We start from the raw sequence: 56030 nt of genomic DNA, 5'->3' as shown, positions 1-56030 counted from the left end.
AACCGGTCTTGGGGGTGGAGCTGGGAATACCATTTTTTTGCTTGGGCATGCGAGAGTATATGAAGACCGAGTGACAGTCAAACAGCATCTTTTGCCCAAACCGGGGAACGAAGTCGCCTTGTACCAAAGCTTTTTAAGCGAGGTTGACATTACATCACTTGTGACCTACAACGGCAAAGCCTTTGATTGGCCGCAGGTGAAAACAAGGCACACCTTGATCCGTGACAGACTTCCGAAGCTTCCGGAGTTTGGCCACTTTGATCTTTTGCATGGAGCTAGACGCCTGTGGAAACACAAAATGGACCGTGTATCTCTTGGCACGGTTGAAAAAGAGGAGCTCGGCATCCGCAGGCTAGAAGACACACCGGGCTACTTGGCGCCAATGCTTTACTTTCATTTTATCAAGGCGCAAGAGCCGGATCTTTTAAAAGGTGTCCTGCATCATAATGAAATGGATGTGTTATCACTCATTTCATTGTACATCCATATGTCTAAAAAAATCCTTTCAGAATCACATGCGCCAAAAGAACACAGTGAAGCCTATGCTATGGCGAAATGGTTTATGGCTCATAAAGAAACGGACCAAGCGATCAAGCAGTTGGAAAGGCTTATAGAAAAATCGTTTGAGGACCAGGACAGTGCACGGCTGGATTTATCGCTCCTGTACAAAAAACAAAATCGCTTGGAAGAAGCAGTGCCGCTTTGGGAAAAGCTGTCCCGCTCGCAAAACCAGAAGTGCAGATACGCTGCTGTAATAGAGCTCGCGAAATATTTTGAGCATAAGAAAAAAGAATTCGGAAAAGCATTGCAAATAGCAGAGCAATTGCTTAGCGATGCGGCATGCTTATCAGAGAAAGAAACTGAAAAACTGCATGTGAGAATTGCCCGGCTGAAGAGGAAATATTCCTCTTAAATATTCCCCGGGAAAGCGCAAAAGACGACTTGTTTCGCCATGAATTTTTTTTGCTGAATTCACATTGATTTTGTTGTAGAATAGCGGCGAATCCTGTAAAATGACGTTAGTTATTTTTAAAGGGAGAGTTGGTATGTATAAGGGTGTTTTTTACTTGTTCTTTGTTGTGGTATTTTTGATTGCTTTTGTGTTTTCAAACTTTAAAGACAGCTTAATTGCACACTTTTAAAATAGGTCTTTGCATCAGAACATGTACCCCTTATTTTTCATAGCTTAGTATTGTAATAAAGTTTATGGAAAGGGGATTTTATCATGCATCACTGCAGACCGCATATGATGGCGCCAATTGTCCATCCTACTCATTGCTGTGAACACCATACGTTTTCGAAGACTATCGTGCCGCACATTCACCCACAGCATACAACAAACGTAAACCACCAGCATTTTCAGCACGTTCACTACTTTCCACACACTTTCTCAAATGTTGACCCGGCTACGCATCAGCATTTTCAAGCAGGAAAACCTTGCTGCGACTATTAGTATGGAAAACGTGCAGCTTGATGGTGTAAACAATGCAGCACAACAAATGGGGCCCACGGGAGCCCCATTTTTTAAAGCAGGTGAAATGATGAAAGTATTGGCAATAACGGGCTATAAACCGTTTGAACTGGGGATATTTAAGCAGGATGACAAGGCGCTGTATTACATAAAAAAAGCCATTAAGAACCGGCTGATTGCTTTTTTGGATGAAGGATTAGAATGGATTTTAATTTCGGGCCAGCTTGGAGTTGAGCTGTGGGCGGCAGAAGTTGCATATGATTTGCAGGAGGAATACCCTGACTTAAAGGTAGCTGTCATCACACCATTTTACGAGCAGGAAAAGAACTGGAAAGAACCGAATAAGGAACAGTATGAAGCAGTTCTGGCTCAGGCAGACTATGAAGCAAGCCTGACTCACCGTCCTTATGAAAGCCCGCTTCAATTCAAACAAAAAAATCAGTTCTTCATTGATAAGTCCGACGGGCTTCTGCTTTTATATGACCCGGAAAAGGAAGGCTCCCCTAAGTATATGCTTGGGACAGCGGAAAAAAGGCGCGAACAGGATAGCTATCCCATCTACTTTATTACAATGGATGACTTGAGAGTGACAGTGGAGGAAGACAGCTACTAACAAAGAGAGAGAAATTTGACAACCGTACAGATTTCTGAAAAAATATATGTGATGATTCACGATACGAGGTGAAAAAGATGCTTGCTGATAAAGTAAAGCTTTCTGCGAAAGAAATTTTGGAAAAAGAATTTAAAACAGGCGTTAGAGGCTACAAGCAAGAAGACGTTGACAAATTTTTAGATATGATTATTAAGGATTATGAAACCTTCCATCAAGAAATTGAAGAACTGCAGCAGGAAAATCTGCAGCTGAAAAAACAGCTTGAAGAAGCCAGCAAAAAACAGCCTGTGCAATCTAACACAACAAACTTTGATATTTTAAAACGGCTGTCTAACTTAGAAAAACACGTTTTTGGCAGCAAACTTTATGATTGATCACGCTTGAAAAAAATGGCGCTTGTAAATTGTAATCAGTTGTTATATAATAATTCATGTTCTTAACGTTCGGGTAATCGCTGCAGATCTTGAATCTGTAGAGGAAAGTCCATGCTCGCACGGTGCTGAGATGCCCGTAGTGTTCGTGCCTAGCGAAGTCATAAGCTAGGGCAGTCTTTAGAGGCTGACGGCAGGAAAAAAGCCTACGTCTTCGGATATGGCTGAGTATCCTTGAAAGTGCCACAGTGACGAAGTCTCACTAGAAATGGTGAGAGTGGAACGCGGTAAACCCCTCGAGCGAGAAACCCAAATTTTGGTAGGGGAACCTTCTTAACGGAATTCAACGGAGAGAAGGACAGAATGCTTTCTGTAGATAGATGATTGCCGCCTGAGTACGAGGTGATGAGCCGTTTGCAGTACGACGGAACAAAACATGGCTTACAGAACGTTAGACCACTTACATTTAAAATGATGAAAACAAGCTCTCCCGTATAAGGAGAGCTTTTATCTTGAAAAGAGAAAAGTTTTAAAAGACAGGGTGATACGATGAAGAAGTATACACTAATTGCAACGGCGCCGATGGGCATTGAAGCTGTTGTCGCAAAGGAAGTACGAGATTTAGGATACGAATGCAAGGTTGATAACGGGAAAGTTATTTTTGAAGGTGATGCACTTGCCATCTGCCGTGCGAACCTTTGGCTTAGAACAGCCGACCGTATAAAGGTTCAGGTTGCTTCTTTTAAAGCGAAAACATTTGATGAACTGTTTGAAAAAACGAAAGCGATTAACTGGCGCTCATTTATACCTGAAAACGGGAAATTCCCTGTCATCGGAAAATCGGTAAAATCAACACTTGCAAGCGTTCCCGACTGTCAGCGGATCGTCAAAAAAGCAATTGTCGAAAAGCTCAAGCTGCAGTCCGGCAAAGCCAATGATTGGATTGAAGAAACAGGTGCCGAGTATAAAGTCGAAATTTCTTTATTGAAAGATCAGGCTTTGATTACACTGGACTCATCAGGGACAGGCCTTCACAAACGAGGATACCGTGTCGATCAGGGCGGTGCGCCGATTAAAGAAACACTTGCTGCCGCTTTGGTGCAATTAACCAATTGGACGCCGGACCGCCCGTTTGTTGATCCTTTCTGTGGCTCCGGAACAATCGCGATAGAAGCGGCGCTAATTGGCCAAAACATCGCCCCGGGATTCAATCGCGATTTTGTTTCAGAGGATTGGGAATGGATCGGTAAAGATCTGTGGAACAAAGCGCGGCTTGAAGTCGAAGAAAAGGCAAATTATGATCAGCCGCTTACAATTTTCGCTAGCGACATAGACCACCGCATGGTTCAAATCGCAAAAGAAAATGCAGAGGAAGCAGGATTGGGAGATCTAATCCAGTTCAAACAGATGCAGGTCAAAGACTTTACCACAAATCTGGAATTTGGCGTAATTGTCGGCAACCCGCCATATGGAGAGCGTCTCGGCGAGAAAAAAGCCGTTGAGCAGATGTACAAAGAAATGGGGCAGGCGTTCGAGCCGCTTGATACTTGGTCTGTGTATATGCTGACATCAAATGAAAACTTTGAGGAAGCATATGGCAGAAAAGCAACGAAGAAACGAAAACTCTTTAACGGGTTTATTAAAACGGATTATTATCAATACTGGTCAAAAGTAAGACCGCAGCGCAAGAAAACAGAAAACGCATAAAAAGAAGACGCTCTGCATGCGTCTTCTTTCATCTTTCAGCCCTATTCTATCGTTACCAACGGTGAGCTTTCGCGTTGCTTCTCAATATAATGTTGGTTTGGGACATTTCAGTGTGACCGTTTACTTGAGACTTAGAACGTTTAGGCCGCGTCCAATTGTGATGAAACAGTTCAGAATGCTGATCTAATCGGTTTCTATAACTCATGTCAACATCACTCCCTGATAGAATATTGTTGATAAGACGGATAATCCGGAGACGGAATATCAAGTGTAGTTTGTGCATGTTTCGGTGATAACATGCGGTAAAGCATGTATATAAAATGAAAAGTTCGCATACAATGATGATTATTTCCATCAGAGGTGATCTCATGCTGAACAGCGAACATTTTAATCTTATTCAAAGGGCGCTTGACGCAACAGCAAACGAGCTGAAGGAGCTCGGGACTGATTCGTCTCCGTCTGTGATTTCGCATGCGCAAACTGATTTAGAAAAAGCGGTAGAACATATTTATTCAACAGACCATCCTTTTTTATCGTCGCATGTGATCAATCGTAAGTAAACTGCAAAAAACTTGGCATTGCCAAGTTTTTTTATTGTATTCATCAGCGGAAAATGATATTATTGGTGGTCTGAATGTCGAATAGTTGGGGGTTGGAACTAGGTGACAACATCACGTTTGCCTTTTTCTTTAACGAAAACAAAGAATTTTTATGAAGAATTGAACAATTGGATTGGTGACGTGTTTTACGATATCCTTCCCGAAAAAGGGTTTGATCTTCGGGACGAGCAAGTATTTATGGCTTTTCAGCTGGAGCGGGCGTTTAAAGAGAAAAAAGTCATGTTCGCCGAAGCTGGAGTGGGAACGGGGAAAACGCTGGTATATCTTCTTTTTGCAATCAGCTATGCAAGGTATGTCGGCAAACCCGCCATCATCGCTTGTGCAGATGAAACATTAATTGAACAGCTAGTGAAAAAAGAGGGCGATATTTCTAAGCTGGCTGAGCATCTTGATCTGAAAATTGATACAAGGCTGTCAAAATCACATGAGCAATATTTATGCTTGAAGAAGCTTGAAAAAACAATGCAGCGTTCTGATGATGATAAATGGCTGGATCTTTATGAGTCGTTACCGTCATTTGTCCACGAGTCACAGGCGATGCAGCGCTTTTATCCGTATGGCGACCGTAAGCAGTACGCAAATCTATCGAATGAAGAGTGGTCTGACGTAAGCTACGACTCGTTTCAGGACTGTCTGACTTGTGATATGAGACACAGATGCGGTCTGACACTTTCCAGAGATTACTACCGCAAGTCAACGGACTTAATCATATGTTCCCATGATTTTTATATGGAGCATGTGTGGACGGAAGAATCACGCAAACGAGAGGGGCAGCTGCCGCTCTTGCCTGATCATAGTGCAGTTGTATTTGATGAGGGGCATTTGTTAGAGTTTGCTGCGCAAAAAGCGCTAACCTATAGAGTGAAGCAGTCTACTCTTGAATTGTTTTTAGAACGATTGCTGCAAAATGACATCAGAGAAGAGTTTGCAGAATTGATTGAAGATGCGCTTCTCGCAAACGACGAATTTTTCTATGTTCTTTCTGAAGAATCAAAGGAAGTAGCCGGTTCACACCGTTTAGAAATAAAAAATGACCATCGTGTCAAAAAGGCGGCGGACGAGCTTTGCCGTTTACTTGATAAAATCGGTGAGGCACTTGTATTTGAGTCTGAAATGTATACGATTGATCAATACGAGCTGTCAGTAGTGGAAGAATATGTTGAACAAATGGCGTATTCATTATCTCTATATCAAAAGGATGCGATCAGCTGGCTGGAGAAAAAGGAAGCAGAATCAACCTTTGTCGTGATGCCGAGAACGGTAGCAGAAGTACTTGGCGAAAAAGTGTTTTCTAAGAAAATTCCTTATATCTTCTCTTCTGCTACGCTGTCAGAAGGCGGTTCGTTTGATTATATTGCCGACAGTCTTGGGATTCATGATTATTTGTCATTAACTGTTGATTCCCCTTATGATTATTACGAGCAAATGAGTATTAATCTATACGCAAAAACAGATATGGCCGCTGAACAAAAAACGGCTGAAACGATTGAAACAATCAAACGTTACAAAGGAAGAACGCTGGTGCTTTTCCCTTCTTTTGAAGAATTAAACGAGTTTAAAGAGCTGTCGGCGGCATGGGAACTGCCGTATCCAATTTTCTTTGAAGGTGATGAGGAAATCAGCAGCTTAGTAGAGAAATTCCAAGAGGAAGAAGAAACAGTACTTTGTTCAGTTCACTTATGGGAAGGACTCGACATTCCCGGTGACGCATTGAAGAATGTTACCATTTGGTCATTACCGTTCCCGCCACACGATCCTGTATTTACAGCGAAGCGCAACGGAGCGAAAAAAGATCCGTTCGAAGAAGTTGATCTGCCATATATGTTGTTACGTGTACGGCAGGGCATCGGGCGCCTGATTCGCTCGAATCAAGACAGCGGCTCGATTCACATTTACGCTGGCGGAGAAAATGAACGCATCATTGATGAGGTCAAAAAGGTCTTGCCTGTTGAACCGCACATGATGTAATGGAAAAAAGCTGACGATCGTTCGTCAGCTTTTTTATTTGTCAGCGGGATAGCCAGCCGCCATCAACTGCTAAAATATGTCCATTTACATAATCTGAAGCACGTGATGCCAAAAAGACTGCAGTCCCCCCGATATCATCCGCTTGGCCCCAGCGGCCGGCAGGAATTCTCTTTAAAATGTCCTCATTTCGCTTTTCGTCATCCCGAATAGGCTTTGTATTCGCAGTAGAAATATAGCCTGGGGCGATTGCGTTGACCTGAATACCTGACGCTGCCCACTCATTTGCAAATGATTTTGTCAAACCGGCAACAGCGTGTTTGCTCGCGGTGTAAGCCGGAACGAGGATGCCGCCTTGAAAAGACAGGAGAGAGGCAATATTAATAATCTTTCCATGACCTCTTTTCAGCATGTGCCTGCCAGCAAGCTGTGTCAGAATAAACAGGCTGTTTAGATTGACATTCAGTACGTGCTGCCAGTTCTCTTCTGAAAAATCTTCCGCTTTTTCCCGATGAATAATGCCGGCATTATTGACAAGGATGTGGATCTGCCTGTTTTCAAACAGCTCAGCTGCAGAATCCTTTATCGCTTCCGGCTTGCTCATGTCCAATGTAAAAGATGTAAATATCCGGCCTTCCTGTTCCACAAGCTGCTGTGTTTCAGACAGGCTGCTTTTATGTGATGTGCCGATAATATCAGCGCCAGCCCCGGCTAGGGCTTTGGCAATTCCTTGACCGATCCCTGTTCCAGGGCCTGTCACCAGCGCTGTTTTTCCTTCTAATGAAAAGGCGTCATGTAGATAACCCATCTTATTTCAGCCCATCCATCGGAACGAGATCCATGTCCGTAAATGTGTAATTTTCTCCAGCCATCGCCCACACAAAGCTATAGTTTGATGTTCCTGCGCCAGAATGAATAGACCAGGCGGGAGAAAGGACAGCCTGCTCATTTCCAACAACAAGATGGCGTGTTTCGTCCGGCTGGCCCATGAAATGAAATACCTTTGAATCCTTTTCAAGATCCAGATAAAGATAAGCCTCCATCCGACGGTCATGAACGTGTGCTGGCATGGTATTCCAGTTGTTGTTTTGATCTAACATCGTTATTCCCATCATCAGCTGACAGCTTTTAATGCCATCCTGATGAATAACTTTGTACAGACTTCTGACATTAGACGCTGCATCATCACCAAGGCGGTCCGGTGTCAGTTCAGCTAGGGCGGCTTTTTGTGTTGGATAGCTTTTGTGGGCGCAAGCGGAGACGAAGTAAAACTTCGCTTTTTCACCGTTCAGGCTTGAAAATGATACATCCTGATTACCCATTCCGATATAGAGAAAATCCTTTGTTTGAAGCACATATTCATCATCGCCGACTCTAACGGCACCAGGCTGGCTGACATTAATAATCCCGATTTCACGCCGTTCCAAAAAGAAGTCTGTTTTTAGAAAATCACCTGCATCAAGCTTCAGTTCACTTTGCCCTGGAGCCGCTCCGCCGATGACAACCCGGTCTTCATGTGAGTAATACATCGAAAGTTTGTTTTCTGTAAATAAAGGATCCATTAAGAAATGACTGCGAAGCTCCTCTGTTGTAAAGCGTTTTACTTGTTCAGGATGTACAGAATAACGATTTTCCATTATATTTCCCCCTTGGTTAGGATTTCAGCATCACTTGAATGAAAATATTTTGGTAACGGTTTCAAAGAAAATTTTAGGATAAATAGTGAAAAGAGTCAACGGAAAATAATGAATTGACACATTATTAAAAAAACTCTTTCCAAATTTTAAAATTATGGTATTCTTTTGTTGTAACGGTTTTGAAATCGGTTTCAAATATATGAGATACAGGAGCACTTGAATGAAAAAGAAAACAACAGGCCATACAACCATCAAAGATGTAGCTGAATGTGCAGGAGTTTCGAAATCGACAGTTTCCCGCTATATTAACGGAAAAATTGACGCGATTTCTCCTGAAAAAGTGAAAAACATTAAAAAGGCAATCGCAGAATTGAATTATCGGCCGAGTAAAATGGCACAAGGTTTGAAAATAAAAAAAAGCAAGTTAATCGGATTTGTTGTAGCTGACATTACAAATCCTTTTTCGGTCGCTGCTTTCAGGGGAGTCGAAGAGGTTTGTGATCAATATGGTTACAGCATTATGGTGTGCAACACAGATAACAGTCCTGAAAAAGAGCGGGAAATGCTCTTAAAGCTAGAAGCCCATTCGGTTGAGGGCTTGATTTTAAACGCAACAGGGGAAAACAAGGATGTACTCCGCGCTTTTGCTGAACAGCAAATTCCAACAATCTTAATTGACCGGAAACTGCCGGATCTGAAACTGGATACCGTAACGACTGACAACAGATGGATCACAAAAGAGATTCTTCAGAAGGTGTACAGCAAAGGGTATACTGATGTCGCGCTGTTTACCGAACCGATTTCCTCTATCAGCCCTCGTGCAGAAAGAGCAGCTGTGTATCAGGAAATGGCTTCGGTTCATAATGTGAACGGGGTCAGATTGCATGAAATTGACGTAAAGGACAAGGAGCAGCTTAAGGCGGCGCTTCGTTCTTTTCACAAGGAAATGCCGGAGCAAAAAAAAGCGATTCTGGCTTTGAATGGCTTGATTATGCTGAAAATCATCAGCTGTATGGAAGAGCTTGGCCTGCGCATCCCTCAAGATATAGGGATTGCAGGATTCGATGATACGGAATGGTATAAACTGATCGGTCCAGGTATTACAACGATCGCCCAGCCGTCACATGATATGGGCAGGACGGCGATGGAACGTGTATTAAAAAGGATTGAAGGTGACAAAGGAGCGCCTCAAACCATTGAATTAGAGGCAAAAGTCATCATGAGAAAGTCACTTTAATCCTAGGTGCCCTCAACTAAGAGGAGGTTGGGAAGAGATGAAGCTTGATGCGGTGACATTCGGGGAATCAATGGCCATGTTTTATGCAAATGAGTATGGAGGCCTTCATGAAGTATCCACTTTTTCTAAAGGGCTTGCCGGAGCAGAAAGCAATGTCGCCTGCGGCCTTGCCAGACTCGGATTTCGAATGGGATGGATGAGCAAGGTCGGCAATGATCAGCTCGGAACGTTTATTTTACAAGAGCTTAAAAAAGAGGGAGTGGATGTGTCCCGCGTGATCCGCTCGCAGGACGAAAATCCCACCGGGCTGCTGCTGAAGTCAAAAGTGAAAGAAGGCGACCCGCAAGTTACCTACTATAGGAAAAACTCAGCTGCAAGCACATTAACTTCAGCTGAATATCCGAGAGATTATTTTCAATGCGCAGGCCATTTGCATGTGACAGGCATTCCGCCTGCCTTGTCAGCCGAGATGAAAGACTTCACGTATCATGTCATGAACGACATGAGAAACGCAGGGAAGACCATTTCATTCGACCCTAATGTAAGACCTTCGCTTTGGCCTGATCAAGCAACAATGGTACACACAATCAATGATCTGGCTGGGCTTGCAGACTGGTTTTTCCCGGGTATCGCAGAGGGAGAGCTATTGACCGGAGAAAAAACACCTGAAGGCATTGCCGACTATTATTTGAAAAAAGGTGCCAGCTTTGTTGCTATTAAACTTGGAAAAGAAGGCGCTTACTTTAAAACGGGGACAAGTGAAGGATTTCTAGAAGGCTGCCGGGTCGACCGGGTGGTTGATACGGTCGGCGCCGGAGACGGATTTGCAGTCGGTGTAATCAGCGGTATCCTAGACGGTTTGTCGTACAAGGATGCGGTGCAAAGGGGAAATGCGATTGGCGCTTTGCAAGTGCAGGCACCGGGGGATATGGACGGTTTGCCGACCAGGGAGAAATTAGCTTCTTTTTTATCTGCTCAAAGAACGGTTCACCAAAAGAAAGGGGATTATTAATATGGAGTCCAAAGTCGTTGAAAACCGTCTGAAAGAAGCAAAGCTGATTGCAGTCATTCGTTCAAAGGATAAGCAGGAGGCCTGTCAGCAGATTGAGAGTTTATTAGATAAAGGGATTCGTGCAGTTGAAGTGACGTATACGACCCCCGGGGCATCAGATATTATCGAATCCTTCCGTAATAGGGAAGATATTTTAATTGGCGCGGGCACGGTCATCAGCGCGCAGCAAGCTGGGGAAGCTGCTGAGGCTGGCGCGCAGTTTATTGTCAGTCCGGGTTTTTCAGCTGATCTTGCTGAACATCTATCTTTTGTAAAGACACATTATATCCCCGGCGTCTTGACTCCGAGCGAAATTATGGAAGCGTTGACATTCGGGTTCACGACATTAAAGCTGTTCCCAAGCGGTGTGTTTGGCATTCCGTTTATGAAAAATTTAGCGGGTCCTTTCCCGCAGGTGACCTTTATTCCGACAGGCGGGATACATCCGTCTGAAGTGCCTGATTGGCTTAGAGCCGGAGCTGGCGCCGTCGGAGTCGGCAGCCAGTTGGGCAGCTGTTCAAAAGAGGATTTGCAGGCTGTTTTCCAAGTGTAAGTGGAATTGTTTTTTCATAACCGGAGGATGGGAGAATCCACAATATGAAAATCAAGGCGACAATTGAACGGGTACCTGGCGGAATGATGATTATTCCGCTATTTCTTGGAGCGGCGCTCAACACGTTTGCGCCTGGAACAGCGGAGTTCTTTGGAGGGTTTACGGGTGCTTTGATTACCGGAACGCTGCCGATACTGGGTGTTTTTATCTTTTGCGTAGGAGCAACGATTGATTTTCGTTCTTCAGGCTATATCGCAAGAAAAGGAATCACGTTATTATTGGGGAAGATCGGATTTGCGGCGCTGCTCGGCGTGATTGCAGCGCAATTTATACCTGACGAAGGCATACAATCCGGCTTTTTTGCAGGCCTTTCTGTTTTAGCAATTGTCGCGGTAATGAATGAAACGAACGGCGGACTGTATTTGGCGCTCATGAATCACATGGGAAGAAAAGAGGATGCGGGCGCTTTCGCCTTTATCAGTACAGAATCTGGTCCTTTTATGACCATGGTGACGTTTGGTGTGACGGGACTTGCCGCATTCCCATGGGAAACGCTGGCAGCGACAGTCATCCCGTTTTTACTTGGATGTATACTTGGAAATCTGGATCATGATCTCAGAGACTTATTCAGCAAGGTTGTGCCGGCGATCATTCCATTTTTCGCCTTTTCGCTCGGCAATACCTTGAATTTTGGAATGCTGATCCAATCAGGGCTGCTCGGCATTTTTATCGGAGTTTCTGTCGTCATTTTATCGGGCAGTTCTTTGTTTTTGCTTGATCGTTTTATTGCGCGGGGAGATGGTGTCGCGGGAGTGGCCGCTTCTTCTACGGCAGGGGCGGCTGTAGCCGTGCCATATGCATTAGCGGAAGCGAATGCCTCATTTGCGCCAGTTGCTGAGTCGGCAACTGCAATTATCGCGACAAGCGTTATTGTCACCTCGCTCTTAACCCCGCTGGCAACAGTGTGGGTAGATAAAAAAATCAAGCAGAAAAAGCGGAGAACACCTCCGCCAAAAAATCAAATGACGATCAACTGAATAAAAAGGCTGCCATAAAAACATACCGGCAGCCTTTTATACAAACAATTTGACTTTCATACCCCCTTCCATTAGCCTGTAATGGAACGGCTAGAATAGGGAGGGAATGGATATGGAGATACATACATATGAAAAAGAATTTTTTGATCTTTTAAAAAGAATCTCACATTACAGCGAAGCAGTTGCGTTAATGCACTGGGACTCCAGAACAGGCGCGCCGAAAAACGGCTCAGAGGATCGTGCCGAAAGTATCGGCCAGCTTTCAACAGATATATTCAATATCCAAACATCAGATCGAATGAAGGAGCTTATCGATGTCCTGTATGAACGATTTGATGACTTGTCGGAAGATACGAAAAAAGCAGTGGAACTGGCGAAAAAAGAGTATGAAGAGAATAAGAAAATCCCTGAGGCTGAATACAAAGAATACGTGATTCTGTGTTCAAAGGCAGAAACAGCGTGGGAGGAAGCGAAAGGAAAATCTGATTTCAGCTTGTTTTCTCCTTATTTAGAACAGCTGATTGAATTCAATAAACGTTTTATTACGTATTGGGGATATCAAGAGCATCCTTATGATGCATTGCTTGATTTGTTTGAGCCCGGCGTCACGGTAAAGGTGCTTGATCAGCTGTTTGCTGAGCTGAAGGAAGCGATTATCCCTCTTGTTAAACAGGTGACAGCTTCCGGAAATAAACCAGATACAAGCTTTCTTACAAAAGCGTTCCCGAAAGAAAAGCAAAAAGAGCTCAGTCTGTATTTTTTACAGGAGCTTGGCTACGATTTTGATGGCGGAAGACTTGATGAAACCGTTCATCCGTTTGCAACTACGCTGAATCGGGGAGACGTTCGGGTCACGACGAGATATGATGAAAAAGATTTCCGGACGGCGATCTTTGGCACCATTCATGAGTGCGGGCACGCGATTTACGAGCAAAATATTGATGAAGCACTCAGTGGCACGAACTTGTCAGACGGCGCATCAATGGGAATTCATGAATCGCAATCATTATTTTACGAGAATTTTATCGGCCGCAACAAGCATTTTTGGACTCCGTACTATCAGAAGATTCAAGAGGCATCACCTGTACAGTTCAAGGACATCTCCCTGGATGATTTTGTCCGGGCAATCAATGAATCAAAACCTTCATTTATCAGGGTCGAAGCGGATGAATTGACGTATCCTCTTCATATCATCATCCGTTATGAAATTGAAAAAGCGATTTTCAGCAATGAAGTGTCTGTGGAAGATCTGCCGTCGCTTTGGAATCAAAAATACCAGGATTATTTAGGGATTACACCGCAGACCGACGCAGAGGGGATCTTACAGGACGTCCATTGGGCAGGTGGAGATTTCGGCTACTTCCCATCCTATGCGCTCGGCTACATGTATGCGGCTCAGCTGAAACAAAAAATGCTTGAGGATCTCCCTGAATTTGACGCTCTCTTGGAAAGAGGAGAGTTCCATCCGATAAAGCAATGGCTGACGGAAAAGGTGCACATTCACGGAAAACGGAAAAAGCCGTTAGACATTATTAAAGATGCAACAGGAGAAGAGCTGAATGTTCGCTATTTAATTGATTATTTATCAAACAAATATTCAAATCTCTATCTGTCATAATCAAAAGCCTGGCGGCGCGGTCGTCAGGCTCTTTTATATCGAATCCCCTTGAAATACGAATGATATCTAAAAAAACAAAAATAAAGTTCGGGAATTTTTATTTTCAGCCTATGCAAGAGATTAGAATCTTGATATAATTTATTACAATATAATAGGAACACTCATATAATCGCGTGGATATGGCACGCAAGTTTCTACCGGGCACCGTAAATGTCCGACTATGGGTGAGCAATGGAACCGCACGTGTACGGTTTTTTGTGATATCAGCATTGCTTGCTCTTTATTTGAGCGGGCAATGCTTTTTTTATTCTCATAACGGAGGTAAGACAAGATGGAAGCACTGAAACGGAAAATAGAGGAAGAAGGCGTCGTATTATCTGATCAGGTATTGAAAGTGGATTCTTTTTTGAATCACCAAATTGATCCGCTGCTTATGCAGAGAGTTGGTGACGAATTTGCGTCCAGGTTTGCAAAAGACGGTATTACCAAAATTGTGACAATCGAATCATCAGGTATCGCTCCCGCTGTAATGACGGGCTTGAAGCTGGGTGTGCCAGTTGTCTTCGCGAGAAAGCATAAATCGTTAACACTCACCGACAATTTGCTGACAGCGTCTGTTTATTCCTTTACGAAACAAACAGAAAGCCAAATCGCAGTGTCTGGGACCCACCTGTCGGATCAGGACCATGTGCTGATTATCGATGATTTTTTGGCAAATGGACAGGCAGCGCACGGGCTTGTGTCGATTGTGAAGCAAGCGGGAGCTTCTATTGCGGGAATTGGCATTGTTATTGAAAAGTCATTTCAGCCGGGAAGAGATGAACTTGTGAAACTGGGCTACCGAGTGGAATCTTTGGCAAGAATTCAGTCTTTAGAAGAAGGGAAAGTGTCCTTCGTACAGGAGGTTCATTCATGAGAAATGGATTCGGCAAAACGCTGTCTTTAGGGATTCAGCATGTTCTTGCCATGTATGCCGGCGCTATTGTTGTTCCTCTGATTGTTGGAAAAGCAATGGGACTGACTGTCGAGCAGCTGACTTACTTAGTATCGATTGATATTTTTATGTGCGGTGTGGCTACCCTTCTGCAAGTGTGGAGCAACCGATTTTTTGGGATCGGGCTTCCGGTAGTGCTTGGATGTACCTTTACAGCTGTATCGCCGATGATAGCGATTGGATCTGAATATGGGGTTTCAACTGTTTACGGTAGCATTATTGCTTCAGGCATTCTTGTCATTCTTATTTCATTTTTCTTTGGAAAGCTCGTAACGTTTTTTCCGCCGGTCGTGACAGGCTCTGTTGTTACGATTATCGGTATTACACTGATGCCGGTTGCCATGAATAACATGGCCGGCGGAGAAGGAAGTGCAGATTTCGGAGATCTCTCCAATCTTGCGCTTGCTTTTATCGTGTTGAGTATCATTGTGCTTCTATACCGTTTTACAAAAGGCTTTATCAAGTCTGTCTCGATTTTGATCGGTATTTTGATTGGCACCTTCATCGCTTATTTGATGGGGAAAGTTCAATTTGATAATGTTTCGGACGCGGCAGTTGTTCAAATGATTCAGCCATTTTACTTCGGCGCGCCGTCTTTTCATGCAGCGCCTATCATTACGATGTCCATCGTTGCAATTGTCAGCCTTGTGGAGTCAACTGGTGTTTACTTTGCTTTAGGTGACCTGACAAACCGCCGTTTGACAGAGAAAGATTTGTCTAAAGGCTATCGAGCTGAAGGACTGGCTGTGCTTCTGGGCGGTATTTTTAACGCTTTTCCTTACACGGCATTCTCTCAAAATGTCGGGCTTGTTCAGCTCACAGGGATCAAAAAAAATGCCGTCATTGTGGTCACAGGTGTGATCCTAATGGCATTTGGGCTGTTTCCAAAGATCGCTGCTTTTACGACCATTATTCCATCCGCTGTTTTGGGCGGTGCAATGGTGGCGATGTTTGGAATGGTGATCGCTTACGGGATTAAAATGCTCAGCCGCATTGATTTTGCGAAACAGGAAAATCTGCTGATTGTTGCCTGCTCAGTGGGATTGGGGCTCGGTGTGACCGTTGTGCCGGATATTTTCAAACAGCTTCCGAGTGCCTTAACGCTGCTTACAACGAATGGCATTGTGGCGGGCAGCTTTACTGCAGTCGTCTTAAATATTGTATATAACGTTTTTTCTAAAGCTAAAAAAATAGAACAAGAAGCTGACCTCGCTGAACAAAAAACAGCAGTCTAACTCCGCCGCGGCGGAGTTTTTTTGCATATAAAAAAGATTGTTGCGGCACAATGTATGCAAAGAGGTGATCGCATGGCGTTTATTTTATCCATTGGAACAAGTCTTCCTGCGTATAATGTAAACCAAGAGAAAGCGGCCGAGTTCGCCCGCTATATGTTTCAGCATTCTTTTAAGGATATTGACCGGCTGTTATCCTCCTTTAAAAACGGGCAAATCCATTCGAGACAGTTTGTTAAGCCGATTGAATGGTATAAAGAGGGGCACAGCTTTGAAGAAAAAAATCAAATATACATAGAAGAAACACTGAAACACAGCAGAGCGGCTGTTCGTGAGTGCCTCTCTCATCCGGAATTTTTTCAAGAAGCCATTCCTTATGAGAAAGTGGAAGCTGTTTTTTTCGTCTCCAGTACAGGTCTTTCCACACCGAGTATCGAGGCGCGGCTTATGAATGAACTTCCGTTTTCTCCATATACGAAGCGGATTCCGATTTGGGGGCTTGGCTGTGCAGGAGGAGCCAGCGGACTTGCGCGTGCAGCCGAATACTGCAAAGCGTATCCTGAGGCTTTTGTGCTTGTCATTGCTGCCGAGCTGTGCAGCCTGACATTCCAGCCGGAAGATAAAACGAAAAGCAATCTGATTGGCACCTCGCTTTTTGGTGACGGCATTGCCGCAGCTTTATTATGCGGAGAGAAGGCGGACCGCAGGATGTCAAAGCTGAAGCTTGCGCCGAAGATAATGGACGCCCAATCTGTTTTGATGAAACAATCAGAAGATGTCATGGGCTGGGACTTTACCGATCAAGGATTCAAAGTCATTTTCTCACGAGACATTCCGACCTTGGTGGAAAAATGGCTCAAAACAAATGTACAGATTTTTTTGGACAAACATAAGCTGTCATTCCATGATATCAGTGTTTTTTTGGCGCATCCAGGCGGAAAAAAAGTGATCGATGCATACATCAAAAGTCTCGGGCTGTCGTCAGAAAAGCTTTCATCTGCGCAAAGCATTTTGCAAAAGCACGGAAATATGTCTTCAGCTACAATCTTGTATGTGATCAAAGACCATCTGCAGAACGGACATAAAAAGGAAGCTGAACGAGGAATGATTGGCGCATTAGGGCCGGGTTTCTCATCAGAGTTGCTATTATTCAGCTGGGAAAAGGAGGCCTGACTCATGTTTTGGTTGTTGATCGCCATTCTCATTGTTCAAAGAGCAGCAGAAATGGCAGTGGCCAGGCAAAACGAACAAAAGGTAAAGAAGCAAGGAGCAATTGAATTTGGCGAGAGCCACTATCCGTATATCATTACGATGCATATCCTTTTTTTCCTGTCCTTAATTGCCGAGGTGCTGCTGATGAATAAACAGCCGTCCAGCTGGTGGCTCGGTATCGCTGCAGTGATTTTAAGCGTACAGATCGTACGGTATTGGGCGCTTTGTTCCTTAGGGGCATATTGGAATACGAAAATCCTTGTTGTTCCAGGTGTAGAGCTTGTAAAAAAAGGTCCATATAAATGGATGAAACATCCAAACTATGCCGTTGTTATACTTGAAATTTTGCTGATTCCGCTGCTTTATCAAGCATACGTCACCATGTGTCTGTTTTCCATTTTCAATGCCGTGTTGTTAAGCGTCAGAATTCGCGCAGAAGACAAAGCATTACAGGAATACAGCGTAAAATAGCGATTGAAAATCATTCTCAACCATGTTAAAATGAATTTGAAAAAGATTCTCAATCAGGATGGTGAAGCAAATGACTATGCTGTTTTTGCTTGGAGCGGTTTGTACATATAGTGTATTAATTGGTTTTGTATTAAAAGGAATCTCTAATAAATCTGTTTGATGAATCTGGAACTTGTAAAAGTTGCAGATTTTCTTTTATAGAAGCTGCCGTAATGGCGGCTTTTTTCTATTCTCCTAAAGAAATTTGGTTTATTCTTGTGTAAAATGAAAAGGGAATGAATTCAGATCTTTCGAAAAAGGTTCACAATTGAAACGGCACAAAGGGGTTTAGACTTATGACAGATCAAAACAGAAAAGAGCTTTTGCATAAAACCGGGGAACTTTATAAGCAATTTATTGAGAATCAAGATGAACAAAGGGCTGCTAAACTGGCTGCGGTCATGAAAAAAGCGGCTGATGAAGAGGTTTATATCGCGTTTACCGGGCATTATTCAGCGGGGAAATCGTCACTGCTGAACTGCCTGTTAATGGAGAATATTTTGCCGACAAGCCCGATTCCGACAAGCGCTAACCTTGTTGTGATCAGAAACGGGGAAAAGCGAGTTCGGCTTCATACAACAGACGGAGCGTGTGCTGAGCTGGAAGGGACTTACCAGAAAGACAAGGTGCAGCAATATTGTAAAGACGGGGAACAGATTGAAAGCGTCGAAATTTTTGACAGGTATACTGAGATCGATTCCGGGGTTGCGTATATTGATACTCCAGGGATAGATTCAACAGATGATGCTCATTTTCTATCGGCTGCTTCTATTCTTCACCAAGCGGATGCGCTGTTTTACGTCGTTCACTATAATCACGTGCACTCTGAGGAAAATGTAAAGTTTCTCAGATCAATAAAAGAAAGCATTCCGAATGTGTATTTTATCGTCAATCAAATTGACCGCTATGATGAGACGGAGACGAAATTTGGAGACTATCAAGCGCAGGTAGAGGAGATGCTTTGCAATGAAGGGATTTCAAGGGAAGCGCTCTATTTTACATCAGTAACAGAACCGGATCACCCGTTCAATCAGATGGGGGCCCTAAGAGAAGAGTTAAGCAGAATAGAACAGCAATCAAAAAGCAATATGCAGGCTTTAACCGAACAAAAAGTCCGTAATCTGCTAAAGGAACATACGGAAATGCTGAAGAAAGACGAAGCAGGCGCTCCGAGTTTCGCTGAACAGCTTAATATCCATACTGGACTGGTCCAATCGCTGCGTGATCAATTGGATGAGGCCGAAAAACAAATGACTGAGGCAGAGAAGAGGATGCAGGAAGAAATCAATCGTATTTTAAAAAACGCCAACCTGACGCCTTTTGAAATGCGTGAATTGGCGGCTGCATTTTTAGAATCACAAGAGCCTTCCTTTAAAACCGGCTTTTTCTTTTCTAAAGCGAAAACTGCACAGGAAAGAGATAAAAGGCGGAATGCTTTTTTCTCTGATGTGGCAAAACGAACAGAGGCCGAAGCGGATTGGCATATAATAGACACGCTTCATAAACTCGCCAAGGCATTTGATGTCTATACCGCTGAAAGTGAAAAGCTGATTCAGGCCTATCGCACACCGCTTGATATAAGCATCATTGAACGCGCGGTCAAGCATGGTGCAGCCTTTTCCTCTGAATATGTATTGCAATATACAAAAGACTTGGCAGAGCTCATCCGGAAAGAGGCGAAAAGAGAAGCCGCAGACATCATAAAGGTGCTCTCCGCTATGGTGAAAGAGCGTGTTTCCAAAGATGTGCAAACAATTAACGACCGGCTCGTCCAAGAATCAGAAAAACTTGTCTTTCTTCAAGAACAGGCACGTTTAGAGAATAATGCCCGAGAGAAAACCGATCGCCTGTGGGCCATTTGGGAAGAAGAGTCCGCATGCCCAATGCATATAGACACAGAATGGTTTAAATCGAAGAAAACAAGAGTGGCGGCTCCAGAGCAGAAACAAGGCCGAAGCCAGCTGACGGCGCAGCCGATGCCGAAATCAGAAATCAAAATGGAACAAGAAATGCCGCTTCAAGACCAAATCAAACGCTTTTACACTTTGTCTGACATTTTAGGCGAATGCAGCATGTTGTTAAAGCAAACTTCAGCGTTTCGTGAAAGGGTGAAAAGGCTTGAGGAACGTAAATTTACACTCGCTCTTTTTGGAGGCTTTAGCTCGGGGAAATCATCATTTGCCAATGCGCTTGTCGGCGAAAGAGTGCTGCCATCCTCACCAACGCCAACCACAGCGACAATTAACAAGATCACAAAGCCAATCAATGGCAACTTAAACAAAACAGCGAATGTAGTGTTTAAGACAGAGGATGACTTAACGGCTGAAATTTTGCAGCTCACCGGAATACCAAAGGAGCCGGCAGGCCGTTCCTTCACAGAGAAGTGGGAAAAGGCAGTCAAAAAAAACAGGCTGCAGGAAGAACACGTGAAATTGATCAGCAATTTCCTGCTTGCATACGAGAAGTATCAGCAGTATATACAGGAACAGAAGAAATTAACGATTCCGCTCTCTGAATTAAAGCCATATGTAGCAGAGGAAACAACGGCCTGTGCTGTGAAAGAGGTAACGGTCTACTATACATGCCCGCTCACTGAAAAAGGGATTACGATCGTTGATACACCCGGCGCGAGCAGCATGAATAAACGGCATACAGAACTGGCATTCCAATATATCAAAGATGCTGATGCATTTTTTTATATGACTTATTATCAGCACTCTTTTTCAAAAGGAGACCGTTCATTTTTGCGAAAGCTTGGACTTGTGAAAGAATCGCTCAGCATGGATAAAATGTTTTTTATTATTAATGCTGCAGACCTTGCAAAAGATAAAACAGAGCTCGAAACAGTGACCGATTATGTCAGCGCAGAGCTTGTAAAAGAAGGGGTTTATGAGCCGCAGCTCTTTACCGTATCAAGTAAGGAGGAACTGGTGGGAAAACCGGAGTCATTTTACAATCAGTTCTCGAAAGTAAGAAAACACTTAGACCGGTTTATCGAAGTGGATGTAAAAAAAGCGTCAGCAGCGCAGCTCAGTTCGGAGGCAGACAAACTATGCGAAACTGTTTTTCAGCTTCACCAATCCCAGCATCAGTCCCGAGAAGAGAAGGAAGCGCAGAAACAGCGCCTTATGCTGTCATTTGAGCGGACAGCGGCCGATATCGAGAAACGGCGGAACTCAAAAACCATCATTGAAAAAGTAAAAAAAGATACAAGAGAGCAGCTATATCACATTGCACAGCGATTATCATATTTTGCAAATGATTTATTAAAATCGGCATTTCATCCTGGACTGCAAAACGGGGATTGGAAAAAGAACGTCAGTAAAGCGATGACAACAGCCTTACATGAATATCAATTTGAATATATTCAGGAAATCAAAACGCTTGATGTTCGCATGAGCGGTTTCATCGAACGGCATATCAATGAAGAATGGCTGGATCAATTTCAAAAAACATTAAACGAGGACGGTTATTTTTCCGTTTATGCGGGTGATCAGCATTCGAGCGGTATACAGTTGAAGGAAGTTGAACCGGAAATAGAAGAACGTGCTTTTGAGCAGGAACTAAAAGAGGTCAAATCACCGAAGCAGTTTTTTGAGCAGAAAGGAAAAGCGGCCTTTATCGAAGCTGTACGGATGAAACTTACGAAAATCACAGAGGCATGGATAAAAAATGAAGAAGAAAGCCTGATCTCTCATTACACAGCTCACCTCAGACGCTTACAGGAAGATATGGGTGAAAAAGCAATCGCGCAAATAACGGATCAAAAAGAGACATATTTAAGAGGATATGCGGAAGGGGAACATGCGAAAGAGATTGAAATAGCGTACCAGGCGTGCATCTCCTGGAAAAATTCAGACAATACAATAAAAATGTAAAATTCAGTTGGCTTGTATTTCAAGTCATGATAGACTAAATAGAAAAAAGCGAGATGAACGATTAATGTCAGAGGTACATAAAGCAATTTCAGCACATTCATCAAAACAGCACGAGCATATCAAAGCATTTATGCGTCTTGAAAATATGCGTGAATTGGCGATTGAAGAAGCTGTTGCGAAATGCAAAAACGGTGAACCTTATACTACAGATGCAATTAATGAAATTACCGAGCAAATGAATCAGCTCGCTAAAAAAGGCATCGTCCCGACAAGACGGCTTGTATCAAAAGAAATGGTTAGAGAATACGTAAGCCGCATGTAAGCTGGATGATCCTGTCGCGAGTGAACCTCCTGCCGGAAGCATATACTATATGCATCCGACGTAAGGGGGGATTCATGTTGGGCAGAACAAAGCTCGGAAACAGAAATGCACAGGCGAATAACAATGCCAAAAAGAAAAACGGATTTCAAACCCATTTTGACTCTTACGCAGGACGCGAAGCTGAAAAGCTGATCGCCAGCAACAAAAGACACAACGATTGATAAATATCCAAACAGTATCTCTAATTAAAGAGATACTGTTTTTTATTTTTGGGCTGCTTTATGATAAAATAGAAGGAATGAAAGAAAAGGGAGTTATTTGATGAATAATAATAAACTATTGCTGGTTGACGGCATGGCTCTTTTATTCCGGGCCTTTTTTGCCACTGCCGTACATCGCAACTTTATGATAAATGACAGCGGGGTGCCGACGAACGGCGTCAACGGCTTTTTAAAGCATTTGATTACAGCTGTGGAAACATTCCAGCCGACACACGTCGTCTGCTGCTGGGACATGGGGAGCAAAACGTACCGAAATGACTTGTTCCAAGATTATAAGGCCAACCGCAGCGCGCCGCCTGTGGAGCTGATTCCGCAGTTTGATTTGGCAAAGGAAGCAGCCGCAGAGCTTGGAATCATGAATATTGGCTTTGCCGGCTATGAAGCGGATGACTGTATCGGCACTCTTGCCGATTTATTTGCGAATGAAGCGGACATTACGGTCGTAACAGGAGACAGAGATTTACTTCAGCTGTTAACGGATAAAGTAAGCGTTGCTTTGCTTCAAAAAGGAATCGGAAATTATAAAGTCTATACAAAAGAGACTTTTTATGAAGAAACAGGCGTAATGCCGAAGGCTTTGATTGATATTAAAGCGCTTATGGGAGATTCCAGTGATAACTATCCCGGAGTCAAAGGGATTGGAGAAAAAACAGCCTACAAACTGATTCGTGAATACGAAACGATTGACCGTTTATTGGAAAATCTTTCTCTTCTTCCAAAAGGACAGCAGGGAAAAATTCAGCAAGGTTTAAGCGATTTGGAGATGTCGAGGAAGCTTGCGGAAATTCATTGCTCAGTGCCGCTGGCCTGCACACTGAAAGACGCTTTATTTACTTTGCAAATGGAGCAGGCGGCTGACATGCTTCGCCGCCACCAAATCAAAGGAATTGAGCGTATGCTTGAAAAGCTGAACGCTAGAGAGATCGTTTAGATCTTCTCTAGCGTTTTGTATTGCTTTTTTTTGCTCTCTCCTCAAGCTCTGTTTTAGGGTCATTATGTGTATTGCCTTCCAGGTCGCCTTGCGGAGAAACACCGCCGGTCAGCCGGCCTTTATCTTTCTTTTTCATGTTAGTTCACCTCGCCATTAGGATGAACCAATGATCAAGATTTAATTCTTTTCATTCAGCCGAATCGCTTCTTTTGCCAGAAGATCGGCTTTTTGGTTTTGCTTGCCCGGTATCCATTTGATGAAAAAAAGAGGGAATGCCGCTTTTAATCGGGTGATTTCTTCTACGAACGGTTGAAACGTTTTATTTTTAACCATTTCAAGCTCAGTGGCGCGTTCCACAATATCTGAATCGGTTCGAAAGGAAACCGATTGATACCCGCGCGTTGCACATAGCTTCATCCCTTCAATTAATGCAAGAAATTCCGCTTCCTGGTTTGTATGCACTCCGATTGGAATAGAGAAAGATTCTGCTTTTCCCTCATGTTTGATAAAAATGCCGATACCGGAAGGCCCTGGATTACCGGCGCTTGCGCCGTCTACATATATTTCTGTAGGCATTATGAACTCCTTTCATCATTAGGTATCATTTTTTTGGCTGCATAGGCATAAGGCAATGAAATTAAAGATACCGCAAACTTAATCAAATATGTAGAAATAAAAATATGAAGCCACACGCCTGCCGGATAAATGCCGAGAAAGGCGACTGCAGTGAATATGAATGTATCAAACAGCTGGCTGACTGCTGTACTGCCGCCGTTTCTGAGCCATAAAAGCCGATCAGAAGGAAATATCCTTCTAATTGCCGAATATACATAAACATCCAGCGTTTGGCTGAAGATAAAGGCAAGCAGACTTCCTAACGCAACTCGCGGAAGGAATCCGAAGATCGTTTCCAGCGCTGTTTGTGATATGTCGCTGGAAGCCGGTTCGAAAAGCAGCACGCCCTGCATGACAAATGTCAGCGTCAGGAGCGTTGAGAATCCGAGCCATACCGCTTTTCTGGCTTCAGCTGGCCCGTATTTTTCATTCAGCACATCTGTCGCAAAAAAGATTGTGCCATACATCACATTCCCGAGTGTCGCTGTTAAGCCAAACAGTTCCACTGTTTTGACGACTTGGAGGTTGGCGCAGACTGTCGCAAAACCGATCCAAACAAACAGCCCCATTTTGCCAAATCCTTTATAAAATAAAAGAACAATGATAAAATGAATGATCGCAAAAAAGATCCAAAACGAATTATTAAACAAGATGAAAAAGCTTCCTTTCCGGGGTAAGATTGGTTTGATTATAGCATATGCCCAGCAACTAATGAATGGTAAGGTGATTGTAATGAAGCTCAGACCGCATTTGAAAATAGAAGCAAAAGGAACGGGATCCGTCTCATTTTTTAGCGAAGACTGGCTGACAGCACAGCAGGCACGTATGCTTGCCAGAGAACTTGGCCGTTTTCCATACATGAAAGAGCTAGAGTTCGAAGACGAGAAAGGCGGCAGCTGGACGCTGAAGGAATTGGAAAAGCTGACAGAGGAGCTTGCTCAAGAGCCTGATGACATTACTGTTTATTTTGACGGCAGTTTCGATAAGGAGAGCGAATTGGCCGGTCTCGGGATCGTCATCTATTATTCATTGGGAGGAACCCGGCATCGCTTGAGAAAAAATAAAAGCTTCCGGCTGAAAACCAATAATGAAGCTGAATACGCAGCGCTTTATGAAGCAATAAGAGAAGTAAGAGAGCTGGGGGCAAGCAGAAATTCAATTACAATCAAAGGGGACTCGCTTGTTGTGCTGAATCAGCTTGACGGCAGCTGGCCTTGTTATGATCCATCTCATAATGAATGGCTTGACAAAATAGAAGCACTCCTTGAATCGCTGAAGCTTACTCCAACCTACGAAACAATACAACGAAAAGACAATCAGGAAGCTGACGGCCTCGCTAAAAAAATTCTATCCCATCAATTCGTAGAAAGCCACACGAAATTAGACCGTAACGGAGATGACGATATTGGATAAGAAAATGATCTTTAAAGAACTGACAGAACTGCACGATGAATATTGCAAGGACTGTTTTATTAAGAAGCAGTTTCGCAAAGAATTTGGCAAAACTTATGCGCATTCATTTTGTATCAATAAATGTACGGTTGGTGAAAAGTTGAAACAATACGGAGATGTCTTAACCAATCACTAAAAATAAAAACCGCAGAAGCTGCGGTTTTTATTCTTTGAATTCATCCAGCTGATGCTCGCTGTCATCTAGCAGCTGCTGTTGCTGCTTTACAAATTCAGGATCATCGAGAGCTGCCAGCTCTTCAGATTGTGACAGTTCTCTAGCATCCTCAATGGCTTGGTATGCAGAGTCGACTAATGTTTTGCTTTGGCCTCTCGTCGCAGCTCCTGTTGTTTTCTGCGCTGTTTCCACCGCTAGTTCCAGCCGCCGCTTATCCGTAAAGCCAGTCTGATCCTCATTATGAAATTCTGAAGTCACAAAAAACACCTCCGCCATTATTTTGCAGAGTTTTTTTGAAATTTATGTACCAAAATAGAAAAGAAAATAAAAATAAGCCGATATAACTATTGAACCAGAATAAATAGGACTGTTTTACTATTTTAGGTATCTTGATAGAGAAGGGGAACGCAGCTATGGATGATAAAGACTTGAAGTTGATCCTTCACAAAACATTTATAGAAATATACAGTGATTTAGAAGAACTGGCGGATATCGCGAAAAAAGGAAAACCGTCAATGGAAAAGTATGTTGAAGAGATTGAACAGAGGTGCAAACAAAACATTTTGGCGATTGAAATCCAGATGAAAATCAAATAGGAGAGGCGAATGCCTCTCCTCTATTTGTCATCTCATCATCATGTATTGAGTTTAGAGTTTTACAACATTAGAAGCTTGAGGTCCACGATTACCTTCGACAATTTCAAAAGAAACTTCTTGTCCTTCTTCTAATGATTTGTATCCATCTCCTTCGATAGCTGTGAAGTGAACAAATACATCGTCTCCGCCTTCAACTTCAATGAAGCCGAATCCTTTTTCGTTGTTAAACCATTTTACTTTACCGTTTTGCATATTGCTTAATTCCTCCTAGTACTGTAGCACTCATGTGCTAAAAAAAATTTTGTCATCATCTAACTTTGATTCATTGTTAAATGATGGTTCAACTATACACCATCTGGGAGCACCCGTCAAGTTTCGAAACGGCTTATTTTTCAAAAGAAGGGGAAGTTTCATAAAAAATGTAACCGCTTTTATTAATGGCTGAATATAAATAAAAAGAGCACACGATTTTCGTATGCTCTCAAGTACGCCATTACGATAGCACTTTGGCTTTTTGTTTGGCGGTCATCATTTCTGATTCCTTCAGGATATCCTCTAAAATCACTTCAGAGGAGTTTGCTAAATGAAGGTCCTTAATGTTTTTCTTCATGCGATGCAAGGTATCTTCATCTGCAAGAAGGGAAGTGACTGATTCGAGAATCTCTTCATGACGGTTCACAACGATGGCAGCTCCGCGGTCTTCAAAGAAGTTTGCATTTTCTTTTTCCTGGCCAGGCACGGGTTTGTACAGAATGACAGGCACTCCAATGGCTGTGGCTTCTGTCAAAGTAATGCCGCCGGGCTTGGTAATCATGCAATCTGTGATCCGAAATAGCTCATCAATGCGCTCCACATAGCCCAGAACTTTTAATTTGTCACCATTTTCCGCTTCAAGCGCACTCAAAGATTCTTTTAAAGCCGTATTTTTCCCGCACACGACAACTACTTGCACTTGGTCATCCTTGACAAGGTTTTCGCACAGCTCTTTTACGTTCTTTAATACACCGTGAGCACCTGCCATGATCAGAAGCACTTTTTTGTTTGGTGAAAGATTGTACTTTTTATATATCGGGCCAACCGGCATGGATTCTTCAAATTGCGGCCTGATTGGAATTCCTGTGATTTTTACATTGCTTGGATGAGTGCCGATCTCCAGCAGTTTTTCCTTCACGTAATCTGTCGCCACATAATATTTATCCACGTTTTCGTGAACCCAAATTTTATGAAGACAAAAATCAGTCATAACGTTGAAGGTAGGAATGACTCTTCCAGTTCGGCGTCTGTATTCCGGCACGACGATCATCGGAAATGTATTAATAATAATATCGGGCTGATGTTCATCGACAAGTTCGCCCAATCTTTTATTACCCATTTTAAAGTAAATATTGAATTTACGTTTATTATAGATTTTGTCAACTCCGTAATAAAACAAACGATAAAACTGTTTCCCGATTGAGAAGCTTTTTAAATAAAGGTATTGAGTTACCTCTGAAACAATCGGATTTGACTCTTGGTACAAATTAGAAACTGTTACATGCTGAAAGCCGAGCCGTACACATTGTTCATAAAGTGTTTTGGCTACCTGCACATGTCCATTTCCGTAATTTGCAGTCAAAATTAATACTCTTTTATTGGTATTCAAGTAAATTCACCTCAATGTAATCAACAACAAGCAAGCTTCATGCATCGTAAGGAGTTATTGTCTATACATAAACATAACACAAATACATAATCGAATTATTAATGCAGTGAAAAAGTTAAGCTAATTTTAAATGATTTGGATTCCAGTATTTTAAATTTTTGTTATACGCAGACTGAATCAGATGTATTTTATCATATTTTTTGCTCAGCGTATCACTAAAAAAAGAAAAATTAGTCCCATTCATAAGGAGTTTCCTGGTAAACGTAATAATTCAGCCAATTCATAAACAATAATGTGGCATGCGCTTTCCAGCGATTCACTGGCTCGTTGCTGCCTTTTGCAAAATAATGTTTAGGCGCCTCGACAGTAGAAAGGTTTCGTTCCAAATCTCTTTCATACTCTTGAAGAAGCGTATTTGTATCATATTCAGGGTGCCCTGTCAAAAAGACTTGTTTTTCGTCTTTAGACACAATTAAGCAAACCCCGGCTTCCTTTGATGCGGTAAGAATGTTTAACTCGGGCACTGCTTGAAGCTGTTCCATATTTATATCTGTATGCCGGGAATGCGGCACGTAGTATAGCTCGTCAAAACCTCTTACCAATCTTTCGTGTTTTGAAAGAACGGTATGTTCGAACACACCGAAGATTTTTTTCGGCATTTGAATTTTTTCCACACCGTAATGGTAATACAAACCTGCTTGAGCACCCCAGCAAATATGCAAGGTTGAAGTGACATTTGTTTTGCTCCACTCCATGATTTCCTTGAGCTCTTCCCAATATGAAACCTCTTCAAACGCCAAATGCTCGATCGGCGCACCGGTGATAATCATGCCGTCAAACCTCTTGTGACGGATATTGGAAAAAGTCGTGTAAAATTCGTCAAGGTGTTCTCTCGCAGTATTTTTCGGCGTGTGTGTGCTTGGGATTAAAAATGTGAAATGAACCTGTAAAGGCGAATTTCCAAGCAATCTGAGAAGCTGAGTCTCTGTTTGGATTTTTTTCGGCATCAAATTTAATATAATAATTTTTTGCGGCCGGATATCCTGATGAAATGCTCTGCTTTCATCCATTACAAATATATGTTCACTTTCAAGCACCTGTTTTGCCGGCAGGTGTGTTGGTATATTAATAGGCAACGTGCCACCTCCATTATTTCCCCGTTTAATTTTCTTCATTATAGGAATTTTCACGCCAATTTTCAATCTATCTATACGTGTTGAGGGGGAAACAACAGAAAACTCTTTAAATAAAACGCACTGACACGCCTTTTGGTTTCACAGTAAGATGATTTTCAAAGATGTCAGAGGGAATTGTAATGTTTTATAGAATGATAAGATAAAAAACGAGCGTTATGAATTGATAATGAACGGACGTTCATATCGTTAGGCTTCTTATGAGTTCTTAATTGATGTTTACATTTTGAATTGCGATTTAAAAAAGGTAAAATAATCAGCACCAAGGACATAGGAGGGACTTACATGTCTATTTATCATATGAAGGTACGTACAATCACAGGGAAAGACATGACACTTCAGCCGTACGCGGGAAAGGTACTGATGATCGTGAATACAGCAAGTAAGTGCGGTTTTACTCCCCAATTAAAGCAGCTGCAGGAATTATATGATACATATCAGCAGGAGGGGCTGGAGATCTTAGGGTTCCCCTGCAATCAATTCATGAACCAAGAGCCTGGTGAAGAGGCTGACATACAGGAATTTTGTGAAACAAATTACGGTGTTACATTTCCTATGTTTTCAAAAGTGGATGTAAACGGGAAAAATGCCCACCCGCTGTTTATGTATTTGACAGAACATGCGAAAGGGATGCTGGGAACTAAGGCGATCAAGTGGAATTTCACGAAATTTATAGTGGATAGAAATGGAGAAATCGTTGGCCGTTATTCACCAAATACAAATCCGAAAGAGCTGGAAGACGATATCGTGAAGCTATTAGAGCAATAAAAAGAGGGTGTTTTTGTGAAGGAATTGAAGCTGGCAGAGCAAATCAGGGCATGGGTTCAATCTATCCTGACTGACGAAAGCTCTGGACATGATTGGCATCATGTATCAAGAGTAGCAGATCTTGCAGCGTATATTGGAGAAAAGGAAAAAGCGGATTTGTTCATTGTTGAAATGGCGGCTTTGGTTCATGATTTAATTGATGTGAAGCTGCCTGACACGGTCAGGCTTTCTGTGAGCGAAGTATATGATCAGCTCGTTTTTTTCGGAGTAGGAAAAGAGAATGCTGACAGGGTGATTCATATTATAACAAGGATGTCCTTTCGAGACAGGGGAAAGCTGGCAAAGGAGCCGCTCTCAATTGAGGGAAAAGCCGTACAGGATGCTGACAGACTTGATGCGATTGGTGCTGTCGGGATTGCGAGAGCTTTCATGTTTGCGGGCGCAAACGGGCATGGCCTTTATGGAGATGATCAAAGCGCCTACGCTCATTTTTTTTATAAGCTGCTGCGGCTGAAAGATATGATGAATACAGACACTGCACGGGAACTGGCAGAAGAAAGACACAATTTTATGCTTCAATTTGTCCGCCAATTAGAAAAAGACATACCCGGGATTGATGCCGAAACGTCGTAATAGAAGGCTTGGAGCGACTATGATAGAATAAGTCACAGATATGCTATAGGAGGACGATCATGAAGATAAAATCAATTGAACCTACACCAAGCCCGAATACAATGAAAGTCATCTTAACGGAAGAGCTTCCGGCGGGCAAAAGCAATAACTATAAACCTGAGCAAGCAGAAGGCGCACCGCCTGTTATAGCGGAAATCCTTAAAATAGATGGAGTTAAAGGGGTATATCACGTCGCAGATTTTCTTGCTGTTGAACGGAATGCAAGATACGACTGGAAAGACATTTTACCGCAAGTCCGCACTGCATTTGGGATGGAAAGTGCTGAAAGCGGAGAAGAAAATCGTTCTGATCAAGAATCTTTTGGAGAGGTAAAAGTTTTTGTGCAGATGTTCAGCGGCATTCCTATGCAAGTTAAATTAACCGATGGAGAGCGGGAAGAACGCTTCGGCTTACCTGAACGCTTTCAGCAGGCGATCTTAAAACTTAGATCTGAAGCTTCTAATGTTGTGTTTGAGCGGGCTTGGAAAGAACAAGGTGTCAGATTCGGTGACTTTGATGAAATCGGCCATGATGTGACAGAAGAGCTTCAGGCGGCATACAGTGATGAACGGCTGAAACGACTGACTGAAGCAGCCGCTCAAGGAAAGGGCGAAGCAAAACAAGCTGTACAGCGCAAAGCGTATAAAGTAACGCTTGACATGCTGGATGATGAGGACTGGAAAAAGCGTTATGCACACTTGGAACAGATGGATCCGAAAGAAGAGGATATCCCGGTTTTACAGAAGGCATTGGATGATCCAAAAGTGTCCATCAGAAGACAGGCTGTTGTGTACTTAGGAATGATTGAAACACCTGATGTTCTTCCTCTATTGTATAAAGCACTTGAGGACAAAGCTGTATCAGTCAGAAGAACGGCCGGAGACTGCCTGTCTGATATCGGCGATCCTCAAGCCATTCCTGCTATGATCAAGTCATTAAGCGACTCCAGCAAGCTTGTTCGCTGGCGTGCGGCCATGTTCCTGTACGAAGTCGGTGATGAAAGTGCAATTGAAGCTTTGCGCGCTGCCGAAGATGATCCCGAATTTGAGGTCAGCCTCCAAGTCAAAATGGCGCTTGAACGAATTGAGCATGGAGAAGAAGCAAAAGGTTCTGTTTGGAAACAAATGACGGAAAGCAGAAAAAAAGGCGAATAAAGATAAAAAAGGTGCAGATCATGCACCTTTTTTATGTGAATTCACTTTTTATAAAAATTATTTCGAATATTGTTGAAAAATATCCGAAAACTATTTATAGTAAGTAACAATATCAATAGTTGGAGGGTTCAAATCGAAAGAAAGCTATATAAATATAAAAACACGAAAGAACAAAACAAGGTGAGGGCGGCCTGAATTTATCTTATTTGCAAAAACAGCTCATAAATAAACTGAAAATTGTCAAAATAAAATCCAATCAAACAATTGAAAGAATTTAGGAGGATCACCATGGCAGAATTACGCAGTAATATGATCACACAAGGAATCGATAGAGCTCCGCACCGCAGTTTGCTTCGTGCAGCAGGAGTAAAAGAAGAGGATTTCGGCAAGCCGTTTATTGCGGTGTGTAATTCATACATTGATATCGTTCCCGGTCATGTTCACTTGCAGGAGTTTGGGAAAATCGTAAAAGAAGCAATCAGAGAAGCAGGGGGCGTGCCGTTTGAATTTAATACCATTGGGGTAGATGATGGCATCGCAATGGGGCATATCGGTATGAGATATTCGCTGCCAAGCCGTGAAATTATCGCAGACTCTGTGGAAACGGTTGTATCCGCACACTGGTTTGACGGAATGGTCTGTATTCCGAACTGCGACAAAATCACACCGGGAATGCTTATGGCGGCAATGCGCATCAACATTCCGACGATTTTTGTCAGCGGTGGACCGATGGCGGCAGGAAGAACAAGTGACGGGCGAAAAATCTCTCTTTCCTCAGTATTCGAAGGGGTAGGCGCCTACCAAGCAGGGAAAATCAACGAAAACGAGCTTCAAGAACTAGAGCAGTTCGGATGCCCAACGTGCGGGTCTTGCTCAGGCATGTTTACGGCGAACTCAATGAACTGTCTGTCAGAAGCACTTGGTCTTGCTTTGCCGGGTAATGGAACCATTCTGGCGACATCTCCCGAACGCAAAGAGTTTGTGAGAAAATCGGCTGCGCAATTAATGGAAACGATTCGCAAAGATATCAAACCGCGTGATATCGTTACAGTAAAAGCGATTGATAACGCGTTTGCACTCGATATGGCGCTCGGAGGTTCTACAAATACCGTTCTTCATACCCTTGCCCTTGCAAACGAAGCCGGCGTTGAATACTCTTTAGAACGCATTAACGAAGTCGCTGAGCGCGTGCCGCACTTGGCCAAGCTGGCGCCTGCATCGGATGTGTTTATTGAAGATCTTCATGAAGCGGGCGGCGTGTCAGCGGCTCTGAATGAGCTTTCCAAGAAAGAAGGAGCGCTTCATTTAGATGCGCTGACTGTTACAGGAAAAACTCTTGGAGAAACCATTGCCGGACATGAAGTAAAGGATTATGACGTCATTCACCCGCTGGATCAACCATTCACTGAAAAGGGAGGCCTTGCTGTTTTATTCGGTAATCTAGCTCCGGACGGCGCTATCATTAAAACAGGCGGCGTACAGAATGGGATTACAAGACACGAAGGGCCGGCTGTCGTATTCGATTCTCAGGACGAGGCGCTTGACGGCATTATCAACCGAAAAGTAAAAGAAGGCGACGTTGTCATTATCAGATACGAAGGGCCAAAAGGCGGACCTGGCATGCCGGAAATGCTGGCGCCAACATCCCAAATCGTTGGAATGGGACTCGGACCAAAAGTGGCATTAATTACGGACGGACGTTTTTCCGGAGCCTCCCGTGGCCTCTCAATCGGCCACGTATCACCTGAGGCCGCTGAGGGCGGGCCGCTTGCCTTTGTTGAAAACGGAGACCATATTATCGTTGATATTGAAAAACGCATCTTGGATGTACAAGTGCCAGAAGAAGAGTGGGAAAAACGAAAAGCGAACTGGAAAGGTTTTGAACCGAAAGTGAAAACCGGCTACCTGGCACGTTATTCTAAACTTGTGACAAGTGCCAACACCGGCGGTATTATGAAAATCTAGATAGCTGGGGACACTTTCTTTTATTTTAAGGCGTGAACATTTGAAATCCGGCCCTCTCTATAGTATCCTTTACTTCAGATGAAGGATACTAGAGGGGGCTTTTTTTATGTCAATGGCTTATGAAGAATACATGCGCCAGCTTGTCGTACCGATGCGCCGCGAGCTGACTGGAGCAGGTTTTGAAGAGTTAACAACAGCGGAAGAAGTAGAAAACTTTATGGAAAAGGCAGAGGGCACAACTCTTGTAGTCGTTAACTCTGTATGCGGCTGCGCGGCAGGCCTTGCGCGTCCTGCGGCTACACAGGCAGTCCTCCAGAATGACAAAACACCTGACAATACGGTGACTGTATTTGCGGGCCAAGATAAAGAAGCTACTGCGAAAATGCGTGAGTATTTTACTGGCCAGGAGCCTTCTTCACCATCAATGGCTCTTTTGAAAGGCAAAGAAGTCGTACATTTTATTCCGCGTCATGAAATTGAAGGACACGATATGGAAGAAATCATGAAAAATCTGACTGCTGCCTTCGATGCGCACTGCTAAATGCCCGTTCTCCGGGCATTTTCTTTTTGGGAGTACAGAAGATGATAACAACAAGCTATAGACCGTCTGAACACACCATAAAAACTGCAAAGCAGCTTTCTAAAGAGCTAAATATGCCATACTGCGGCCGGAATAAACAAACGGTTGAGCACCTGCTGAAATCAGCTGAACGTGATTTGCTTGTGGTCGGCAAAGAGCGGTTTGAGCTGTATACGAAACAAGGTGCCAAATTCTTTTTTCATCCGAATACAGCGATGTTCAGAGCCAAACGCTTCTTACAGGGGGAGAAAGAACCTATGCTTCGGGCTGCCGGCTTATCTGAAGGGGATACGTTTTTAGATTGCACACTCGGGTTGGGGTCAGATGCCATTATCGCAAGTATGGCAGTAGGCGAAACGGGTTCTGTTGTTGGGATTGAAAAAAACCATCTTGTGTCTGTTTTAGTGAGGACGGGGCTGCATTCATGGGAAACGGGTATAGAAGAGCTTCAAGCTGCGATGAGAAGAATCCAGGTGAAGAATGGTGATTGCTTTGAACACATCAAGCAGCTCCCTGACAACTCTGTTGATGTGGTTTATTTCGATCCAATGTTTCATGAACCTGTAGAAACCTCTGACGGCATCGCGCCTTTACGTGATTTGGCAGAGGATTCCGTTTTGCACGAAGGATGTATCAATGAAGCGGTACGAGTCGCCAGAAAAAGCGTTGTGCTAAAAGACCACTGGAAAAGCCCGCGGTTTGAACAGTTTGGTTTTAACGTCATGAAAAGAAAAACAGCACTGTTCCATTATGGCGTCATTCAAACAAGCCCGTGATTCATATCACGGGCTTTCTGTTAATCGGTGACCTCCATGACGACAAAGTATAATAATGTTAAGAGTGAAACTGTGGCAAACAGAGCGTCAATCATGCGGAAAGCCTCCTTTCATGAAATATTGTAAGCGTTTTTACACAAAGTGCATAGCAACGAATCTCCTAATTTGCATATCAGTTTCATATAGTACATGACTTGCATGTTTTGGATGTGCTAAAATAAGAGAAACATGACAATAAAATAGAGAGGAATAAGCAGTCATGAAATTGTGGATGAGAAAGACCCTTGTGGTTTTATTTACCATTGTAACGTTCGGGCTCGTATCTCCTCCGGCTGCCCTTATGGCGGACAAGCCTTCCGGACAGCCGAGCAGTCTTGAGCAGAATGATTACACCGCTTTTTATGATGAGCATGACCTGTACGATGATGAGTCGGATGACAGGCAAAATCCTGAACTGCTTTTTCAATCGTACAAGGAACAGCTCCTTGACAGCGCTGAGGATCAGTCCTTTTTAAAATTCGGCAGCAGAATCGCTCCTGTCATTGAGGATGACTATCGGAAAGAGATCCTGCCAAAAATCGAAAATGTGATTAGTGATTATTTAGCGACATTGCAAGATGATGAGGCGTACCAAGATGTTGTGATCTCAAGCATGCCTTCAGCGGGCAAAACGGAAAAAATTTTCAACGTTTACAATCGGACAACTGGAGAAGATCTTCTCAGATTCCATGTGCGAAGAGACCACCCGCCTCATGACGGCTACTGGTTTAATTTTCATTATCATACAGCAGAAGATGGATTTCAATCACATCATGAGCTTGGGAGCATTTATTGGGACCGCAACACGCCTCCCAACTGGATGAGTGCCTAAAGGAGATGCCATTAGACATGAAAAAGTACACAATGAATGAAATGGTCGATATAACAAAGGATATGCTGAACAAACGGGGCGTTATGATAGAAGATATTGCACGGATTGTTCAAAAACTTCAGGAAAAATACAATCCAAATCTGCCGCTCAGTGTTTGCATGGAGAATGTAGAAAAAGTCCTGAACAAACGTGAAATTATTCATGCTGTTTTGACAGGCCTTGCACTCGATCAGCTTGCAGAACAGAAGCTTCTCCCCGAGCCGCTGCAGCACCTTGTTGAAACAGATGAACCGCTTTACGGCATAGATGAAATTATTCCGCTTTCAATCGTTAATGTGTACGGGTCGATCGGTTTGACCAATTTCGGTTATTTGGATAAAGAGAAGATTGGAATTATTAAGGAACTTGATGAAAGTCCAGACGGTATTCACACCTTTTTGGATGATATTGTGGCAGCTCTTGCTGCAGCAGCGGCGAGCAGAATTGCACATACGCATCAGGATCTGCAAGATGAAGAAAAAGAACAGGATGAAAAGCCTGTTGTCAGCTGACTATAAAAAAATCATTTCTGGGTTCAGAAATGATTTTTTATTGTGTTACACTACTAGAAGACTACTTTTAAAGGATGAAAAAAATGAAACAGTATAAGGATTTATGCAGACATGTTTTAGAGCATGGTGAGAAAAAGGGAGACCGGACAGGGACCGGAACAATCAGCACTTTCGGATATCAAATGAGATTTAATTTACGGGAAGGCTTTCCGATGCTCACCACTAAAAAACTCCACTTTAAATCAATTGCGCATGAACTGCTGTGGTTCTTAAAAGGAGATACGAATGTACGCTATCTGCAGGAAAACGGAGTGCGAATCTGGAATGAGTGGGCTGATGAAAACGGTGAACTTGGACCTGTATATGGCTCCCAATGGCGTTCTTGGCGGGGAGCTGATGGAGACACCATTGATCAAATTTCCCGTCTTATTGAAGATATTAAGACAAATCCGAACTCCAGACGCTTAATCGTCAGCGCCTGGAATGTTGGTGAAATTGATAAAATGGCGTTGCCGCCGTGCCATTGCCTGTTCCAATTCTATGTGTCTGACGGCAAGCTGTCCTGTCAGCTGTATCAGCGCTCTGCCGATGTTTTCTTAGGTGTGCCGTTTAATATTGCATCTTATGCCCTCCTAACCATGATGATTGCTCATGTGACTGGGCTTGAACCGGGCGAGTTCATCCATACGTTTGGTGATGTTCATATTTATCAAAATCATATTGAACAAGTCAATTTGCAGCTGGAAAGAGATGTTAGACCGCTTCCGCAGCTTCGTTTCGCCAGAAAGGTTGATTCTATTTTTAACTTTGCATTTGAGGACTTTATCATCGAGGATTATGATCCGCATCCTCATATAAAAGGGGCGATCAGCGTATGATTTCATTCATTTTTGCGATGGATGCCAACAGGCTTATCGGCAAAGACAATGATTTGCCGTGGCATTTGCCCAATGATCTTGCATACTTTAAGAAAATAACATCGGGCCATTCAATCATTATGGGCCGGAAAACATTTGAATCGATCGGACGTCCGCTTCCAAATCGGAAAAATATTGTCGTTACCTCAGCGCCGGCTTCAGAATTTCCGGGATGCACGGTTGTCAGTTCATTAAAGGATGTACTGGACATTTGTTCAGGCCCTGAAGAATGCTTTGTGATCGGAGGAGCTCAGCTCTATACGGACCTGTTCCCTTATGCGGACAGACTGTATATGACGAAAATTCATCACGAGTTTGAGGGTGACCGTCACTTTCCTGAATTTGATGAATCCAATTGGAAGTTGGTTTCTTCTGAGCAGGGGACCAAAGACGAAAAAAACCCGTATGATTACGAATTTCTAATGTATGAAAAAAAGAATTCTTCTAAAGCGGGAGGATTTTAATTGGTTCGCTACAGCCTTCTAGTGGTTTATATTGTGTATATGCTGTTAAAAAATATGAAACAATTATTTAATCAAACAATGCTCGATCCCCGTCTGTCATACAAAAAACAGATGACTCTTGTGTACGAACAGCCAAAGGCGTTTTTGGAAGGCTGTATCGGCATCTCCGGTTCAGTTGTGACGATTCATCAGCCAGAGCCAATACCACACGGTCCTGTTTTGTATGTGCATCCCCGTTTGCGTTTGGCTGAACTGGCCTTAATTGCTGGATATATTGAGGAACCGGCCGGCTTTATCGCCAACCCAAAAGTGTTCCGCTTGCCTTTTATCGGGCAATGGCTGGATCGGATGGATGTGATTTCAGACGGGGATTCAGAAAAGGTATATGAAGATGTGACAAAACAGCTGGAAAAGGGACAAAGCCTGATTCTTTCACTAGATGGTTCTATTGATCCTGTAGAACTTGCGGCCCGCTATCATCTTCCGTTGGTGATGGTGGAAACGAAAGGAACAGATAACATGCAAAAGGGCTCGTTTTTTAAACGCTTAAAACCGGCAGACATTGAATTGTCCTTTTCAAAAGCTTATATACCTGCCAATGAAAAACAATTACGTGCATAAAAAAAGCGCAGTCGTGAAGACTGCGCTTTTCTGTTACTGTTACGAAAGGAACGGCACCTTTACACAATAGAAGAGCACGCAGAAAAACATAGCAGCGCTCCCGCCCAATACAAAGCTGTGCCAAATGGCGTGGTGGAAGGGGATCTTTTTCCAAATGTAAAAGATGGTTCCGACAGAGTATAAAATGCCGCCGAGAAAAAGGAGGCTGAATCCCGCTCCGCTCAGTGAAGCATATAAAGGTTTAACTGCAATAATCATCAGCCACCCCATGACTAAATACACGAAGGTTGACAATAGGATAAACCGTTTCACAAAGAAAATTTTAAAAACGATTCCGCCTAGGGCAAGTGACCATACGATAACCAACAGGGTAAAGCCGAGTGTGCCTTTCAGCGGCCCAAGCAAAAAAGGCGTGTAGGTTCCGGCGATGAGTACGTAAATCGCGCTATGATCAATAATCTCCAAAATGTCCTTCGTTTTTTTATGTGTGATGCTGTGAAGCAGGGTGGAGCTCAAATATAACAGCAGCATAGAGACACCGAATATTGTAAAGCTGACAATGTCCCATGCAGACCCGTAATTAGCCGCAAATATGATTAGAAACACTAATGCTGGGATGGATAAGAGGACACCGATGCCGTGTGTAATCGCATTGGCGATCTCTTCTTTGATTGTAAACAAGTGCATTCTCCTTTCGATCGCTAGATCATTTGATTTTTTAACGTCTCTATAAAGCTCAAGCCCTCAAAGGTAATTTTTGTGCCTGCGCGTCCGCGGCTTTTGGTGACATAATCTTTTTTCTCCAAATAGTCGAGACGGCTTCTGACCTGCTGAGGAGTTAACGAGGTTTGGGTATTTTTGCTGTGTTCAGAAATGATCCGTCTGCTGGCAGGTTCTCCTTTTTCGTTCAATACTTTTATTGTTTCCAAAATAAACAAAAACTCAGCTTTTTCCATTAAAGTCAGCAGTTTCGCTTTTTTCTTCGACGTTTTTCCGTCTATCGCGCCTCTAATATATGGCGGCAGGTCATATGGCTGGATCGTTCCTCCGCTTGATACTGCCGCCATATAATCTGCAGCGTTTTTTAATTCCCTGACATTGCCTTCAAATGCATGCTTCTCAAGCACGGGAAAAACGGAGGGATCGATTAACAATTGCTGACCGGAATTTGAGAGAAAATGCTGTGTCAAAAGCGGAATATCGCTTTTTCGTTCCGATAATTCGGGCAGTGTGAGCGTTAAAATGTTCAGTCTGTAGAATAAGTCTTGCCTGAATGTATGTTCCACGGATCGGTCTGCAGAAGCACAGATCATTCGCGGTTTCTCCGTGTCTGAATCAAGCGCTTTTAACAGCTGAGCTTGTACAGAAGCAGGCATGCGCCATACATCATCAAGAAAAAGGGTTCCTCGTACCGCTTTTTGAAAAACACCTGTGTTTCCGTTAGGGCCAAAAAGCTCATGAATAAGGGTTTCTTCCGAATGGGTGCTGCAATTGACGCTTATAAACGGTTCATTGCTTCTCGAAGATTCCAAGTGTATGGCATGTGCGAAGTGATTTTTGCCTGTTCCGATTTTTCCTGTTATTAAGACAGGAAGCTCCGATAACGAGAACTGCTTGGCGATTCGCTTCGCTTCCAGAAAAGTTTGATGTTCTCCGATTAGATGTTGAAATGTATTGAGTTTTGGTGCACTATTCATCAATTGGCTCCTTTTGGTTCTAATTGGTTTCATTATATCATGCCTTTTGGTTGAAAACACCCTTTATTTTACGATCATCTTTTTTCTTGGCTCTGCAGGATAATGGTTGAACAGAAGTTACCACAAGATGTGGTGGACATAGTCTGTATTTTTTTAATTATTAAATAAAAATAATTGTCTTATTTTTTGAATATTCATGTTATAATGGCATATTAAATAGGGATTTAAAACAAGAAAGGAATCTGTACATGAAACCGTTGCTTAAAGAAAACTCTCTCATCCAAGTGAAAGACATTTTGAAGGCTCACCAAAACGTAAAGGACGTTGTCATTCACACACCTTTGCAGAGGAATGACAGACTTTCTGAGAGATATGAATGCAATATCTATTTAAAACGCGAAGACTTGCAAGTTGTCAGATCTTTTAAGCTCAGAGGGGCTTATCATAAAATGAAACAGCTTTCCAGCGAGCAGACAGAGAACGGAGTTGTGTGTGCAAGTGCCGGAAACCACGCTCAAGGTGTGGCATTTTCGTGTAAACATCTTGGCATTCACGGGAAAATTTTTATGCCGTCTACTACACCGAGACAAAAAGTATCTCAAGTTGAACTATTCGGAAAAGGATTTATCGATATTATTTTGACAGGCGATACGTTTGACGACGCGTATAAAAGCGCTGCTGAATGCTGTGAGGCGGAATCTCGGACTTTTATCCATCCGTTCGATGATCCGGATGTGATGGCCGGACAGGGAACGCTCGCAGTCGAGATTTTAAACGACATTGATACAGAACCGCATTTTCTTTTTGCAAGTGTCGGAGGCGGCGGCCTTCTCTCTGGGGTAGGTACATATTTGAAAAACGTGTCTCCTGATACAAAGGTAATTGCTGTTGAGCCGGCGGGAGCGGCATCCTACTTTGAATCAAACAAAGCTGGGCATGTCGTCACACTTGATAAAATTGATAAGTTTGTAGATGGTGCGGCTGTTAAAAAAATTGGCGAGGAAACCTTCCGGACGCTGGAAACTGTCGTTGATGACATTCTCCTTGTGCCTGAAGGAAAAGTATGTACATCCATTCTTGAATTATATAACGAATGTGCGGTTGTTGCTGAACCGGCTGGAGCTCTTTCTGTCGCAGCGCTTGATTTGTATAAGGATCAAATTAAAGGGAAAAACGTGGTGTGTGTGGTAAGCGGGGGCAATAACGATATCGGAAGAATGCAGGAAATGAAGGAGCGTTCCTTGATTTTTGAAGGTCTTCAGCATTATTTTATCGTCAACTTTCCGCAAAGAGCGGGGGCGCTCCGCGAATTTCTTGACGAAGTCCTCGGGCCGAATGATGACATTACAAGGTTTGAATATACGAAGAAAAATAATAAAAGCAATGGACCTGCTCTTGTCGGCATCGAGCTGCAGAACAAAGCCGATTATGGGCCGCTGATTGAACGGATGAACAAAAAACCGTTTCATTATGTAGAGGTGAACAAGGATGAGGACTTGTTCCATTTGCTAATCTAATTTTTTTACACAACCGCGCAAAATGACAGACAGCCCGGCTGGCATCATATATAATAGAAGAAAAACAAAAAAGAGGATTGATAGCTTGTTACTCAAAAGCCTAGAGTTCAAACGCGGTGACGGGATTCAGGTGAAAGTGACAGAAATACCTGTATTAAAGGAAGATGAGCACTATTTCTTTATGTTACATCACCATTTGCAATTCTACTTAAAAGAAGTGTTTTCATCAAACAGCAGGGCAAAAGTGTATTCTTTCCGACATTATATGAAGCGGCGGATGAAGTGGGCAGATTATCAGGCTGTATTTCATCAAGAGGTGTTAAAGCACAACGCGTAACATGCCGTTTTTTACCTGCATGCCCTCCTTTGTAATCGTTAATGGGGAGGCATGCAGGATTTTTTTTGCTCAGTATCGAATACAAACATGGGACAGTAAGGACGGTTTTAGAAAGCGTTTTTATGCTGGCTGGAAAGGATGGATGTCATGAAGGTTATCAAGGGGTTAACGGCTGGGCTGTTTTTTCTGTTTTTGTGTGCATGCGGAGGACAGCAGATTAAAAATCCGCTCAATTACGAGGTGGAGCCTTTTACATTTCAAAACCAAGACGGCAAGAACGTTTCTTTAGAGAGTTTAAAAGGAGAAGTATGGCTGGCGGATTTTATTTTTACCAATTGTGAAACTATATGTCCGCCAATGACCGCTCATATGACCGATCTGCAAAAAAAACTGAAAGCCGAAAATATAGATGTCCGTATCATATCATTTAGTGTTGACCCAGAAAACGATAAGCCGAAACAGCTGAAGAAATTTGCCGCAAATTATCCATTATCTTTTGATAACTGGGATTTTCTCACCGGATACAGCCAGAGTGAGATTGAAGAGTTCGCACTTAAGAGCTTTAAGGCGATTGTGAAGAAACCTGAGGGACAGGACCAAGTCATTCATCAATCTTCTTTTTGGTTAGTAGGCCCGAACGGCAAGGTGCTGAAAGATTATAATGGAGTGGAAAATACACCGTACGATGAAATTATCGCCGATGTAAAATCAGCAGGCGCACTCAAGTAAGCTAGAAGACTAGGCATTTGCAAATCTTCTAAAACATGATACACTTTCCACTAGTAGAATGGGAAGGAGCAACAAGATTGAAGCTGCGCATTTTTTCAATCATGGCCAGTTTGATTTTGCTTCTTACTGCGTGTACGAGCATACGTACATCATCTGAGGGAAAACAAAAAGCCCATGAAACGAAAACAAAAGAACACATTGTCATAGCGGCTGTCGGAGATTCGCTTACAGAAGGAGTCGGAGATCCCGACGGAAAGGGATATGTCGGCAAGGTGGCAGATTCTATCCGGTCAGATAAACAAGTCAAAACGGTCGACGTGAAAAATTATGCCGTAAAAGGGAACCGTTCGGATGATTTATTAGAAAAACTAAAAGATAAAAAGGTTCAAAAAGGCATAAAGGACGCAGATTATGTCTTTTTTACAATTGGCGGTAATGATTTGATGAAAATCCTTCGCCAAAACTTTCTGCAATTAACCGTTGAACCGTTTCAGGAAGCGGAAAAACCGTACGAAAAGCGCTTTGAAAAAATCATTTCTGAAATTCGCGAGCTGAATGATCACGCTGAGCTGATTTATGTCAGCATGTACAATCCGTTTACGTTTACATTATCAGAACTAAATGAAATAAATGGTGTCGTCACGGATTGGAACCATATTGCTGAAAAAGAGCTGAAAAAAGATAAACATGCAAAAATCGTTCATATCGAAGATTTGTTCAATCAAAAAAGTGACAGCAGCCGAATTTCTGAGGAGGATGATTTTCATCCTAATGGTACGGGTTATTCTCTTATCGCAAAGCGCGTCTATCAAGCCATTAAAAAAGAAGGATTACCGAAAGAGTAGGGTGACAGCATGAATAAGTGGAAGCGACTGTTTTTTATATTGCTTGCAATCAATTTTATCCTCGCCGCCGGGTTTGTGGCACTTGTTTTGCTCCCGGGGGAACAGGCTCAGGTGAAGGATTCATCTGAGAGCGAGTATGGATTTCAAGTGACAAGCACAAAAGAATCATTAGCTGCGTTTGTTAACTCATATTTAAACGACAAAGCATCAAATAAGCTTGATTATAAAGTAGAGATTGATGATGATGTTCATGTCGCAGGGAAAATCAAGGCATTTTCCACGTCTATTGATGCGTTTATCGCTTTTGAGCCGACCGTGAAAAAAAACGGTGATGTAGAGCTGAATGTCACGAAATTTTCGTTAGGGAAATTGAGTATACCAATTAGCTTTGTGTTAAATTATATGGACAGCTTTTATGAATTGCCGTCATTTGTCCATGTTCACCCCGGGGATAAAAGCATTGAAGTGCGTTTGTCAGAAATGCCTTTAACGAATGGAATGTATGTCAAAGCGGATAAGATAAATTTAGAAAAAGATGAAATTGAGTTTTCCTATTACCATCCTAAACAATAGAGGTGACTGAAAATGAAACGGATTTACCAGTATTTCAGTTTATTATCCTTTACATTTTCCCTGTATTTCGGCTGGCTTGCTTATCATCATCTGGCTGCTGAAGACATGGATCAAATGTATTTGAATGTTTCCTATTGTGCCTTGTTCCTAAGTGTGATGGTGTTTACATTCGGTATGCGAGACCGAAAAAAAACCGATAAGTCATGAAAAAAGAGACATGAAACAACGTCTCTTTTTTCGTGCGGTCCGAAGAAAATTTGAGAACACAAGGAGAAAAGATGAAAGCATACGATTTTACACAGGGGAATGTGCTGAAACAGCTTGTACTGTTTTCAATGCCTATTATGCTCGGAAACGCATTGCAGGTTTCCTTTCAATTTATAGACAGCTTGTGGATCGGCAATTTACTGGGGGCAAAGGCCCTTGGGGCAGCCGCGGTATCAAGCACGATTGTTTTGACCGTGCTGTCTTTTATTTTGGGCCTTAACAATGCGACGTTAACCATTTTATCTCAGCAAAAAGGAAAAGATGATATAAAAGGAATGGCGTCGTATATTAACGCTTTTGTTGTTTTATTAACAGGCCTAAGCATCGGATTCGGCGCGGCCGGTTTTTTTCTCTCAGAGCTTTTGCTGCGTCTTCTAAAAACGCCGGAGTCAATGATACCGCTTGCTGAGACGTATTTACAGATTCAATTTATCGGCATTTTATTTTTGTTTGGTTATAACTTTATCAGTACTGTGCTTCGTGCGCTGGGCGACAGCAAGACACCTCTCCGGTTTATTGCGTTTGCTGTTGTACTGAATACAGTGCTTGCGCCGCTCTTTATTTCTGTGTTCCGCATGGGAATAGCGGGAGCGGCTTATTCAACGATTTTGTCACAGGGCATTGCGTTTTTGTATGGGTTGTTTTATGTCATCAAACACAAGCTTGTGCCATTCTCGATTCCGAGAATGCCCAAGTGGGAAGAGTCCGCGCTGATTTTGAAACTCGGGATTCCGGCAGGTCTGCAGATGATGGTGATTACAGGCGGTATGATGGCGATTATGAGTGTTGTTAACTCATACGGGGATCACGTGGTATCAGGCTTTGGCGCGGTGCAGCGGCTTGATAGCATCATCACGCTTCCAGCAATGGCTGCCGGTACGGCCGTCAATAGTATGGCAGGGCAAAATATGGGAATCGGAAACGAAAAAAGAGTGGGAACAATTGCAAGGCTAGGTGTGATAGCTGTTATTTCCTGCATGCTGGTGATTGCGGTTATGATTTGGGTATTTGGTAAATATCTCATAAGGTTATTTATCAGTGAGCCTGATGCGGTCGCATTTGGTGAACAATATTTGAAGTGGATCGCGTTTTTCTACCCTTTTATTGGGATTAATTTTGTGCTGAACGGAATCGTCAGGGCCGCGGGAGCGATGCTGCAGGTTCTGGTATTAAATTTGATCTCGTTTTGGGTGTTGAGGTATCCTTTCACAGCTCTATTTTCAGCTTGGCTTGGACAAAAAGGAATCGGGCTTGGAATCGGAATGAGTTTTTTATTTAGCAGCTGCGCGGCATTTTTGTATTATAGATATGGCCGCTGGAAAGCAATGAAGCTGTTTACTGAAAAATAAGTGAAGCACTGCGAAAAGCACATACCTATATATCGGTATGTGCTTTTTTTCACCGTTTTTTATCAAGTTTGCTGAAGAGCTCGATTAACGTGGCAAGTTCAGCATCAGTGTAGCAGTCAAAGCGTTTAAAGAAATATTCCGTTTTTTTCTCGTTAAAGTGCTGAAGGACTTTTTCGCCCGCTTCAGTGATATGAATGCGGATGATGCGTCTGTCTTCCTTCGATCTGATTCTCGTAATCCATTCCTTTTCTACCAGCGCATCGGTCACAGCCGTAATGTGGCTTGCCGATACCTCTAAAATAGGCGCAAATTCAGTGACTTTTTTAGGCCCTTGTTCACTGAGGATCCGAAGAATGGTGAATTCATTCCGCGACAGCTCTTTATCTAAAATTTCATTGATTTCATTGCGTATTTGTTTAAAGACTTTACGGAGTAAAGTTTCCATATCGTACATCATCTGTGTTCTTACTTTCAAATTTGTGAACCTCCATTACATAAGCATATTGCTTAAAACCTATAGATTTTATTGAAAAGCAGAATCATTTTCATTCTATTTTTACATGCTATAATATAATAATACCACGTATTAACAAAGGAGGCACCAGTATGTCTGAAAAAAAAGAAATCGCCACATTTGCAGGAGGCTGTTTTTGGTGTATGGTTAAACCTTTTGACGAACAGCCGGGAATTGAAAAAGTGGTGTCCGGGTATACAGGCGGCCATACTGAAAACCCTACGTATGAAGAGGTGTGCAGTGAAACGACGGGACATCGTGAAGCCGTTCAAATCACGTTTAATCCTGATGTATTCCCTTATGAAAAACTGCTTGAATTATTTTGGCAGCAAATCGATCCGACAGATGCCGGGGGGCAGTTTGCTGATCGCGGCAGTTCCTATCGCGCAGCCATTTTTTATCATAATGATAAACAAAAGGAGCTTGCGGAAGCTTCCAAGCAACGTCTGGCGGAAAGCGGCATCTTTAAAGATCCGATTGTAACGGACATTTTAAAAGCTGAACCTTTCTATGAAGCGGAAGGCTACCATCAGCATTTTTATAAAAAGAATCCAGCACATTATCAGCGCTACCGGACAGGTTCCGGACGAGCGGGATTTATCAGCGAGCATTGGGGGGCTAAATAAATGGCGTACAATAAAGAAGAAAAAATAAAGTCATTAAATCGCATGCAATATGAAGTAACGCAAAATAACGGCACGGAGCCGCCATTTCAAAATGAATATTGGGATCATAAGGAAGAAGGGTTGTATGTAGACATTGTGTCAGGCAAGCCATTGTTTACATCCAAGGATAAATTTGATTCCCACTGCGGCTGGCCAAGCTTTACAAAGCCGATTGAAGAAGAAGAAGTGGAAGAAAAACTGGACACGAGCCACGGCATGATTCGCACAGAAGTAAGAAGCCGAACTGCTGATTCTCATCTTGGCCACGTATTTAATGACGGACCTGGTCCAAACGGACTTCGTTACTGCATAAATTCAGCAGCGCTGCGGTTTGTTCCGAAGCATAAGCTAAAAGAAGAAGGATACGAAAGCTATCTGCATCTCTTTAATAAATAAAGTGTTAAAAACAGGCCTGCCTAATGGATAGACAGGCTTGTTTTTATGCCTTTTTCTCTTGATGCAATTCTTCAATAATCTGAGCAATTCTTTCTTTCGTAATGAGCGGGGCTTGATCTGATTGATACCCAGGCAGATTGACTTTGCGAAAGTCAGGATGTTTTTCCGGCTCTGGAAGGATCGCATAAAGGTTGCCCCATTCATACAGTGATTCAATTTCATGTGGAGATGTTAATTCTTCGTGAAGCTTTTCACCTGGACGCTTGCCCACTTCTACTGCAGCCGGCCGCGGGAGCCCGTGCTGCGATGCATATTCTTCAAACCCATGAATCAGTTCTTCAAGTTTCAGTGATTCCATTTTGAAAATAAAGGTTTCTCCGCCTTTTGTAATAGCAGCCGATTGTAATGTCAATGTAGCTGCATCGTCTATTGACATGAAAAATCTGGTCATGTTTTTGTCTGTGATGGTCAGGGGTTCACCCTCCATCATCTGTTCAAATAATATGGGGATGACCGAACCTCTGGAACCGAGAACATTTCCAAAGCGGACCGAACAAAACAAGGTTCCTTTGTTTTGGACGTGGCGGTTTGCTTGATGAAACAGCTTTTCAGATAACAGCTTGGTGGCACCCATTGTGTTCACAGGAGATACAGCTTTATCTGTACTGATATTAATGACATGCTGCACTCGGTGTGAAAGGGCAGCTTCCACCACATTTTGTCCGCCGATGAGATTGGTCTGGATCGCTTCAAATGGATGGTCCTCACATGTCGGAACCTGTTTCAGCGCAGCCGCGTGAAAGACGATATCGACGCCTTTCATCACCTGATTCACCCTTCTGTGATCGCGTACATCTCCAAGTACAAATAATAGCCGCTTATCCTCCGCATACTTTTGGCTCATGACATACTGTTTACTGTCGTCTTTGCTGAATACAATCACCTGTTTAGGTGTAAGCATCAAAAGGCGTTTGACAATTTGACTCCCGATTGAACCCGTTCCGCCAGTGACTAAAACTGTTTTGTTATGGAAAAATGGTTTTAGTTCTGCTGTTTGCTGTTTAGGCATGGCTTATCCTCCAACTCTCGTTTCTCTACCATGCATCATATGTTCAACTTTGTAATCGAATTAATGAAAGCAACCAATAAAACAAAATTTAGGGGAATGATCATGTCACAAAGTGTTCTTTTTTAACAGAAAATGGAAAAACGGACGTAACTAGGGAACAACAAAACTAAATAAACAATGTACTAAATTTTCAACATATTTTTATTTCGATCCGCAAAAGCAAATCTGGCAAAGTCATCTCACGTACCTCTTTGGGGAAAAGTTGTTTATGAGTCAGAAACCCTATAAAAAAAGGTTCATTTTCCTCACGGTAATCACCTGTATATATTTTACAATAGTAGTGATAGTGATAAAAGAGGAGGGTACCAAATGAAGGTTTCAAAAACAATGCTGCTAAGCACTGCCGCGGGTTTATTGCTTAGCCTGACAGCAACCTCTGTGTCGGCTCATTATGTGAATGAGGAACATCTTTTCAAAGTGACTGCACACACGGAGACAGATCCGGTCGCATCTGGCGATGACGCAGCAGATGACCCGGCCATTTGGGTTCATGAAAAACACCCGGAAAAAAGCAAGTTGATTACAACAAATAAGAAGTCAGGGCTCGTTGTGTATGATTTAGACGGAAAACAGCTTCATTCTTATGAGTTTGGCAAGCTCAATAATGTCGATTTGCGCTATGATTTTCCATTGAACGGCGAAAAAATTGATATTGCTGCCGCATCCAACCGGTCCGAAGGAAAAAATACAATTGAAGTATATGCAATAGACGGGGATAAAGGAAAATTGAAAAGCATTACAGATCCGAACCATCCTATTTCCACCAATATTTCTGAGGTTTATGGATTCAGCTTGTATCACAGCCAGAAAACAGGAGCATTTTACGCATTAGTGACAGGCAAACAAGGGGAATTTGAGCAGTATGAAATTGTTGATGGTGGAAAGGGTTATGTAACAGGGAAAAAGGTGCGTGAATTTAAGTTGAATTCTCAGACCGAAGGCCTTGTTGCGGATGATGAGTACGGAAACCTATACATAGCAGAGGAAGATGAGGCCATCTGGAAATTTAACGCTGAGCCCGGCGGAGGATCAAAGGGGCAGGTTGTTGACCGTGCGACAGGAGATCATTTGACAGCTGATATTGAAGGACTGACAATCTATTATGCACCAAATGGCAAAGGATATCTCATGGCTTCAAGTCAAGGAAATAACAGCTATGCAATGTATGAACGGCAGGGGGAAAATCGCTATGTAGCCAACTTTGAGATTACAGATGGCGAGAAAATAGACGGTACTAGTGACACGGATGGTATTGATGTTCTCGGTTTCGGACTTGGCCCAAAATATCCGTACGGGATTTTTGTGGCGCAGGACGGCGAAAATATCGATAACGGACAAGCCGTCAATCAAAATTTCAAAATTGTATCGTGGGAACAAATTGCACAGCATCTCGGCGAAATGCCTGATCTTCATAAACAGGTAAATCCGAGGAAGCTGAAAGACCGTTCTGACGGCTAGAATAGAAAGCAGCTTGTGCAGCTGCTTTTTTCTATGAATAAAAAAATCGTTCATAGCAATGAACGATTTTTCAAGAAAGCGCCAGATGAATCGCTTTTAGTTTTGCAGGAAGCTCATCAAACGTAAATGCGGGTACGGTCTCTTTATAATTGGCTGCTGCAGCTTTTTGCCGTTCTTCAGGGTGGTTGATATAGAAAGCGGCTTTTTCCTTAAAGTCGTTCATGCCGTGATAAGAAATAAAGGATGAAAAAGGATGCGCCGCGGGTAAATCTGTTAATTGAAATGCTTCGCATGCAGCGATATCAAACGTTCGGTTATTAAAACTGGCATTTTTGATGCGCATAGTATTTTGGTTGAAAGCAAAATGATAGGGACGATGCGCATTAATTACGATGTCTGCCCCATTATAATAATGAACGGCCTGTTCGGGTGGAACCCATGTGCTGACGACATCAATATGCGGCTGTTTGAGCACTTTTTTAGGCAGATATTTTCCCCATTCCTTGCCGATTACCCGAACCGTGAATGGCAGATGGACCGCTTCTTTCATAAGCTGAACCCGATTAGGGTAAGGATAGCCGATGATTAACAGATTTGAATGATAGGAATGTTCGGTGCCCATTTTTTTAAACAGCCGATGGTTAACTGGTATCGGAACATAATAGACGTTCTGGTAGCCGAGCTCTTGATAGTAGAGAGCTGCATTTTGTTCTATCGTTAATATGGCGTCAGCAAGCTTAATTACCTGAAGGCTGATATCCATATAAAATGGGTCTTCGGTCAGCCAAACATACACGGGGATATCCTTACCCTTTAACCAGGTCAGCCAGTCGTGAGGAACGCGGTCTCCAACCATCATAAGTGTGAAATCCGGCTGAAACGCTTCGATCTTCATCAAAGATTCTGCTTCAGGTTTATCTGCAATCATATACTCTGTATGAGTGTTCTGAAAACATTCTTCAGCCCAGCGATCAAAATAACTGTATATTCCTCCGTATCCCGACTGGATATACAAGACTTTCATCGGATGTTATGAAAAGAACGTAACGCTTTCTACTTTGTCTACATCAATTAATGTTGTAGCTTGGCCTGCCGGAGTGACGGAGCTTTCCTGTGTTACAAATACGATCCCGTGAACCTGATCGAAAGCAACGAAAACAACCGGTCCGATCATGTCACCTGAATCAGTCACAATGCTGATTGTCGTGCCTGGCGTAATTCTGGCAAAAATCCATCTTGCCGGAAGAGAAGGGTCTAAAATAGATTCTGCCGTAACCGTTTCACTTTCATCTACTTTTTGATCGATGGCAGCATCAAGCAAGGCTTTAAGATTACTATCCATATTTTCTCCTCCTTCTGTTGCAGTTGGAAATAAAGGGCTTAAAACGGCTTTAATTAAATCCTTTTTTAACTGTGCATTTTCAGAGCTCATTACACACACCTCCTATTCGATAGTGAACTCACGTTATTCATATTCTTCCGGCTGTTATTTGGTATGAGTCGAACGCCGTACCTGATCTATTTTTCATCTATTTAAGGAAAATGCTGATTTTTTAATGGAGTGGACATAGCCTATACCATAAATCGAAGTCGCACATATTGTGAAACAGAGATAAGGATAAGGGAGAGGGATGATTTGGATTTAGAGAAACAAGTGGATCGAGAAGAAAACCAAGATGATCTGCATTTTATTTTGCTTTTGCTGATTCTGCTGATACGTCAACCGTCTTCTGAAGGAAATCCATCTGACCTCAGACGCCAGCTTGTTTTTGCAAAAGAGCTGGGCGTACCGGTTTCAAAAGTCAATTTGATCAACGGAGATACACTTCAAAATGTCATCGTAAAAGAAGTTCTGACTGATTTGGTTATTTTCCAAAACCCGTTAAATAACACGAGAGCTCATGTTTCACTCTCAAGTGTTGTAAGCTGGGGTGCTTTTTAAATGATGACAGAGGCTCTGCTTGCTGCGGAGCCGTTTTTATGTTTGACGGTGGGAGGCGGTATAGATGGGAGAGAAAGTGTCTATTATTTTAACAAGTTACAACAAACCCGATTATTTGCAAAAAGCGATCGAAAGCGTGATACAGCAAACGCATGATCTTTGGGAGCTTTTTATCATGGATGATCATTCGAATGCAGAAACAACTGCGGTGATTCACAAGTATCTCCATGACCGGCGCATTCAATATCATAACAGTTTCGTGCATCCTGCAGATCGATTAAAAACAGCCCGTTATGCCACATTAATTAACAGTGCGCTCCCATTTGCAGACGGCGATTACATTTCCTATCTTACTGACGACACTGTTTATCATCCTGAGCGGCTGAGCCGTATGGTGCAAGAGTTTTCACATAAGCCTGAAGCGCAGGCGGTCTATTCAAAACAAAAAGTTGTACATGTAAACGAAAGGGGAGAGGAAATCTCACATTTCTACAGAAATGCCAATGCAGTGCTTGATCAGGCCGCTTTTCAAGTTGATCATTGCTCAGTTATGCATCGCCGTTCGTTACTTAATCTCATCCATCATAAATTTGGAGGCTACTGGGATGATGATATGAAGCATTGGAATCATGGCGACGCAATTTTTTGGGCGAGACTCAACAACTTTACCCCATTTCTGCCGATAAATGAAGTATTAGACACAACCTATAAAACCCCAGATTCATTTCAAAATGCATATCGGTTTCTGCCCGCCGATTTGATTGACGGCTCTTTTGTAAAAGGTTCAGATCAAAATGTGTATTTTTTTGATCAGGGTGTAAGGCATCCTGTTGGAGAAAAGTGGGGTTTTTTGTATCTAAATCGGACTGTCGCTGTTCCAGACCCATATTTATTCCAATATAGGATTGGCAAAATTTTAAACATTCCGAATTATATTTTAGTAAAGGAAGCTGACCATCCTGCAATATTTTATATCGAAGCCGGAAAAAAAAGGCGAATTGTGGACCAGTATGCGTTTCAATTTTATCAATTTCAAAGAAAAGACATAGTGACAATTGGAAAAGAAGAAATGGAGGCGCTTCCGGAAGGGCCGCCGATTACGTGGAAACGATCTGAATTGATCAAAAATCCGCCTGGCCGACGTCTGTTTTTCATCGAACGCGAGCCGTTTTTGTTTCTAAACGGCGTCTTTCACCCGATTAGTGAACAAGTAACAAGGAAGTTTTTTTTACATCAGAAGCCAATCTCCGCTTCTTTCCTAAATATTCAGCAATTTCCAATTGGAAAGCCGTTTTATCCGGTGTACGATGAGATTATAAAGAAATTGAATATTGCAACAGAGTAAAGGTATAGGTCATAAAAAGGAGACGTTCATGACAGGACATTATTCAAAAACGGAACATCAATATATATTGTTAACGTCTGAATCGGCATCGTTTGATCATTACAGCGTATACAGAGATCCGCAGCTTCCACACATTTTTTCTCATAACTTTGTTCAGCTCCATGATACGTTTCCATTGGAGCGGTTATTGAATTTTTTGCCCTCCGTACCAAAGCTGCTTGATGCGAATTATCTCCATTTAAAAGCGTCGCCGCAGCATGTTTTTCCGCTCGGTTTGAAGCAGTCGCTTGTAAAAAGCGGTTTTGTCGTCGAGGATGAGCTACTATATGACATGAAGCTTAGTGACTGGAAGGGGCAGATGGGACATCCTTTAACCGCATGGGGGACGGCAAAAAGTCTTTTCGACGGATCTTCTATTATGAAAATTTACGATTCCATTTATATTGGAGAAGCAATCGCTGAACAAAAATTAAAAAGAAAATATCCTTTCTATGAAGCAGGTATAATCATTCTTGTTGTTTGTTACAGCGACCAGGCACAGAAAGTTCCCATTGGGTGCGGCGAGCTGTTTATCGATCATCAAGAGAAAACGGCTAAAATCGAAGAAGTGGCAATTTTAGATCAGTTTCAAAGGAAGGGCTACGGCAGTATCTTAGTGAAAGAAATGCTGTCCATCGCCAAATCACTAGGAATGGAAGCAGCCTACTTAGTGGCTGCAAGCACTGACGGTGCAACTCAGTTTTACGAAAAGCTGACGTTTAAAAAATATGAGCGGGTGCATACTGTATTTCATTATTTCCTTACATGAAATAGGCGTTTGCACAAACCATTTGGGACTTGGCCCGCATAAAATGCCGTATATCGTGATAAGAAAGGATGAAAACAGCATGTATGGATACTCTGGGTACGGTTACGGATTTGGCTGCGGGACAAATACATTTGTGTTAATTGTTGTCTTGTTCATTTTATTAATTATTGTTGGAGCCGCTTTTATTTGCTAGATGCTGAAATTTCAAAAGAGCCTTCCCTATTAGGAAGGCTCTTTTTATGTGAAAAAGTTTTTGCGGGGAACGTCATGCCGCCATTTGGACACTCATACAATATGGTAAAAGGGGTTTTGAGGTGGGAGCATGAGCAGTTATTTGATTAAGCCAGAGCTTAGCTCGGCCTATCCGGTTGTCAGTTATGCGAAGGGTTCATATGTTTATGATCAGACCGGAAAAAAATATCTCGACGGCTCGTCAGGTGCGGTGACATGTAATATCGGCCACGGAGTTCGTGATGTGACTGAGAAGCTGAAAGAACAGCTTGATCAGGTGTCTTTTGCTTACCGCTCACAGTTTACGAGTGAGCCCGCCGAGCAATTAGCCGCTCTCTTGGCACAGGAGCTGCCCGGAGATGTGAATTGGTCTTTTTTTGTCAACAGCGGGTCAGAAGCGATAGAAACAGCTATGAAAATCGCCATTCAGTATTGGCAGGAAAAAAAGCAAACACAAAAATCCATCTTTTTGTCTCGATGGAGCAGTTACCACGGAATAACTTTGGGAGCGCTTTCATTGTCTGGTTTTTATGAAAGGAGATACCGGTTCACCCATCTCATTGAGCGGTATCCAGCTATCTCAGCTCCACATATTTATCGGCTGAATCACGAGACGGAAGAAGACTTTGTTCAGACTGCAGCTGATGAACTGGACACCATGATCAAAAGAATCGGAAGCCAATTCATCGCCGGCTTTGTGGCTGAGCCTATTATTGGTGCTGCAGGTGCAGCGATTACTCCGCCTCCGGGATATTATGAGAGATTAAGTGAGGTATGCCGCACACACGATGTGCTTTTTATTGCAGATGAAGTGATGACGGGGCTTGGGAGAACAGGAAGGATGCTCGCGACAGAGCATTGGGATACCGTACCTGATATTGCTGTACTGGGGAAGGGACTCGGTGCGGGGTATGCGCCTATTGCTGCTGCCGTCGTATCTGATTCTATTATTGAAACGATAAAACAAGGGTCAGGTGTGATTATGAGCGGTCACACATATAGTGCACATCCCTATTCAGCCAAAGCTGCTCTTGAAGTTTTGCGATATGTGTTAAAGCACGGCTTGATCAAACAATCAGAAAAAAAGGGCGCTGTGCTGAAGAAGAAGCTTGATGAGGCGGCATCTCAAAGCGGCATTATAGGAGATGTGCGCGGAAAAGGACTGCTATTAGGCGTTGAATTTGTGACAGACCAAAAAACGAAGAAAGTGTTTCCGCCAGAGCAGGCGATAACCCAGCTTATTGTCAGCGAGGCGAAAAAACGCGGGCTGATTGTTTATCCTTCCAAAGCTGGAATAGACAGTGGAGAAGGAGATGCTGTCATTATTGCTCCTCCTTTTACTATTTCAGACGGTGAAATGGAAGAGCTTATCTCTATTTTTTCAGAAACAGTTGCAGCGGTCGAAAAAAACTTAAAAAAGGATTGACATTAAATGGCGCCATTTCAAAAAGCAATCAGCATTGACACAGCAATTGCAGATGTTCGGGATGGATCGGTTCTGATGTTTGGCGGTTTTGGGGGAGTCGGGTCGCCTCCTTCATTGATTGAAGCGATATTGGACAGCGGTGTAACGGATTTAACTGTGATTTGCAATGACGCCGGTTTCCCGGATATCGGGATCGGCCCGCTTATTGTTAATCAACGGGTCAAAACCCTGATCGCCTCGCATATCGGTTCCAATCCTGTAGCCGGAAAACAGATGACAGAGGGGACGTTAGAGGTTCAATTTTCACCTCAGGGAACGCTTGCGGAACGGATTCGCGCCGGCGGAGCGGGGCTTGGCGGTATTTTAACCGACGTGGGCATTGATAATCAAATGGTTTGCGGAAAAAAGGACATCGTAACAGTGGCGGGAAAACGATACTTGATTGAAGAGGCGCTGACGGCTGATTTTGCTTTCATCAATGCTTACATTGCAGATGAATTCGGCAATCTAACGTATGACAAAACCGCGCGCAATATGAACCCGCTTATGG

Annotated in this window: 70 protein-coding genes, 1 other RNA gene and 1 riboswitch (2 of these 72 running past the window's edge); of the genes, 54 read left to right on the top strand and 17 right to left on the bottom strand. The window is 42.9% G+C overall.

What is annotated here, in order from left to right:
• From mrfB to NSU05_RS10855, 7 genes are all read left to right on the top strand, one after another.
• Nucleotides 1-913: the 3' portion of a metal-dependent exonucleaseMrfB gene (gene mrfB / locus NSU05_RS10885; protein ID WP_003230703.1), read on the top strand. Its footprint begins 329 nt before the window's first position; only the last 913 of its 1242 coding nucleotides appear in the window; its start codon lies off the left edge, out of view; its stop codon occupies nt 911-913.
• A gap of 100 nt (nt 914-1013) precedes the next feature.
• A complete protein-coding gene (locus NSU05_RS10880; RefSeq protein ID WP_003230707.1) occupies nt 1014-1142 on the top strand; it encodes a hypothetical protein in 129 nt (42 codons plus the stop codon).
• Nucleotides 1143-1225: 83 nt separating this feature from the next.
• Nucleotides 1226-1453 (top strand): spore coat protein CotD, encoded by a 228-nt coding sequence (gene cotD / locus NSU05_RS10875; protein WP_010886551.1) that lies wholly within the window; start codon nt 1226-1228, stop codon nt 1451-1453.
• Nucleotides 1454-1541: 88 nt separating this feature from the next.
• Nucleotides 1542-2084: a DUF1273 domain-containing protein gene (locus tag NSU05_RS10870; RefSeq protein ID WP_029726791.1), complete on the top strand. Its 543-nt coding sequence runs from the start codon at nt 1542-1544 to the stop codon at nt 2082-2084.
• A 77-nt stretch (nt 2085-2161) separates the two neighbouring features.
• Nucleotides 2162-2458: a cell division regulator GpsB gene (gene gpsB, locus NSU05_RS10865; protein WP_003225629.1), complete on the top strand. Its 297-nt coding sequence runs from the start codon at nt 2162-2164 to the stop codon at nt 2456-2458.
• Nucleotides 2459-2523: 65 nt separating this feature from the next.
• An RNA gene (rnpB, locus tag NSU05_RS10860) (RNase P RNA component class B) lies at nt 2524-2904 on the top strand.
• Between the two features lie 100 nt (nt 2905-3004).
• On the top strand, nt 3005-4162 hold the full coding sequence (locus NSU05_RS10855) for a class I SAM-dependent RNA methyltransferase (RefSeq protein WP_009967571.1): 1158 nt from the start codon (nt 3005-3007) through the stop codon (nt 4160-4162).
• 52 nt (nt 4163-4214) lie between these two features.
• Here NSU05_RS10855 and NSU05_RS10850 read toward each other — a convergent pair whose 3' ends face one another.
• Nucleotides 4215-4367: a YpzG family protein gene (locus tag NSU05_RS10850; RefSeq protein ID WP_010327933.1), complete on the bottom strand. Its 153-nt coding sequence runs from the start codon at nt 4365-4367 to the stop codon at nt 4215-4217.
• A 163-nt stretch (nt 4368-4530) separates the two neighbouring features.
• Between NSU05_RS10850 and NSU05_RS10845 the strand changes: the two genes are divergently transcribed.
• Both NSU05_RS10845 and NSU05_RS10840 read left to right on the top strand, forming a co-directional pair.
• Nucleotides 4531-4722: a hypothetical protein gene (locus NSU05_RS10845; protein WP_003246090.1), complete on the top strand. Its 192-nt coding sequence runs from the start codon at nt 4531-4533 to the stop codon at nt 4720-4722.
• A 102-nt stretch (nt 4723-4824) separates the two neighbouring features.
• Nucleotides 4825-6750, top strand: a complete 1926-nt coding sequence (locus tag NSU05_RS10840) for an ATP-dependent DNA helicase (RefSeq protein ID WP_339203953.1) — start codon at nt 4825-4827, stop codon at nt 6748-6750.
• A 40-nt stretch (nt 6751-6790) separates the two neighbouring features.
• Here the strand turns inward: NSU05_RS10840 and kduD are convergent, their stop codons facing one another.
• Both kduD and kduI read right to left on the bottom strand, forming a co-directional pair.
• Nucleotides 6791-7555 (bottom strand): 2-dehydro-3-deoxy-D-gluconate 5-dehydrogenase KduD, encoded by a 765-nt coding sequence (gene kduD / locus NSU05_RS10835; protein ID WP_029726792.1) that lies wholly within the window; start codon nt 7553-7555, stop codon nt 6791-6793.
• 1 nt (nt 7556) lies between these two features.
• Nucleotides 7557-8384: a 5-dehydro-4-deoxy-D-glucuronate isomerase gene (kduI, locus tag NSU05_RS10830; RefSeq protein ID WP_029726793.1), complete on the bottom strand. Its 828-nt coding sequence runs from the start codon at nt 8382-8384 to the stop codon at nt 7557-7559.
• A 220-nt stretch (nt 8385-8604) separates the two neighbouring features.
• Between kduI and kdgR the strand changes: the two genes are divergently transcribed.
• From kdgR to exnP, 14 genes are all read left to right on the top strand, one after another.
• Nucleotides 8605-9621, top strand: coding sequence for a pectin utilization transcriptional regulator KdgR (gene kdgR / locus NSU05_RS10825; RefSeq protein ID WP_029726794.1), 1017 nt, complete (start codon nt 8605-8607; stop codon nt 9619-9621).
• A 37-nt stretch (nt 9622-9658) separates the two neighbouring features.
• Nucleotides 9659-10633 carry a 2-dehydro-3-deoxygluconokinase gene (gene kdgK / locus NSU05_RS10820; protein ID WP_015251846.1) on the top strand — a complete coding sequence of 325 codons (975 nt, stop codon included), beginning with the start codon at nt 9659-9661 and terminating at the stop codon, nt 10631-10633.
• 1 nt (nt 10634) lies between these two features.
• The gene (eda, locus tag NSU05_RS10815) at nt 10635-11225 is read left to right on the top strand and encodes a bifunctional 4-hydroxy-2-oxoglutarate aldolase/2-dehydro-3-deoxy-phosphogluconate aldolase (protein WP_029726795.1); all 591 of its coding nucleotides are present in this window, start codon (nt 10635-10637) and stop codon (nt 11223-11225) included.
• A gap of 44 nt (nt 11226-11269) precedes the next feature.
• Nucleotides 11270-12262, top strand: a complete 993-nt coding sequence (gene kdgT / locus NSU05_RS10810) for a 2-keto-3-deoxygluconate transporter (RefSeq protein WP_015714144.1) — start codon at nt 11270-11272, stop codon at nt 12260-12262.
• Nucleotides 12263-12374: 112 nt separating this feature from the next.
• The gene (gene ypwA / locus NSU05_RS10805; protein WP_021481517.1) at nt 12375-13880 is read left to right on the top strand and encodes a carboxypeptidase; all 1506 of its coding nucleotides are present in this window, start codon (nt 12375-12377) and stop codon (nt 13878-13880) included.
• Between the two features lie 141 nt (nt 13881-14021).
• A riboswitch (purine riboswitch) is annotated at nt 14022-14121 on the top strand.
• A 90-nt stretch (nt 14122-14211) separates the two neighbouring features.
• On the top strand, nt 14212-14796 hold the full coding sequence (gene xpt / locus NSU05_RS10800; RefSeq protein ID WP_015714142.1) for a xanthine phosphoribosyltransferase: 585 nt from the start codon (nt 14212-14214) through the stop codon (nt 14794-14796).
• Nucleotides 14793-16109, top strand: coding sequence for a xanthine permease PbuX (pbuX, locus tag NSU05_RS10795; RefSeq protein ID WP_038429201.1), 1317 nt, complete (start codon nt 14793-14795; stop codon nt 16107-16109). The genes xpt and pbuX overlap by 4 nt, the downstream gene beginning before the upstream one ends.
• Before the next feature lie 72 nt (nt 16110-16181).
• Nucleotides 16182-17279: a type III polyketide synthase BpsA gene (bpsA, locus tag NSU05_RS10790; protein ID WP_038429200.1), complete on the top strand. Its 1098-nt coding sequence runs from the start codon at nt 16182-16184 to the stop codon at nt 17277-17279.
• A 3-nt stretch (nt 17280-17282) separates the two neighbouring features.
• Nucleotides 17283-17789: an alkylpyrone methyltransferase gene (gene bpsB / locus NSU05_RS10785; protein WP_004398552.1), complete on the top strand. Its 507-nt coding sequence runs from the start codon at nt 17283-17285 to the stop codon at nt 17787-17789.
• Between the two features lie 70 nt (nt 17790-17859).
• The gene (gene fbpC / locus NSU05_RS10780) at nt 17860-17949 is read left to right on the top strand and encodes a Fur-regulated basic protein FbpC (protein ID WP_100069434.1); all 90 of its coding nucleotides are present in this window, start codon (nt 17860-17862) and stop codon (nt 17947-17949) included.
• A 175-nt stretch (nt 17950-18124) separates the two neighbouring features.
• A complete protein-coding gene (dynA, locus tag NSU05_RS10775; protein ID WP_038429199.1) occupies nt 18125-21706 on the top strand; it encodes a dynamin GTPase in 3582 nt (1193 codons plus the stop codon).
• Between the two features lie 64 nt (nt 21707-21770).
• A complete protein-coding gene (locus NSU05_RS10770; protein WP_038429198.1) occupies nt 21771-22028 on the top strand; it encodes a YpbS family protein in 258 nt (85 codons plus the stop codon).
• A gap of 74 nt (nt 22029-22102) precedes the next feature.
• Nucleotides 22103-22249: a hypothetical protein gene (locus NSU05_RS10765; RefSeq protein ID WP_003230761.1), complete on the top strand. Its 147-nt coding sequence runs from the start codon at nt 22103-22105 to the stop codon at nt 22247-22249.
• A gap of 100 nt (nt 22250-22349) precedes the next feature.
• Nucleotides 22350-23240 (top strand): 5'-3' exonuclease ExnP, encoded by an 891-nt coding sequence (exnP, locus tag NSU05_RS10760; RefSeq protein WP_003230763.1) that lies wholly within the window; start codon nt 22350-22352, stop codon nt 23238-23240.
• A 7-nt stretch (nt 23241-23247) separates the two neighbouring features.
• Here exnP and sspL read toward each other — a convergent pair whose 3' ends face one another.
• From sspL to NSU05_RS10745, 3 genes are read right to left on the bottom strand one after another with little or no spacing between them, the layout of a single operon-like run.
• Nucleotides 23248-23376 (bottom strand): small, acid-soluble spore protein L, encoded by a 129-nt coding sequence (sspL, locus tag NSU05_RS10755; RefSeq protein ID WP_010334670.1) that lies wholly within the window; start codon nt 23374-23376, stop codon nt 23248-23250.
• Nucleotides 23377-23417: 41 nt separating this feature from the next.
• Complete coding sequence (locus NSU05_RS10750) at nt 23418-23816, bottom strand: reverse transcriptase-like protein (RefSeq protein ID WP_024572338.1); 399 nt, start codon at nt 23814-23816, stop codon at nt 23418-23420.
• A complete protein-coding gene (locus NSU05_RS10745; protein ID WP_038429197.1) occupies nt 23816-24505 on the bottom strand; it encodes a queuosine precursor transporter in 690 nt (229 codons plus the stop codon). The genes NSU05_RS10750 and NSU05_RS10745 overlap by 1 nt, the downstream gene beginning before the upstream one ends.
• An 82-nt stretch (nt 24506-24587) precedes the next feature.
• On the opposite strand from NSU05_RS10745, the gene NSU05_RS10740 reads away from it, so the two are divergent.
• Both NSU05_RS10740 and NSU05_RS10735 read left to right on the top strand, forming a co-directional pair.
• Nucleotides 24588-25268 (top strand): ribonuclease H family protein, encoded by a 681-nt coding sequence (locus NSU05_RS10740; protein WP_014477138.1) that lies wholly within the window; start codon nt 24588-24590, stop codon nt 25266-25268.
• A complete protein-coding gene (locus NSU05_RS10735) occupies nt 25261-25443 on the top strand; it encodes a zinc-finger domain-containing protein (protein WP_004399003.1) in 183 nt (60 codons plus the stop codon). The genes NSU05_RS10740 and NSU05_RS10735 overlap by 8 nt, the downstream gene beginning before the upstream one ends.
• 27 nt (nt 25444-25470) lie before the next feature.
• Here the strand turns inward: NSU05_RS10735 and NSU05_RS10730 are convergent, their stop codons facing one another.
• Complete coding sequence (locus NSU05_RS10730; RefSeq protein WP_015251856.1) at nt 25471-25740, bottom strand: DUF2564 family protein; 270 nt, start codon at nt 25738-25740, stop codon at nt 25471-25473.
• 155 nt (nt 25741-25895) lie between these two features.
• Between NSU05_RS10730 and degR the strand changes: the two genes are divergently transcribed.
• Nucleotides 25896-26078, top strand: a complete 183-nt coding sequence (gene degR / locus NSU05_RS10725; protein WP_003230774.1) for a transcriptional regulator DegR — start codon at nt 25896-25898, stop codon at nt 26076-26078.
• Nucleotides 26079-26129: 51 nt separating this feature from the next.
• On the opposite strand, the gene cspD is transcribed toward degR, so the two are convergent.
• The 4 genes from cspD to metA all read right to left on the bottom strand — a co-directional run bounded on the left by cspD (nt 26130) and on the right by metA (nt 28856).
• Nucleotides 26130-26330, bottom strand: coding sequence for a cold-shock protein CspD (gene cspD, locus NSU05_RS10720; RefSeq protein ID WP_003230776.1), 201 nt, complete (start codon nt 26328-26330; stop codon nt 26130-26132).
• A gap of 30 nt (nt 26331-26360) precedes the next feature.
• Complete coding sequence (locus NSU05_RS10715; RefSeq protein WP_119899525.1) at nt 26361-26492, bottom strand: hypothetical protein; 132 nt, start codon at nt 26490-26492, stop codon at nt 26361-26363.
• Between the two features lie 79 nt (nt 26493-26571).
• The gene (locus NSU05_RS10710; protein WP_003246153.1) at nt 26572-27720 is read right to left on the bottom strand and encodes a diglucosyl diacylglycerol synthase; all 1149 of its coding nucleotides are present in this window, start codon (nt 27718-27720) and stop codon (nt 26572-26574) included.
• A 230-nt stretch (nt 27721-27950) separates the two neighbouring features.
• Entirely contained in the window at nt 27951-28856 is a 906-nt protein-coding gene (metA, locus tag NSU05_RS10705) for a homoserine O-succinyltransferase (RefSeq protein WP_004398721.1), read from the bottom strand.
• Nucleotides 28857-29198: 342 nt separating this feature from the next.
• Between metA and NSU05_RS10700 the strand changes: the two genes are divergently transcribed.
• From NSU05_RS10700 to NSU05_RS10650, 11 genes are all read left to right on the top strand, one after another.
• Nucleotides 29199-29681: a glutathione peroxidase gene (locus NSU05_RS10700; protein WP_038429196.1), complete on the top strand. Its 483-nt coding sequence runs from the start codon at nt 29199-29201 to the stop codon at nt 29679-29681.
• A gap of 15 nt (nt 29682-29696) precedes the next feature.
• Nucleotides 29697-30314: an Mn(2+)-dependent (deoxy)ribonucleoside pyrophosphohydrolase gene (gene hdhQ, locus NSU05_RS10695; protein WP_038429195.1), complete on the top strand. Its 618-nt coding sequence runs from the start codon at nt 29697-29699 to the stop codon at nt 30312-30314.
• A 59-nt stretch (nt 30315-30373) separates the two neighbouring features.
• Complete coding sequence (locus tag NSU05_RS10690; RefSeq protein WP_032722021.1) at nt 30374-31507, top strand: conserved virulence factor C family protein; 1134 nt, start codon at nt 30374-30376, stop codon at nt 31505-31507.
• 288 nt (nt 31508-31795) lie between these two features.
• Complete coding sequence (ilvD, locus tag NSU05_RS10685) at nt 31796-33472, top strand: dihydroxy-acid dehydratase (protein ID WP_009967560.1); 1677 nt, start codon at nt 31796-31798, stop codon at nt 33470-33472.
• A gap of 106 nt (nt 33473-33578) precedes the next feature.
• Nucleotides 33579-34013, top strand: a complete 435-nt coding sequence (brxA, locus tag NSU05_RS10680) for a bacilliredoxin BrxA (RefSeq protein ID WP_003230794.1) — start codon at nt 33579-33581, stop codon at nt 34011-34013.
• A 41-nt stretch (nt 34014-34054) separates the two neighbouring features.
• On the top strand, nt 34055-34828 hold the full coding sequence (locus tag NSU05_RS10675) for a class I SAM-dependent methyltransferase (protein WP_003230795.1): 774 nt from the start codon (nt 34055-34057) through the stop codon (nt 34826-34828).
• 259 nt (nt 34829-35087) lie between these two features.
• Nucleotides 35088-35699 carry a YpjP family protein gene (locus NSU05_RS10670; protein WP_015714130.1) on the top strand — a complete coding sequence of 204 codons (612 nt, stop codon included), beginning with the start codon at nt 35088-35090 and terminating at the stop codon, nt 35697-35699.
• Between the two features lie 17 nt (nt 35700-35716).
• Entirely contained in the window at nt 35717-36250 is a 534-nt protein-coding gene (locus tag NSU05_RS10665; protein WP_003230797.1) for a phosphatidylglycerophosphatase A, read from the top strand.
• 83 nt (nt 36251-36333) lie between these two features.
• Nucleotides 36334-37128, top strand: a complete 795-nt coding sequence (locus NSU05_RS10660; RefSeq protein ID WP_038429194.1) for a thymidylate synthase — start codon at nt 36334-36336, stop codon at nt 37126-37128.
• Entirely contained in the window at nt 37125-37631 is a 507-nt protein-coding gene (dfrA, locus tag NSU05_RS10655) for a dihydrofolate reductase DfrA (protein WP_038429193.1), read from the top strand. Before NSU05_RS10660 ends, dfrA begins: the two co-directional genes overlap by 4 nt.
• Nucleotides 37632-38252 (top strand): hypothetical protein, encoded by a 621-nt coding sequence (locus NSU05_RS10650; RefSeq protein WP_015251864.1) that lies wholly within the window; start codon nt 37632-37634, stop codon nt 38250-38252.
• Nucleotides 38253-38291: 39 nt separating this feature from the next.
• On the opposite strand, the gene NSU05_RS10645 is transcribed toward NSU05_RS10650, so the two are convergent.
• Both NSU05_RS10645 and NSU05_RS10640 read right to left on the bottom strand, forming a co-directional pair.
• Nucleotides 38292-38933: a hemolysin III family protein gene (locus NSU05_RS10645; protein ID WP_004398522.1), complete on the bottom strand. Its 642-nt coding sequence runs from the start codon at nt 38931-38933 to the stop codon at nt 38292-38294.
• Between the two features lie 20 nt (nt 38934-38953).
• Nucleotides 38954-39949 carry a sigma-54-dependent transcriptional regulator gene (locus NSU05_RS10640; protein ID WP_033884735.1) on the bottom strand — a complete coding sequence of 332 codons (996 nt, stop codon included), beginning with the start codon at nt 39947-39949 and terminating at the stop codon, nt 38954-38956.
• 248 nt (nt 39950-40197) lie between these two features.
• On the opposite strand from NSU05_RS10640, the gene ilvA reads away from it, so the two are divergent.
• From ilvA to NSU05_RS10605, 7 genes are all read left to right on the top strand, one after another.
• On the top strand, nt 40198-41466 hold the full coding sequence (ilvA, locus tag NSU05_RS10635; protein ID WP_003230803.1) for a threonine ammonia-lyase IlvA: 1269 nt from the start codon (nt 40198-40200) through the stop codon (nt 41464-41466).
• A gap of 85 nt (nt 41467-41551) precedes the next feature.
• Nucleotides 41552-41803: a DUF2535 family protein gene (locus tag NSU05_RS10630; RefSeq protein WP_004399020.1), complete on the top strand. Its 252-nt coding sequence runs from the start codon at nt 41552-41554 to the stop codon at nt 41801-41803.
• Nucleotides 41804-41950: 147 nt separating this feature from the next.
• Nucleotides 41951-42532 carry a cytochrome c oxidase assembly accessory protein ScuA gene (scuA, locus tag NSU05_RS10625; RefSeq protein WP_038429192.1) on the top strand — a complete coding sequence of 194 codons (582 nt, stop codon included), beginning with the start codon at nt 41951-41953 and terminating at the stop codon, nt 42530-42532.
• A 77-nt stretch (nt 42533-42609) separates the two neighbouring features.
• Nucleotides 42610-43377 carry an SGNH/GDSL hydrolase family protein gene (locus tag NSU05_RS10620; protein ID WP_003245956.1) on the top strand — a complete coding sequence of 256 codons (768 nt, stop codon included), beginning with the start codon at nt 42610-42612 and terminating at the stop codon, nt 43375-43377.
• 9 nt (nt 43378-43386) lie between these two features.
• The gene (locus NSU05_RS10615) at nt 43387-43950 is read left to right on the top strand and encodes a YpmS family protein (RefSeq protein WP_015251867.1); all 564 of its coding nucleotides are present in this window, start codon (nt 43387-43389) and stop codon (nt 43948-43950) included.
• 12 nt (nt 43951-43962) lie between these two features.
• Nucleotides 43963-44157: a protein YpmT gene (gene ypmT, locus NSU05_RS10610; protein ID WP_003230808.1), complete on the top strand. Its 195-nt coding sequence runs from the start codon at nt 43963-43965 to the stop codon at nt 44155-44157.
• A gap of 71 nt (nt 44158-44228) precedes the next feature.
• Nucleotides 44229-45566 (top strand): MATE family efflux transporter, encoded by a 1338-nt coding sequence (locus tag NSU05_RS10605; RefSeq protein ID WP_038429191.1) that lies wholly within the window; start codon nt 44229-44231, stop codon nt 45564-45566.
• A gap of 49 nt (nt 45567-45615) precedes the next feature.
• On the opposite strand, the gene NSU05_RS10600 is transcribed toward NSU05_RS10605, so the two are convergent.
• Nucleotides 45616-46041, bottom strand: coding sequence for a MarR family transcriptional regulator (locus NSU05_RS10600; RefSeq protein ID WP_004398634.1), 426 nt, complete (start codon nt 46039-46041; stop codon nt 45616-45618).
• 131 nt (nt 46042-46172) lie between these two features.
• Between NSU05_RS10600 and msrA the strand changes: the two genes are divergently transcribed.
• Complete coding sequence (gene msrA, locus NSU05_RS10595; protein ID WP_014477117.1) at nt 46173-46706, top strand: peptide-methionine (S)-S-oxide reductase MsrA; 534 nt, start codon at nt 46173-46175, stop codon at nt 46704-46706.
• Nucleotides 46707-47141, top strand: coding sequence for a peptide-methionine (R)-S-oxide reductase MsrB (gene msrB, locus NSU05_RS10590; RefSeq protein ID WP_014480061.1), 435 nt, complete (start codon nt 46707-46709; stop codon nt 47139-47141).
• A 43-nt stretch (nt 47142-47184) separates the two neighbouring features.
• Here the strand turns inward: msrB and NSU05_RS10585 are convergent, their stop codons facing one another.
• On the bottom strand, nt 47185-48210 hold the full coding sequence (locus NSU05_RS10585) for a nucleoside-diphosphate sugar epimerase/dehydratase (RefSeq protein ID WP_003230816.1): 1026 nt from the start codon (nt 48208-48210) through the stop codon (nt 47185-47187).
• Between the two features lie 369 nt (nt 48211-48579).
• On the opposite strand from NSU05_RS10585, the gene NSU05_RS10580 reads away from it, so the two are divergent.
• Nucleotides 48580-49728, top strand: coding sequence for a phytase (locus tag NSU05_RS10580; RefSeq protein WP_038429189.1), 1149 nt, complete (start codon nt 48580-48582; stop codon nt 49726-49728).
• Between the two features lie 70 nt (nt 49729-49798).
• Here the strand turns inward: NSU05_RS10580 and cgeB are convergent, their stop codons facing one another.
• Nucleotides 49799-50752, bottom strand: coding sequence for a spore maturation protein CgeB (gene cgeB / locus NSU05_RS10575; protein ID WP_038429181.1), 954 nt, complete (start codon nt 50750-50752; stop codon nt 49799-49801).
• Between the two features lie 6 nt (nt 50753-50758).
• Entirely contained in the window at nt 50759-51160 is a 402-nt protein-coding gene (gene cgeA, locus NSU05_RS10570) for a spore crust protein CgeA (protein WP_003230824.1), read from the bottom strand.
• A gap of 204 nt (nt 51161-51364) precedes the next feature.
• Here cgeA and cgeC point away from each other — a divergent pair, with 204 nt between their 5' ends.
• From cgeC to NSU05_RS10535, 7 genes are all read left to right on the top strand, one after another.
• Entirely contained in the window at nt 51365-51670 is a 306-nt protein-coding gene (cgeC, locus tag NSU05_RS10565) for a spore maturation protein CgeC (protein ID WP_038429180.1), read from the top strand.
• Nucleotides 51671-51734: 64 nt separating this feature from the next.
• Complete coding sequence (gene cgeD, locus NSU05_RS10560; RefSeq protein WP_015251875.1) at nt 51735-53015, top strand: spore maturation glycosyltransferase CgeD; 1281 nt, start codon at nt 51735-51737, stop codon at nt 53013-53015.
• A gap of 28 nt (nt 53016-53043) precedes the next feature.
• Entirely contained in the window at nt 53044-53823 is a 780-nt protein-coding gene (gene cgeE / locus NSU05_RS10555) for a spore maturation N-acetyltransferase CgeE (protein ID WP_038429179.1), read from the top strand.
• Between the two features lie 79 nt (nt 53824-53902).
• A complete protein-coding gene (gene yoyG / locus NSU05_RS10550) occupies nt 53903-54016 on the top strand; it encodes a YhzE/YjcZ family sporulation protein YoyG (protein WP_003218179.1) in 114 nt (37 codons plus the stop codon).
• Complete coding sequence (locus tag NSU05_RS10545) at nt 54010-54165, top strand: hypothetical protein (RefSeq protein ID WP_003230835.1); 156 nt, start codon at nt 54010-54012, stop codon at nt 54163-54165. The genes yoyG and NSU05_RS10545 overlap by 7 nt, the downstream gene beginning before the upstream one ends.
• Complete coding sequence (locus NSU05_RS10540) at nt 54146-55480, top strand: aspartate aminotransferase family protein (protein WP_038429177.1); 1335 nt, start codon at nt 54146-54148, stop codon at nt 55478-55480. Before NSU05_RS10545 ends, NSU05_RS10540 begins: the two co-directional genes overlap by 20 nt.
• A 6-nt stretch (nt 55481-55486) precedes the next feature.
• Nucleotides 55487-56030: the 5' portion of a CoA transferase subunit A gene (locus NSU05_RS10535; RefSeq protein WP_038429176.1), read on the top strand. The gene runs 146 nt beyond the window's last position; 544 of the gene's 690 nt are visible here — the first part of the coding sequence; it begins with the start codon at nt 55487-55489; its stop codon lies beyond the right edge, outside the window.

The sequence above is a fragment of the Bacillus sp. EU52 genome (assembly GCF_037964975.1).
GTDB classification, from domain to species: domain Bacteria; phylum Bacillota; class Bacilli; order Bacillales; family Bacillaceae; genus Bacillus; species Bacillus subtilis.
This window is presented reverse-complemented; position numbering and strand designations above follow the sequence as displayed.

Coding starts and splice junctions, on each gene's coding strand:
- NSU05_RS10880 (WP_003230707.1), top strand. CDS start 1,014: ATGACGTTAGTTATTTTTAAAGGGAGAGTTGGTATGTATAAGGGTGTT.
- cotD (WP_010886551.1), top strand. CDS start 1,226: ATGCATCACTGCAGACCGCATATGATGGCGCCAATTGTCCATCCTACT.
- NSU05_RS10870 (WP_029726791.1), top strand. CDS start 1,542: ATGAAAGTATTGGCAATAACGGGCTATAAACCGTTTGAACTGGGGATA.
- gpsB (WP_003225629.1), top strand. CDS start 2,162: ATGCTTGCTGATAAAGTAAAGCTTTCTGCGAAAGAAATTTTGGAAAAA.
- NSU05_RS10855 (WP_009967571.1), top strand. CDS start 3,005: ATGAAGAAGTATACACTAATTGCAACGGCGCCGATGGGCATTGAAGCT.
- NSU05_RS10850 (WP_010327933.1), bottom strand. CDS start 4,367: ATGAGTTATAGAAACCGATTAGATCAGCATTCTGAACTGTTTCATCAC.
- NSU05_RS10845 (WP_003246090.1), top strand. CDS start 4,531: ATGCTGAACAGCGAACATTTTAATCTTATTCAAAGGGCGCTTGACGCA.
- kduD (WP_029726792.1), bottom strand. CDS start 7,555: ATGGGTTATCTACATGACGCCTTTTCATTAGAAGGAAAAACAGCGCTG.
- kduI (WP_029726793.1), bottom strand. CDS start 8,384: ATGGAAAATCGTTATTCTGTACATCCTGAACAAGTAAAACGCTTTACA.
- kdgR (WP_029726794.1), top strand. CDS start 8,605: ATGAAAAAGAAAACAACAGGCCATACAACCATCAAAGATGTAGCTGAA.
- kdgK (WP_015251846.1), top strand. CDS start 9,659: ATGAAGCTTGATGCGGTGACATTCGGGGAATCAATGGCCATGTTTTAT.
- eda (WP_029726795.1), top strand. CDS start 10,635: ATGGAGTCCAAAGTCGTTGAAAACCGTCTGAAAGAAGCAAAGCTGATT.
- kdgT (WP_015714144.1), top strand. CDS start 11,270: ATGAAAATCAAGGCGACAATTGAACGGGTACCTGGCGGAATGATGATT.
- ypwA (WP_021481517.1), top strand. CDS start 12,375: ATGGAGATACATACATATGAAAAAGAATTTTTTGATCTTTTAAAAAGA.
- xpt (WP_015714142.1), top strand. CDS start 14,212: ATGGAAGCACTGAAACGGAAAATAGAGGAAGAAGGCGTCGTATTATCT.
- pbuX (WP_038429201.1), top strand. CDS start 14,793: ATGAGAAATGGATTCGGCAAAACGCTGTCTTTAGGGATTCAGCATGTT.
- bpsA (WP_038429200.1), top strand. CDS start 16,182: ATGGCGTTTATTTTATCCATTGGAACAAGTCTTCCTGCGTATAATGTA.
- bpsB (WP_004398552.1), top strand. CDS start 17,283: ATGTTTTGGTTGTTGATCGCCATTCTCATTGTTCAAAGAGCAGCAGAA.
- fbpC (WP_100069434.1), top strand. CDS start 17,860: ATGACTATGCTGTTTTTGCTTGGAGCGGTTTGTACATATAGTGTATTA.
- dynA (WP_038429199.1), top strand. CDS start 18,125: ATGACAGATCAAAACAGAAAAGAGCTTTTGCATAAAACCGGGGAACTT.
- NSU05_RS10770 (WP_038429198.1), top strand. CDS start 21,771: ATGTCAGAGGTACATAAAGCAATTTCAGCACATTCATCAAAACAGCAC.
- NSU05_RS10765 (WP_003230761.1), top strand. CDS start 22,103: ATGTTGGGCAGAACAAAGCTCGGAAACAGAAATGCACAGGCGAATAAC.
- exnP (WP_003230763.1), top strand. CDS start 22,350: ATGAATAATAATAAACTATTGCTGGTTGACGGCATGGCTCTTTTATTC.
- sspL (WP_010334670.1), bottom strand. CDS start 23,376: ATGAAAAAGAAAGATAAAGGCCGGCTGACCGGCGGTGTTTCTCCGCAA.
- NSU05_RS10750 (WP_024572338.1), bottom strand. CDS start 23,816: ATGCCTACAGAAATATATGTAGACGGCGCAAGCGCCGGTAATCCAGGG.
- NSU05_RS10740 (WP_014477138.1), top strand. CDS start 24,588: ATGAAGCTCAGACCGCATTTGAAAATAGAAGCAAAAGGAACGGGATCC.
- degR (WP_003230774.1), top strand. CDS start 25,896: ATGGATGATAAAGACTTGAAGTTGATCCTTCACAAAACATTTATAGAA.
- cspD (WP_003230776.1), bottom strand. CDS start 26,330: ATGCAAAACGGTAAAGTAAAATGGTTTAACAACGAAAAAGGATTCGGC.
- NSU05_RS10715 (WP_119899525.1), bottom strand. CDS start 26,492: ATGAAACTTCCCCTTCTTTTGAAAAATAAGCCGTTTCGAAACTTGACG.
- NSU05_RS10700 (WP_038429196.1), top strand. CDS start 29,199: ATGTCTATTTATCATATGAAGGTACGTACAATCACAGGGAAAGACATG.
- NSU05_RS10690 (WP_032722021.1), top strand. CDS start 30,374: ATGAAGATAAAATCAATTGAACCTACACCAAGCCCGAATACAATGAAA.
- ilvD (WP_009967560.1), top strand. CDS start 31,796: ATGGCAGAATTACGCAGTAATATGATCACACAAGGAATCGATAGAGCT.
- brxA (WP_003230794.1), top strand. CDS start 33,579: ATGTCAATGGCTTATGAAGAATACATGCGCCAGCTTGTCGTACCGATG.
- NSU05_RS10675 (WP_003230795.1), top strand. CDS start 34,055: ATGATAACAACAAGCTATAGACCGTCTGAACACACCATAAAAACTGCA.
- NSU05_RS10670 (WP_015714130.1), top strand. CDS start 35,088: ATGAAATTGTGGATGAGAAAGACCCTTGTGGTTTTATTTACCATTGTA.
- NSU05_RS10665 (WP_003230797.1), top strand. CDS start 35,717: ATGAAAAAGTACACAATGAATGAAATGGTCGATATAACAAAGGATATG.
- NSU05_RS10660 (WP_038429194.1), top strand. CDS start 36,334: ATGAAACAGTATAAGGATTTATGCAGACATGTTTTAGAGCATGGTGAG.
- dfrA (WP_038429193.1), top strand. CDS start 37,125: ATGATTTCATTCATTTTTGCGATGGATGCCAACAGGCTTATCGGCAAA.
- NSU05_RS10640 (WP_033884735.1), bottom strand. CDS start 39,949: ATGAATAGTGCACCAAAACTCAATACATTTCAACATCTAATCGGAGAA.
- ilvA (WP_003230803.1), top strand. CDS start 40,198: ATGAAACCGTTGCTTAAAGAAAACTCTCTCATCCAAGTGAAAGACATT.
- scuA (WP_038429192.1), top strand. CDS start 41,951: ATGAAGGTTATCAAGGGGTTAACGGCTGGGCTGTTTTTTCTGTTTTTG.
- NSU05_RS10615 (WP_015251867.1), top strand. CDS start 43,387: ATGAATAAGTGGAAGCGACTGTTTTTTATATTGCTTGCAATCAATTTT.
- ypmT (WP_003230808.1), top strand. CDS start 43,963: ATGAAACGGATTTACCAGTATTTCAGTTTATTATCCTTTACATTTTCC.
- NSU05_RS10605 (WP_038429191.1), top strand. CDS start 44,229: ATGAAAGCATACGATTTTACACAGGGGAATGTGCTGAAACAGCTTGTA.
- msrA (WP_014477117.1), top strand. CDS start 46,173: ATGTCTGAAAAAAAAGAAATCGCCACATTTGCAGGAGGCTGTTTTTGG.
- msrB (WP_014480061.1), top strand. CDS start 46,707: ATGGCGTACAATAAAGAAGAAAAAATAAAGTCATTAAATCGCATGCAA.
- NSU05_RS10585 (WP_003230816.1), bottom strand. CDS start 48,210: ATGCCTAAACAGCAAACAGCAGAACTAAAACCATTTTTCCATAACAAA.
- NSU05_RS10580 (WP_038429189.1), top strand. CDS start 48,580: ATGAAGGTTTCAAAAACAATGCTGCTAAGCACTGCCGCGGGTTTATTG.
- cgeB (WP_038429181.1), bottom strand. CDS start 50,752: ATGAAAGTCTTGTATATCCAGTCGGGATACGGAGGAATATACAGTTAT.
- cgeA (WP_003230824.1), bottom strand. CDS start 51,160: ATGAGCTCTGAAAATGCACAGTTAAAAAAGGATTTAATTAAAGCCGTT.
- cgeD (WP_015251875.1), top strand. CDS start 51,735: ATGGGAGAGAAAGTGTCTATTATTTTAACAAGTTACAACAAACCCGAT.
- cgeE (WP_038429179.1), top strand. CDS start 53,044: ATGACAGGACATTATTCAAAAACGGAACATCAATATATATTGTTAACG.
- yoyG (WP_003218179.1), top strand. CDS start 53,903: ATGTATGGATACTCTGGGTACGGTTACGGATTTGGCTGCGGGACAAAT.
- NSU05_RS10540 (WP_038429177.1), top strand. CDS start 54,146: ATGAGCAGTTATTTGATTAAGCCAGAGCTTAGCTCGGCCTATCCGGTT.